We start from the raw sequence: 55,917 nt of genomic DNA, 5'->3' as shown, positions 1-55,917 counted from the left end.
TGCGGCATCCCGTCGGCTTCCTCCGCGTGGGCGGCGAGCTGCGCGTCGAGAGCGCGGTCGACCTGTTCACCAACCCGGCCGCGCTGCTGCCGCTCGCGCACATCGCCGCCGGGGCGTTCCTGGTCGCCGGGTTCTTCATGGCCGGGGTCAGCGCCTGGCACCTGCGGCGCGCCGGTCTCGGCGCGCCGGTGGACCTGGAGTTCTTCCGGCGCTCGCTGCGGATCGGGCTCGTCTCCGCCGTCGTCGCCGTGGTGCCGTCGGCCGTGTTCGGGGGCCTGCAGTTCTCCATCGTGCCGGGGTCGGAGGACAAGTCCGTGCTCAGCGGGGTCGCCAGCGAGCTGATGATGACGGCCTGGCTGTGGATGTTCTGGGTCGCGGTCGCGGCGCTGGTCAAGCTGCCGTTCACCGGGTGGCTGCTGCGCGGGCGGGCGTTCCTGCGCGCGGTGATGATGACCCTGCCGGTGCCGTACGTCGCGATGATGGCCGGCTGGATCTACCGCGAGGGTGCCCGGCAGCCGTGGCTGATCCGGGGAGTGCTGCGCACCGAGGACGCCGTACGGCCGATGGGGCACGGCGCGATGCTGGCCACGACGGTCGGCGTCAGCGCGCTGTTCGCCGTCCTGGCGGTCGTGAACATCGTCCTGCTGCGGCGGTTCGCCCGGCGCGGACCCGACGCGGTCACGCTGGGCGCCCCCGCGCCGGCCGAGGGCCTCGAGCCCGTTCCCTCCTTCTGAGACTTCGGAGCTGTTTCCGTGGACACCTTCGCGTACGCGCTGCTCGGCTTCTTCGGCATCGGCTACTTCGTGCTGGGCGGCGCCGACATCGGCGTCGGCATGCTGCTGCCCTTCCTCGGCCGTGACCGGCGGCTGACGCTCGCCGCGATCGCACCGTTCTTCCTCGGCAACGAGGTGTGGCTGGTCGCCACGGGCGGCCTGCTGACCGCGCTGTTCCCAAGCCTGGAGGCCGAGGTGTTCGGCCGGGTCTGGGGCGCGCTCGTCGTGCTGGTCGCGGGCTGGATCGTCCGCGACATGGGCCTGTGGCTGCGCGGCCGGGACGACGGCGCGGCCTGGCGCGCGTTCTGGGACGGGGCGACCGTGGCGGGAAGCTGGGCGGTGGCCGCGTCGTGGGGCGTCGCCGTGGGGCTGCTCATGGGCGGCGGCGCGCCGCTGTTCGCGGTGACGTCGTGCGGCCTGTTCGCGCTGCACGGGGCGGTCTTCGCGGCGCTGCGGCTCGGCACCCGCACGCCGCTCGCCCGCCGCATCGCGCCGGTCGCGCTGGTGGCCGGGGTGCCCTGCGCGCTCGGCGCCGGGGCCGGCCACCTCGGGCGCACCGCACCGTACGCGGCCGGGCTCGCCCTGCTGCTGGTGCTGGCGTGGGCCGCGCTGGGGGCCGGGCGATACGGCGCGGCGCTGGTGTCCTCCGGGCTCGCCATCGTCGTCGTGCCGCTGCTCGCGGCGGTGAACCTGCCGGACGCCACCGTCGCCGAAGGCGCCGGGCTGACCGCGACCGTGGCGGGGGTCATGCTTCCCCTGCTGGTCGCCGCGCAGGCGTGGGTGTGGTGGACGTTCCGCGGCCGGGTCGACGGACCGTCGTACCTGTGACGTACGTGCTGCTCGCGCTCGCCCAGGGTCTCCTCGTGGTGGCCCAGGCCGACCTGCTGTCCCGGGTCCTGGCCGGGAGCGCCCTGCTGCTGCCGCTCGCCGCGGTCGTCGCCGGACGCGCCGCGCTCACGCTCGGCCAGGGCACGGTGTGCGGGTGGACCGCCGCCCGGCGCAAACGCGCGCTGCGCGGGCGGCTCCTGTCGCGGGGCGCCGACGTCACGCTGCTCGGCCGTGGCCTGGACGCCCTGGACCCGTACTACGCCGGCTACCTGCCCCAGCGATACGCCGCCGCGGTGGTGCCCCTCGCCGTGCTCCTGCGGCTGGTGGTCGCGGACCCGGCGTCGGCGCTGATCGTGGCGGTGACGCTGCCGCTGATCCCGGTCTTCGGCGCGCTCGTCGGCCTGCACACGCGGCAGGCGACCGACCGGCAGTGGGACCTCCTGCACCGGCTCGGCGGGCACTTCCTCGACGTCGTGACCGGACTGGGGACCCTGCGCACGTACGGCAGGGACCGGGCGCAGGCCGAGGTGGTACGCGCGATGGCCGACGGCCACCGGAGGGCGACCATGCGGACGCTGCGGATCGCGTTTTTGTCCTCGTTCGTGCTGGAGACCGCCGCCACGCTGTCGGTCGCCCTCGTCGCGGTGCCCGCCGGGCTGCGTCTCCTCGACGGTTCGCTGCACCTGCGGACGGCGTTGCTCGTGCTGCTGCTCGCGCCCGAGGCGTACCTGCCGCTGCGGTCGCTCGGCACCCGTTTCCACGCCGCCGCCGAGGGACGCGCGGTGCTCGGCCAGGTCGAGGCGGCACTCGCCGAGGACGGCCCTTCACCTGGTGCCGTACGGGTCCGGCCGGGGCGGATCGCGGTCGAGGACGTCGTCGTGCGTTACGCGGACGGCCGCGCGCCGGCGCTGGACGGTTTCTCGCTGACCGTGGAACCCGGAGAGCGCGTGGCACTCACCGGGCCGAGCGGCGCGGGCAAGAGCACGCTTCTGCGGGCCGTGCTCGGCTTCGCTCCTCTGGAGTCCGGCCGGATCCTCGTGGACGGGGTCGACCTCGCCGAACTCGACCTGCCCGCGTGGCGGCGGCACGTGGCGTACGTGCCGCAGGCGCCGCACCTGTTCGCCGGGACGGTCGCCGACAACATCCGGCTCGGCCGCCCGGACGCGAGCGACGCCGAGGTCCGCCGGGCCGCCGAGGCCGCGTGCGCGCACGAGTTCGTCGCGGCGCTACCGGACGGGTACGACACTGAGCTGGGCGAACGCGGGCTCGGGCTGTCCGCCGGGCAGCGGCAGCGCATCGCGATCGCCCGCGCCCATCTCATGGACGCGCCGATCGTCGTGATGGACGAACCCACGGCCCGGCTCGACCTGCGCGGCGAGGCACTCGTCGCCGAGGCCGCACGGCGCCTCCTCGACGGGCGCACCGCGCTGCTCGTGGCACACCGCCCGGCTCTACTGTCGGTCGCCGACCGCGTCGTCCACCTGACCTCACGCGAGGCGGCCGCATGATCGCCCAGCTGATCGGTCGGAGACGGCTCGCCGCGCTGGTCTGGGCGGCGACCGCCGGCGTGGGCGGAGAGCTGTCCGCGCTCGGGCTGACCGCCAGTGCCGCCTGGCTCATCGCACGGGCCGGGCAGCAGCCGCCGCTGTCCGCGCTGGCCCTCGCCATCGTGGGTGTACGGGCGTTCGCCCTGTTCCGCGGCGGTCTGCGGTACGTCGAGCGCCTCACCGGCCACGACGCCGCCCTCCGCGTCCTCGCCGACCTGCGGGTACGCGCGTACGAGGCACTACGCCGCTCCGCCGACCCGTCGCTGAACGAGACGGCTCCCGGTGGGCGGGACGCGGACCTCGTCCAGCGGATGGTCGCCGATGTGGAGTCCGTGCAGGACCTGCTGCTGCGCTGTCTGCTGCCGACGGTGGTCTCCTGGGCCGTAGGGTCCGCCGCGGTCGTGCTGAGTGTCGTGCTGCTGCCGGCCGCCGGAGCGGTGCTCGCCGCCGGGATCGTCCTCGCCGGAGCGGCTCTGCCTGCCGTGGCGGGCCTCGCGTCCCGCGCGGGTGCGCGGAGAGTCGCCGCGGCCCGCTCCGACCTGGCCGTACGCGGGCTGGACGTGGCGCGCGGCGCGACCGACCTGGCGGCGTTCGACGCGACGGAGCGGTTCGTTGCCCGGGCGGACGAGGCCGCCGCACGGCTGGAGCGCGCCGAACGCCGGTCCGCGGTGGTCGAGGCGACCGTGAACGCCCTGGGCGCCGCCGTACAGGGCCTGACCGCGCTCGCCGTGCTGTGGGTGGCGCGACGCCAGGGCGCGGACGCCGTTCCGGTCACGGTGCTCACGCTGACCGCGCTCGTCGCGGTGGAGTCCGTCCTGCCGCTGGCGGACGCCGCGCGGCGGTTCGTCGAGCTGCGTCCCGCCGCCCGCCGCGTCACCGCCCTACTCGCCTCCGCGCCGCCGGAACCTGCCACGCTCTCCGGGCGCGGCGCTCGCCGTCGACCGGTTCCCGCGCGGCCCGGGGTCGAGCTCGTCGGTGTGCGCGTCGCGTACGGGGAGGCGGTGGCGCTTGACGGCGTTGACCTGCGTGTTCCCTTCGGGCGCAAGGTGGCGATCGTGGGGGCGAGTGGGGCGGGGAAGAGCACGCTGCTGGGTGTCCTCACCGGAGAGACGCCTGCCCGCGGAGCGGTGCTGCTCGACGGTGCGCCGCTGGACGCCTACGACGCGGCGGACGTCCGGGCGGCCGTGCGCGGGCTGACGCAGGACGCGCATGTGTTCGCCGCCTCGATCCGGGCCAATGTCGCGCTCGCGCGGCCCGGCGCCTCCGCCGCCGAGCTGGAGGACGCCGCGCGCCGTGCCGGGCTGCTCGGCTGGATCACCTCACTGCCGGACGGCTGGGCCACTCTCGTGGCGAACGATTTCCTCTCCGGCGGCCAGCGTCAGCGGCTGCTGCTCGCCCGCGCCCTGCTCGCCGATCCGCCGGTGCTGCTGCTGGACGAGCCGGCGGAGGGGCTGGACCTGCCGACGGCCGACCGGCTCGTCACCGAGATGCTCGGTGACGAGCGGACGGTCGTCCTCGTCACGCACCGCCTCGCTCCGCTGAAGGCGGCCGACGAAGTCGTGGTCCTCGACCGTGGCAGGGTCCTTCAGCGCGGCCCCCACGACGCGCTGGCCGCTGTGGCCGGGCCCTACCGTGACCTGTGGGAGGCCGAACGCCTCCACACGGATCACTCGGCCGGCGTGAAGACCTGGTGAATGATGCCGCGGCGGTGCCGGCCGTGGTACGACGTGTCCGCCTCGCTCATCGGGTCGAGCTTGGCGAGGTACTCGCTCTCGGCGTCGATGAGACGCTCGAGCTCACCACGGTCGAGGAAGACCCCCTGGCAGCCCGCGCACTCCTCGATCACCACGCCGTTGCGGTCGTGTGTGTCCCACTTTCCTGAGCATTTCGGGCAGTTCAACCCCGTGTCAGCCATCGTTCGGCTCCCCTGACTACGAATCGTGCGATTCAGCAAGATTAGTGACCATGGCGGCCACAGGGAATCGCCATTTCACGGACGGATGCGGGACAGCAGTGGCCGGAGTGACCGGCGGCGGGACCGCCGGGAGACGGCGCCGACGCGGCGGCGGCGCATCACCGTCAGCCCCGCGACGAGCCAGAGCAGCCCGGCCTCGGTGACCACCGCGATGGCCACCAGCGTCGCCCAGGACGTGCGTCCGGCCCGCATCGCTCCGGCCGGGGAGAGCGTGTCGAGTTCGGAGACGCCGTTGTGGGAGGGCCGTGGCGCGGTGCGGGGCGTCGCCGGCTGCGGTGCGGGAAGGGTGGGCAGCGGCAGCGCCGGGCCGCCGACCGGCGGGACCGCCGCCGGCGGGACCCCGGCAGGCGACGCGGGAGCCTCCGGGCCCACCGAAACGTGCGGGATGGCCGCCGCGCCCGCGCCCGGCGCCGCACCCACGCCCGCGCCCGGCTTCGCGTCGGCGTGCGGCGCCGCCGGCGAGGGCGTGGCGGAAGCGGTCGACGGGTGCGCCGACGGGTGCGCCGACTGGGGCGCCGGTCTGGGTGCGGGGCGCGCCGGGCGTACGCGGCGAGGCGAGACGGCCGCGGCCGACCACGGCACCTGGACCTCGGGCGAGACGGGCACGGAGGGCGAGACGGGCACGGAGGGGGCGGCGGAGAAGGACGGCGACGGCTCGGGCGACACGTCGGCCGCGGACGCCTCCGGGTCCGGCGACGCCTGCGGCTCCTGCGAAGCGTCCGTGGCGAACGAGGGCGACGGATCGGGTTCCCTGACGCGGTGCGCCGCCCGCGGAGCGGAAGGGTGCACCACCCGCAGGCCGACAGGGTGTATCACCTGCGGGGCGGCAGGACGCGCGGCTCGCAGGGCGGCGGGGCGCACCACCCGCATCGCGGCGGGGTGGGTGACGCCGAGCGACGCGGTGACCGACGGAGCGTTCGCCGCGCCGGCCTGCGCGATGACGGGCACCTGGGCAGAACCGCCCTGTCCCGGCCGGGCGGCGACGCGCAGTGTGCGGGAGTGCTGCGGGCTCAGGTCGCCCAGGTCGCAGGCCAGGGCGGTGCGGTCGGCGCTGGACAGGCAGCCCGGCGCCGCGGCCGTCCACGCGGCCGGGGCGAACGTGCTGAGCACGAGCGTCGCCGAGTGCGCCGTGCCGCCCACCGGGCGCACCGACACCGCGAAGCGGGTCCCGTCCGGCGCGGGGCCCAGGGCCTGGACCGAGGTCACGAGGTGAACGGTGGGCGTCACGACCGCGGCGCCGCCATCGAGCAGCGCAGGGCCGATCATCGCGCCGGCCGTGCTCATCGTCGTGGCGAGCAGCGCGCCGGATGTCACCTTCATGGTGAGACGTCCCCCAGGGTCGAGCCGGGCGGCCTTGGAGGGGACGGGCAGGTGTGCGCCCGCAAGGCGAGTCGTTACGTCTTATAGCCGGGTCACCACGCATTGTAACCTGCAGGACTCTCCCTGTTGTTTCGCCTGATGAAAGGTTCCTTTCGTAGGATGCCGTCAGCGGGAGAGGAGAAGCCGGTGGCGGGGGATGACACGGGAGCGCGGGCGGCGTCCGGCGTGCGCTCGCTGGAGCGGGCGTTCGAACTGCTCGAACACCTCGCCGACGCGGGCGGCCGCCTGGCCCTGACCGAGCTGGCGGAGACCTCCGGGCTGCCGATGCCGACCATTTACCGGCTGATGCGCACGCTGGTCAACCGGGGATACGTCCGCCAGGAACCCTCCAAGCGGTACGCCCTCGGACCCCGCCTCATCCACCTCGGCGAGACGGCGGAGCGGCTGCTGGGGTCCTGGGCGCAGTCCTCGTTGGCACAGCTCGTGGACGAGGTCGGCGAGACGGCCAACATGGCGGTGCTCGAGGGCGACGAGGTGGTCTACGTCGCGCAGGTGCCCTCCAAGCACTCGATGCGCATGTTCACCGAGGTCGGCCGCCGCGTGAACCCTCACTGCACCGGCGTCGGCAAGGCCCTGCTCGCCCAGCTCTCCGACGTGGTGGCCGGCGAGATCATCGGCCGTACGGGCCTGCCCGCGCACACGCCGCACACCATCACCGACCCGGCGGCGCTGCTGAAGGAGCTGGCCACGATCCGCCGGCGCGGCTACGCCCTCGACGACGAGGAGCAGGAGATCGGCGTGCGCTGCGTCGCCGTACCCCTCACCGGCACGCCGACCCTGGCCGCGATCTCGATCTCCGGCCCCCAGGGTCGGCTGCCCCTCAACGTCATCGACGACGTCGTGCCGATCATGCGCCGCACGGCCGGACGCCTGTCGGAGAGCCTCTCGGCCTAGTACTACATGGCGCGCCCGCCGGAAGCCTCCCGGCGCGACGCCCATCCCCACCGAGGCCACCGGTCCAAGGTGGGGTACAAGTGATCTCATGGACAATTTGACCGTTGCCGTACTGGGAACCGGGATCATGGGCGAGCCCATCGCCCGTAACCTGCTGCGCGCCGGCCTGGGCGTACGGGTCTGGAACCGTACGCGCGCCAAGGCCGAGCCCCTCGCCGACGCCGGCGCGGTCGTGTGCGGCGAGGCCGCCGAGGCGGCCGACGGCGCGGACGTGGTCGTGACCATGCTGCACGACGGCGACGCCGTCGAGCAGGTCATCGCGGGCGTGCTGCCCGCGATGGAGGAGGACGCGGTCTGGGTGCAGATGAGCACCGTCGGCGCCGAGGCCGCCGACCGGCTGGCCGAGCTCGCCCGCTCACGCGACGTCCCGTACGTCGACTCGCCCGTGCTCGGCACCCGCAAGCCCGCCGAGGACGGCGCCCTGGTGGTGCTGGCCTCCGGCCCCCGCGACGAGCGCGTCGACCGCATCTTCGAGGCGATCGGGTCCCGCACGATGTGGATCGGTGAGGGCACCGAGGCGTCCCGGCTCAAGCTCGTCGCCAACAGCTGGGTCCTCGCCCTGACCTCGGCGGTCGGCGAGGCGGTGGCGCTCGCGGAGGCGTTCGGCCTGGACCCGCGTCTGTTCCTTCAGGCGATCGAGGGCGGCCTGATGGACACGCCGTACGCGCACCTCAAGGGCGAGGCGATCATCAGGCGGGAGTTTCCGGCGTCCTTCCCGGCGAGCGGCGCCGCCAAGGACGCGAGCCTGGTCGCGGCGGCCGGCCGCGCCGCCGGGGCGAACCCGCGGATCGCCGACGGTGTACGCGAGCAGTTCCGCCGCACCGTCGAGCTGGGCCACGGCGAGGAGGACATGGCCGCCGTCTACTACGCGGCGCGCCGCAACTCCGGTACCGGCGAATAAGGCACACACCGAATGCCGCTGATTGGGAGAATAATGACCTAACGGAACCTCAGGGCATCTGCCCGCGTCCCACCTGTCCAACCGACGGGGGAGCCAACATGACTGTATCCACCCAGCAGGTCACCAGGCCGGACGCGACAGAACTCCATGTCGGAAGGCTCGCGGACGCGAAGGTACGCGTGTCGCTGGACCCGTACCTGTCCGTGCTGGCCCTCACGACCGACGCCCTCGGCGGACGTCGGCGGGGCGCGCCCGAGTCGTGGCGGCGGCGCATCCGCTCGGCCGTCTCGCCCGCGCAGGCCCAGGCGGTGTGGCCGCTCGTGGCGCCGGGGCACTCGGTCACGCCCGACTGCGTGAGCCCGCTCAGCCCCATCTTCGAGACGTCGGTCGACGAGCAGATCGAGCGGCTGCGGGACCTCTCGCCCGACGAGCTGCTCGCCGACCTCGACGGCGTCTTCGGCCGCTCCGGGCCGCCCCCGCACTGGCGTACGGTCGCCCGGCAGCCCCGCCACTGGCTGCGCGCGTACGCCTCCGCGACGAGTCAGGTCTGGGCGGCGATGCGGCCGGTGTGGCGGGAGGCGCGCCCGCTGCTGGACCGCGAGGTCGCACGCGTGGGCGCGGCGGCGATGCGCGGCCGGCTCGACGTGATCCTCGGCGGAATCCACCCGAGCAGCCGGTTCGAGGACGGCGTGCTGAAGATCCGCGACCCCGAGCCCGCCCGGTTCGACCTGGCCGGACGCCGGCTGGTGCTGGTGCCGATGGTCTCCGGCGGCGACGCGCTGATCTGCAGCCTCGACCGGGCGGACGCGGTGTGGCTCGGCTACCCGCTGCCGGGCGCGGGGCGGCTGTTCCGAGGCGAACCCGCGCAGGAGGGCGGCAACGCCCTCGAACTCCTGCTCGGGCCGGTCCGCGCGCAGGTGCTGACGGCGGCGTCCCGGCCGGTCACCATGGGGGAGCTGGCCACTCTGACCAGGCTCACTCCGAGCGCGGTCACGTACCACTGCGAACGCCTCGCCGCCGCCGGGCTCGTACTCCGGGAACGGCACGGCCGGGAGGTCCGGGTGTCGCTCACCCCGCGCGCCGAACGGCTGTCCGAACTCTTCGACGCATAACGCTGGCGGGGTCCGACTTTACGTGTTACGAAGATATGTAAAGCCCGGCTTCGCGGGAGGTTCCCCCATGACGATGCGTGATCGCTACACGACCCCGATACCGGAGACGACGTGGCAGGTGCCCGTCGCGGGGGCCGCGCGATTCAACTGGGAGTACGACGACGGCCGCGACCGGCTGCTGTCGCTCTACCAGAAGGGCAAGGACAAGCAGTGGGACGCCCAGAAGCGCATCGACTGGGACATCCCCGTCGACACGAACAACGTCGCCGGCTTCCCCGAGGAGCTCAACCCGCTGGCCGGCTCGGACCTGTGGGAGCGCATGCCGCAGGAGGCGCGCGATGAGTTCGGCCGCCACCAGGGCACCTGGCTGTTCAGCCAGTTCCTGCACGGTGAGCAGGGCGCGCTGACGGTCGCCGCGCGCATCGTGGAGTCGGTGCCCGACCTGGACTCGAAGTTCTACGCCGCGACCCAGGTCATGGACGAGGCCCGCCACGTCGAGCTGTACAACAAGTTCATCCAGGACAAGATCGGGATGTACTACCCGATCAACCAGGACCTGGCCAAGCTCCTGGAGGAGTCGCTGTCCGACGGCCGCTGGGACCTGCCCTACCTCGGCATGCAGGTGCTCATCGAGGGCCTGGCGCTCGCCGCCTTCGGCGTCTACCGCGACATGTCCACCAACCCGCTCGTCAAGCAGCTTCTCGCGTACGTCATGCAGGACGAGGCGCGGCACGTGGCGTTCGGACGGCTGGCGCTCAAGGACTACTACGCGCAGCTGAGCTCCAAGGAGCGCGCCGAGCGCGAGGAGTTCGTCGTCGAGGGCTGTTACCTCATGCGCGACCGGTTCAAGGGCAAGGAGATCTTCGAGACGCTCGACATGCCGGTCAAGGAGTGCATGGACCTCGTCGACAACGGCCCGATCTACCAGCTCTACCAGTCGCTGCTGTTCACCCGCATCGTCCCGTGCGTCCGCGACATCGGGCTGTGGGGCGACAAGGTGAAGCAGGCCTACGCCGACATGGGCGTACTCGACCACGCCAAGGCCGACCTGGTCCAGCTCATGAAGCAGGACGAGGACATCGCCGAAGAGGTCGACCGGGCCAAGGCCGAACAGGAGCTGGCCGTACGCCGCGAGGAGGTCCACGAGGCCATCGCCCAGGGCTCCGAGGACTGACCCTTCGGCCGGGGAGCCCGGGTTCCCCGGCGTGGCGGTCGGTCGGCTCCGGCCGGGCGGCTGCTCCCCCATCACACCGCATTCCGCCTGCGGTGAGTAATACGATCATCGTTTCCGCGCCAATACGCCGTGAGATGGGGCACAAAAACCAGCGGCTTGGACGTGACCATGCGTCGTGGGCCCCTAGTGTCGGGGACTTGTGCGCGGGGCCTGGACGGCTCGCGCCGATCGGGGACTGACGGTTCTGCCGCCGGGACCCGATGTCCTGTCCCCGACCAAAGGACCCCTTTGTGGGTAGATCCGGCCGACATCGCCAGACTGAGACACCGAAGAGACTCCGTACCGCTCTCATCGCCGCCGCCGGGCTCGCCGCGGTCGCGCTCGCCGCGATCACTGTCGCGGTGACCGGGGCCGGCTCCTCGTCGGCGCAGATGAAGGCCCGCGCCGCCGCGGCCGACCCGCCGCGGCCGCTCGATCGGGCGAGCCGCGACCAGGACCGTACGCCGATCGCCTCGCCGACACCGGAGCCCAGCGACACTCCGGCACCGGCACCGGCCGCCAAGAAGAAGCGACACACCAAGATCCTTGCGCACGGCACCTGCGAGGCGTCCTACTACGGCACGGGCGGAGGGCGGACCTCGAATGGAGAGTCGATCGGTCCCGACGACCTCACCGCGGCGCACCGGTCGCTGCCGATCGGCTCGAAGGTCCGGGTGACCAACCGCAACAACGACCGTTCGGTGATCGTGCGGATCAACGACCGGGGCCCGTTCGTCGCCGGACGCTGCCTCGACCTGTCCAGCGCGGCGATGCAGGCGGTGGGCGGCCTCGCCTCGGGGGTCATCCCGGTCAAGTACGAGGTCCTCGCGAAAGTCTGAGCGGAATCCCAAGGATTCCCGGACCACACCAAGAAATGATCTAGAAAACGGAATGCGAGCGTCCGCGGGCGGTCGACTTCTTCCCCCAAAGAAGTCCCGACCCGCGAACGCTCGCTTCCTGCGGCCTGGACGGGTACAGATCCAAGGCCCCTGGGAACGGCCTTCGCGTCGCGTCCCCCGTTGAATCCCCCAATTCATCGCGACGCGCCAGGCCTTTTTGTTGGTCTGTGGTCCTGCAACCACTACGTTACGTAGCCCACGAGGGTGCAGCCGTCCACCCCAGGGTGACACTTCGCCGTACAACCACGGTTGACCTGCGGGTTTGCGGGTTCGTGGGGTTCACTGGGTGGTGGGCCGAGGTTTGGCGAGGCAGGCCCGGACCAAGGAACAGACTGTGGCTGCGAAGGGGCGACCTTGAGGGCCAAACGGCTGGTCACCCCTGCCGACCTACTTTTGTCGGCCGGGGTCTTCGCCGTGTATCTACCCTATCTACACGGGCGTGGGCATAGCGTGCCAGCACTCATTCTCTCCGCGCTGGCCGCAGGGGCACTGCTGGCGCGAAAGCGTTTCCCCATTCCCACCGTCATCGTCTGCCTCATCCTCTCGGGTTTCATCGGCGTGCTCCTGCGCCGCAGCTATCCGGCGACTCCCGCCGACCTCGTCGCTCTCTACGCGGTCGGCCGTTACTGCGGGCGCGGGTGGGCGCTGATCACGGCGATCGCCACCCTGGTCGTCGGGTTCGTCGTCGCGGAGGTCTCCGAGCGGATCCCCTCCTACAACTACGAGAACCTCGGCACCCTCGCGACCGTCCCGCTGGCCGTGCTCGCCGGGGCGTGGGTGCGGACCCAGCGCACGTACGTGCTGGGCGCGGAGGAGCGCGCCGAACGGGCCGAGCGCGAGCGCGAGGACGAGGCGCGCCGGCGGGTCACCGAGGAGCGCCTGCGCATCGCCCGTGAGCTGCACGACATCGTGGGGCACGCGCTGATGTCGATCAGCGTGACCTCCTCGGTCAGCGCCCGGTTCGTCGAGGAGGATCCCAAGGCGGGCCGTGAGGCGCTGGAGACGATCAACAGCGTCAGCAACTCGGCTCTGGGAGAGATCCGCAGGACGCTGAGCCTGTTGCGCGGCACCGCCGAGCCGCTGAAGCGTCCCGGTCTCGGCCTGGACGACCTGCCCGACCTGGTGCAGCAGAGCCGGGCGGCCGGTCTGCCGGTGACTTTGCACGAGTCGGGGCGGCGCTGCGCGGTGCCGGCGATCGTCGGGTTCACCGTGTACCGGATCGTCCAGGAGAGCCTCACCAACGTCAAACGCCACGCCCGCGACGTCGTGAAGGTCGCGGTGACGCTCACCTTCACCCCGGACAGCCTCGACGTCGCGGTCACCAATGACGGCAGGCCGGTCGAGATGAGTGATCAGGCCTCGTACGGCCTGGGTATTCAGGGCATGCGCGAGCGCGTCGCCGCCACCGGCGGGCGTCTCAACACCACGGCACTGCCGGGCGGCGGCTTCCGCGTGCACGCCCGCCTGCCTTTGAAGGAGTCCCGTCCATGACGATCCGTGTCCTGCTGGCCGACGATCAGACGACCGTACGCGCCGGTTTCAAGCTCCTCATCGACTCGACCGAGGACATGCACGTGGTCGCCGAGGCCGCCGACGGCAAGGCGGCCGTCGAAGGCGCGCGGGCGACGTCGCCGGACGTCATCCTCATGGACATCCGGATGCCCGGGATGGACGGCATCGAGGCGACCCGCCGCATCACCGACGACCCGGCGCTGCGCGGCGCGCACGTGCTGATCCTCACCACGTTCGAGCACGACGACTACATCTTCGGCGCGCTGCGGGCGGGCGCGGCCGGCTTCCTGCTCAAGGACACCGCGCCCGACGAGTTGCTGGACGCGATCCGGGTGGTCGCCTCCGGCGAGGGTCTGCTGGGCCGTGGCCTGACGGGCCGGGTGATCAGGGAGTTCGCCGCGCAGCCCGCGCCCGCCGAGCCGACGCCGGAGCTGGACATCCTCAGCGAACGCGAGCGCGAGGTGCTCAAGCAGATCGCCGCCGGCCTCACCAACGAGGAGATCGCGGGCGCGCTCCACCTCAGCCCGGCGACCGCCAAGACGTACGTGCACCGGATCATGACCAAGCTCCAGGCCCGCGACCGCGTCCAGCTCGTGATCTTCGCCTACGACAAGGGTCTCGTACGGCCGCGGCCGCAGGAGCGCTGAGCACTTTCGAGGGTTGAGCACTTTCGCGGGGATGACATAGCCGCGACCACCTTCGCGCGTCTGATGTAGGGACAGACCCGGAGGTGGCGATGGACGCGACGGTCGAGCGTGACTTTCGTGAGTTCGTGGAGGCGCGGTCGCCTTCGCTGATGCGCATGGCCTTCCTGCTCACCGGAGGTGACCAGCACGCCGCCGAGGACCTGCTGCAGACGGCGCTCGCCAAGGTGGCGGCGCGCTGGCGGTCCGTCGACAGCCCGGAGAAATACGTCCGGCAGGTGATCTACCGCCAGCAGGTGAGCTGGTGGCGGCTCAAGTGGCACCGGCACGAGACCAACGTCGCCGTGCCTCCCGACGAGGCGCGCGAGGACGGCACGTCCGCGGTGGACCTGAAGATGACCGTACGGGCGGCGCTGGCGCGGCTGACGCCCCGGCAGCGCGCCATGCTCGTGCTCCGGTTCTTCGAGGATCTGCCCGAGGCGGAGGTCGCCCGGCTGCTCGACTGCAGCGTCGGCACCGTCCGCAGCACCACCCACCGGTCGCTCGCGCGCCTGCGTGCCGTGGCCCCCGAGCTGGAAGAGACCTTGAAGGAGGTCCGGCAGTGAACACCGAGACCTACGTACGGAAGGTCCTCGACGAGTGGTCCGCCGAGGCACGGGTGCCACCCGGGCTCGCCGACCGGGCGCTGGGCCGGCGCCGCGCCGGGCGGCGGATCACGAAGGCGGTGCTGGTCGCAGCGGCGGTGATGGCGCTCATCGTCGTCGCCGGAGTGACGGTCGGGGTCCAGGTCGGACCGCATCCGACGACGGCACGTCCCAGGCCCACGGACACCTCGCTGCGGACCGACCCGAACGACGCGCCGCCCCAGCGTCTCGTCGCCGCCGGCCAGGTCGCCGTCTCCGCCTACTACGTCGGTCACGGCGACCCGCGCAAGTTCACCCGCACCTGGTACCTCTACAACACCTCCACCGGCACGTACCAGAAGGTGCCCTGGGGATGGGTGGACGTGGCGCCGGGCCTGCGGCAGGCGGCCGTGCTCGACGGTCCGCTGCCCACCACGCGGCTCGGCTTCATCAACATGAAGACGCACCGGGTCACCCGCTGGATCACGCTCCGCGCGGCGGCGGGCGGGCTGGCGTGGTCGCCGGACGGGCGGCGGCTGCTCGTGACGACGTACGCACGGAACCCCGACGCCATGGGCGCGCCCGGGACGGGCGCCCGTACCGGGTTCATCGTCGTCGACGCCAAGACCGGCGAGGCGCACTTCCACAGCCTGCTCTACGACCCCGAGAACCCGAACACGCGGCAGGACTTCAACTGGAGCCGCGACGGGAAGCTGATCTGGGCGCCGCGCCTGCAGGTGCCGAGCAAGGTCTTCTACGACCTGAACGGTGCACAGCGGCCCGCACCGCCGCACGAGGACCAGACGCTCCAGCAGGCCGGCCTGTCGCCGAACGGCCGCTACCTCGCCACCGAGGGCACGCCGCCGGGCCCGCAGACGGCGGTGACGGACGTGACGACGGGCCGGAAGGTCGCCACCCAGCCGGTCGAACAGCTCCTGGCCTGGGCCGACGACACCCATCTCATCGCCAAGGGCTGTGACCCTAAGCAGTGCCGTGGCAAGGGGGAGTTCCACAACCGCCTGCTCCTGGTCAGCGTCGACGGCAAGACGATCATCCCGCTGACCGGCTACCGGAACGGCGGCTGGGTCCCCCTGTTCACCCACCGGTGAGCCGCCCCCGGTCCCGTGGTACGAGCGAAGTCACGGGACCGGGGATGACAAATGTCATCGTGAAGCCGGTATTCGCGACACTACGCGTCTGAGCTGCGCGAACCTAGCGTTGTTCCCATGAACGCGATCACTTTCACGGGTGTGTCGAAGAGCTACGGCGACGTCCGCGCCGTCGAGACTCTGGACCTGGAGATCGCCGCGGGACAGGCCGTCGCGCTGCTGGGTCCCAACGGCGCCGGCAAGTCCACCTCCATCAACATGCTCCTCGGCCTCGCGCGGCCCACGGCCGGGACGGTCGCCGTCTTCGGCCAGAGCCCGGACGCGGCCGTGCGCGCCGGGTGGGTCGGCGCGATGCCGCAGGACGGCGCGCTCGTCCCGGGGCTGACCGTACGGGAGATCGTCGAGTTCGTCCGTGGCCTGTACCCCGAGCCGATGCCGCTCGACGAGGTGCTCTCGCTGGCGAACCTCACGCCTTTGGCCAAGCGCCGCGTCGACCGGCTGTCCGGCGGGCAGGCCCAGCGGGTGAAGTTCGCGATCGCCGTCGCGGGCGCACCCCGGCTGCTGGTGCTGGACGAACCGACCGCGGCCATGGACGTCGAGTCCCGGCGGTCGTTCTGGGCGAGCATGCGCGCGTACGCGGCGGGCGGCCGGACCATCCTGTTCGCCACGCACTACTTGGAAGAGGCGGACGAGAACGCCGACCGGGTCATCGTGATCAGCCGCGGCCGGGTCGTCGCCGACGGGACCGCCCAGGAGATCAAGTCCGCCACCGGCGGCCGTACGGTGCGCTTCACGATCGGCGACCAGCCGACGGCCGGGCTCGACACGCTCCCCGGCGTGACCGGCATCGAGGTACGCGCCGGCTCCGTCCGGCTGCGCACCACCGACCCCGACGCGACCGTACGGGCGCTGTACGCCTCCGGCGTCGAGGTGCGGGACCTGGAGGTCAAGGGCGCCGACCTGGAAGAGGCGTTCCTGTCCCTCACCGGCGACAACTGACCTCCGAAAGGACCCCTTCGATGCTTCGCTATCTCGCGCTGGAGATCCGGCGGACGTACCGCGACCGGCGCTTCGTGTTCTTCGCCGTCGCCATCCCGGTCGGCTTCTACCTGCTGTGGTCCAACATCTTCGCCAAGAATGACGTGGACGCCGGCACCGGGCTGGACGCCAAGACGTACCTGCTGGTCTCGATGGCCGCCTACGGCGCGCTGGGCGCGTCGCTCACCACGACCGGCGCACGGCTCGCCGCCGAACGCCGGAGCGGCTGGCTGCGGCAACTCCAGGTCACCCCGCTGCGACCGTGGGCGGTGATCACCGCGAAGATGCTCGCCTCGATGTGCCTGGCGCTGCCCTCCGTCATCCTCGTGGGGCTCGTCGCCGTCGTGGTCCAGGGCGTTCACCTGTCCCCCGGTGAGTGGGCCGGGCTGATCGGCGTGATCTGGATCGGTTCGCTCCCGTTCGCCGCGCTCGGCACCCTGATCGGCTCTCTGGTCGGCCCGGACGCCGCGCAGCCGCTCACCGTGGCGTGCTACGTGCTTCTGGCCCTCCTGGGCGGCATGTGGATGTCGGTGAGCATCCTGCCCAAGACGATGCGGACCATCGCGCACTGGACGCCCTCGAACCGCTTCGTCGAGCTGGGCTGGAGCGTCGTCGCCGGGCACGTCCCGCCCGCCTCCGACGCGCTCGTCCTGGCCGGCTGGACCGTCGTCCTCGGCGCCCTGGCCATCGCGGCCTACCGCCGCGCTACCGTTCGGTCCTGATGAGCCTTCTCATGCCGTTCGACCCCGAGCAGGAGACCGACGCGCACCCGAAGCGGCGGGCGCTGTGGACCCTGCTCGGGCTGGTCTACCTGTTTCTGTGGCCGGGCGGCTCGATCTTCGGGCCCGGCCACACCACCGGCGGCGTCGCCCTGCGGCTGGCGGCGCTGCTCTCCTACGTCGCCTGTTTCATCGGCCTCGTGCTGGCGAACAACCCCTGGGCCGGCGGCACGAACCGGCGCACCTACGTCCTGCTCGGCGTCACGACCGCGCTGGCGATCGGGTACCCGGTCCTGTTCGGGGTGCAGTGGTGCGGGCTGCCGATCTACCTGGGCGTGGCGTGCGCCATGACGCTCCCGATGCGGTGGGCGGCGCGCGGCGTCCTGGCCGCGACCGTGCTGACCTTCGTCATGTGCGCCTCGCTCGGTGCCCCCAGCGGCACACTGGCGCTGCTGAGCTTCGAGACGCTGACGATCGGCATCCTGATGCTGGCCTTCCGCTCCAGCCGTGTCCTCGTCGTCCAGCTACGGGAGGCGCGCGGCGAGGTCGCCCGCCTCGCCGCGAACGAGGAGCGGCTGCGCATCGCCCGCGACCTGCACGACCTGCTCGGGCACACGCTCTCGCTGATCGTGCTCAAGAGCGAGGTGGCCACCCGGCTCGCCGAACGCGACCTGGACCGCAGCGTCGCCGAGATCCACGACATCGAGACGGTGGCCCGGCAGGCGCTCGCCGACGTACGCGAGGCGATCTCCGGCTACCGCCAGCGCAACCTGACCGACGAGCTGGAGAACGCCCGCAGCGTGCTGGCCGCCGCCGACGTCGAGCTGACCATCAAGGCCTCCGGCACTCCGCTCCCCGACCCGGTCGACGGCCTGTTCGGCTGGGCCGTACGCGAGGGCGTCACCAACATCGTCCGGCACGCGCACGCCCACACCGCCACGATCGGCGTCCGGCGGCAGGACGCCACGGCCGTCCTGGAGGTCGTCGACGACGGCGCGGGTGAGGCCGCGACCGGTGAGACGCCGGCCGGCAACGGCCTGCGCGGGCTGAGCGAGCGGGTCACGGCCTCGGGCGGCACCGTCGACGCCGGGCCCCGCCCGGACGGCGGCTTCCGCCTGACCGTACGCGCCCCGCTGACGGCCCCGGCCCCGCGCGAGCCGGCCGAAGAGTCGGCTTGAGGTGGTGCCGTCCTCTAGAGTCGCTCCCGTGATCCGGGTGGTGCTCGCCGAGGACCAGGGCATGGTGCGGGGTGCGCTCGCGACCCTGCTGAACCTCGAGGACGACATCGAGGTGGTCGGCGAGGCGGCCGACGGCGACGAGGCCCTCGCGGTGGCCGTGCGCACGCGGCCCGACGTCGCACTCCTCGACATCGAGATGCCGGGCAAGGACGGCATCACCACCGCCGCGTCGCTGCGCGAGGCGCTGCCCGACTGCCGGATCGTCATCCTCACGACGTTCGGCCGGCCGGGCTACCTGCGGCGTGCGATGGAGGCGGGCGCGTCGGCGTTCCTGGTCAAGGACAGCCCGGCGCAGGAACTGGCGGCGGCGATCCGCCGCGTGCTCGCGGGCGAACGGGTCATCGACCCGGCCCTGGCCGCCGCCGCGCTGAGCGCCGGCCCCAACCCGCTGTCCCCCCGTGAACGCGACGTCCTCGCCGCCTCGGCCGACGGCTCCACGATCGGCGACGTCGCCGTACGCCTCCACCTGTCGGAGGGGACGGTGCGCAACTACCTGTCCTCGGCGATCCGCAAGACCTCCGCCCGCAACCGCATCGAGGCCGTCCAGACCGCCCAGCGCCAGGGCTGGCTCTGATCACCCGCCCCGGCGACGGACGCTCTCGCCCGCTCAGATATGGCAGGCCCTACTCTCGGCGAGGTCGTTGAACCGGGCGAGCATCCGGCCCAGCACCCGTACGTCCTCCGCCGGCCAGGTGGCGAGCATCGCGTGGAAGCGGTTCTGCCGGGCGGCACGGGCGATCTCCACCCTCCGGCGCCCCTCATCGGTGAGGACCAGCAGGTGGGCGCGGCCGTCGTCGGGGTCAGGCCGGCGCTCGATCAGGCCGAGCTGTTCGAGCACCTTCACCTGGCGGCTGATGGTGGGCTTGCCGACGCCGAAATAGTCGGCCAGATCGCTGGGGCGCGAGCGGGCACAGTCGTGCATGCCGATGAGCAGTCCGTACGCCGCGGGCTCGAGCTCGGGGTGCACCTCGCGTGCCACCTCGGTGGACAGCGCCCGCGCGCGACGGAACAGCACGCCGAGCTCGTGCTCGACCGCCTGGTAGGCCTCGTGTTCGCGGACGGCCGTGATTCCTTCCGTCATCGTTCCTTCATCTGCCCTCATACCCGGAGACCGATGAGTTTCCGCCGGACCGCCCCGGTGGTGGGCGGTCCGGCGGACTCATGTCATTCGGCGGGGTGGCCGAGCCACAGGTCGTGCGCGTCGCCGCCCTGGCCGGTCAGGTGGATCCCGCTCGCCACCAGCGGGTACCCGGTGGCCGTGACGGTGTACTGACCGCCCGTCAGGCCGGTGAAGGCGTACTCTCCGTCGGGGCCGGTGGTCGTGACGCCGACGACGTTCCCGGCCGCGTCGAGCAGCGTGACGCGCGCGTCGGGAATCGGGCCGCGGCCCTCGGCTCGGATCGTGCCGCGCACCTGCATGCCCGGCAGGAGTTCGACCTCCTGGCGGATCTGGCCGCCGCCGACCTCGACCGGCATGGCGGCCGGCCGGTACGTGGTGGCGCTGACCGCGAGCGTGTAGACGCCGGGGACCACCGCCGGGAAGAGGAAGCCACCGGCGGTATCGGTCGTGCCACCGGCGACGACCTCACCGCGTGCGTCCGTGACGACGACCATCGCGCCCTCGATGGGGGTGCCGTCCACGCTGCGGACGAGCCCGGCCAGACCGCCGGAACCGTTGAGCGTCACGTCGAAGTCGACCGGCTGGTCGCCGACCACGAGGGTCGCGGCCTGCGGGTCGTGGTCGCCCGCCGCGGCGATCAGCACGTACGTGCCGCTGCCGGGAGCAGGCAGGGCGTACCGCCCGTCGGCGCCGGTGGTCGCGCGGCCGATCTGGTGGCCGCTGACGTCGATCAGCGTGAGCACGGCGTGGGGCACCGGAGCACCGCCGTTGCGGACGAGACCGCGGATCATGCCGCCGGCAGGCGGCTGCCCCATCTCGGCCGAGGCGTACGCCTGCATCGGAGCGGTGACCTGGCCGTTGGCCGGGATCGGGTTCCGGACGCCGGCGGAGACCAGCTCCGGCTCCCGGTGCTGGGCGTGCCGGCCGCGCACCGAGGCGTCGGTCACGGGCATGGAGGGGGCCGCGCCGGTCGGCGGCTCCTGGGCGTTGGACGTGCGCAGCGGCACCTCCTTGATGAACAGGATCACGATCACCGCGATCAGCGCGCACGGCGCGGCGTACATGAAGACGTTGCCGATGCCGTGACCGTAGGAGTCCTGGACGACCTGGCGGACCGGGGCGGGAAGGGCGGACAGCTTCGGGAGCGAGCCACCGTTTCCGGAGGCGTGGACGCCGATGCGCGCGAGGCCTTCCGTCATGTAGTGGGTGATGCGGTTGCCCAGTACCGCGCCGAGCGCCGAGACGCCGATCGCACCGCCGAGCGAACGGAAGAAGGAGACGGTCGAGCTGGCCACGCCCAGCTCCTGCGGCCGGACCTGGTTCTGCACGCACAGCACCAGGTTCTGCATGGTCATGCCCAGACCCGCCCCGACGCAGAACATGAAGACCGCGGCCTGCCAGTAGGCGGTGTCGTAGCGCACCGTGCTCAGCAGGGCGTACCCGACGGTCATCGCCGCGGCGCCGAGCACCAGGATGCTCTTCCAGCGTCCCGTGGAGGTGACGATGCGCCCGGAGATCGTCGACGCGATGGCCAGGCCGCCGATCATCGGCAGCGTCATGAGGCCCGCCTTCGTCGGCGAGTCGCCGCGGGCCAGCTGGAAGTACTGGCTGAGGAAGGTCGTCGCGCCGAACATCGCGACACCGACGAAGAGGCTGGCCAGCGTGGACAGGGACAGCGTGCGGATGCGGAACAGCTTCAGCGGCACGATCGGCTCGCTCGCGAAGGTCTCCGCCACGACGAACAGCACCGCCAGGACGACCGCGCCGCCGACCATCGCGGCGGTCTGCCACGACAGCCAGTCGTACTTGTCACCGGCGAACGAGACCCAGAGCAGCAGCAGGGCGGCCGCGCCGGAGAACAGCGTCGCGCCGAGCCAGTCGACCTTGACCTTGCGCTTGGCCACCGGCAGGTGAAGGGTCTTCTGCAGGACGATCAGCGCGATGACGGCGAACGGCACGCCCACGTAGAAGCACCACCGCCAGCCGAGCCAAGAGGTGTCGACGATGACACCGCCGATGAGCGGGCCGCCGACGGTCGCCAGGGCGAAGACCGCGCCCGTGTAGCCGGAGTAGCGACCACGCTCACGCGGCGTGATCATCGCCGCCATGATCACCTGAACGAGGGCGCTGAGACCACCGGCGCCGAGGCCCTGAACGACCCGGGCCGCGATGAGCATCGCGGGGCTGTGCGCCTGGCCGGCGATGGCCGAGCCGACGACGAAGATCACCAGGGCGAGCTGGATCAGGAGTTTCTTGCTCACCAGGTCGGCGAGCTTGCCCCAGATCGGGGTCGTGATCGTCATCGAGAGCAGCGTCCCGGTGATCACCCAGGTGTAGGTGGTCTGGCTCGCGTGCAGATCGGCGATGATCGTCGGCAGCGCGTTCGACACGACGGTGGACGACAGGATCGTCACGAACAGGCCGAGCAGCAGCCCGGATAGAGCTTCCATGATCTGCCGATGGGACATCGGGACACCTGAATCCGGTGCCGCCGCCCGCACCTCGGCCGGTGCTGCGGTTGCCATCAAACTCCTTTCCGCCCGAAGAGTCCGGGGTGGGGACGGTGTTCGCTACGTGGCGGCTGCTCGCGTGAGCCCGGCGAGGGGGCCGAAGAGCTCAGCGACGTGCCTGCCGGCAACCGACGGTGCGACGGTGGGTCCTGATCACCACTTCCGGTCGGCCCGGCCGCGTGAGCGGCTCGGGGCACCCGTCCTCTGATGCCCCGGCGACCACACGGCGTTTGGTTGCCTGAGGCAAGTATCCATCATTTGGTTGCCGGAAGCAACTTTATTTCGCGGCCGACGCGGAAGCGCTGGGAGTGCCTCAGCGGTCCACCGAGGTCGCGCCCGGCCGGGCGATGTGGAGAAGGCGGTCGACGAGAGTGTCGGCGTACTCGGGGGTGAGCGGCCCCGCTCCGAACAGGACGCGGATGTACATCGGGGCCAGGACGTGGTCGAGGACGTCCAGGCCCTCGGGCGGGTGTTCGCCGCGCGTACGGGCGCGGTCGAGCATGGCCTGGATCTGGCGGCCGCGTTCGGCGACGAACTCGTCGCGGGCCTGCACGCCATCGCGCCCGGCGGCCTCGAGGGCGATGACCAGGCGCGTCAGAAGCCGCGGACGCGGGTGAGGTGGATGCGGACCGGCACCGAGAACCTCTCCGCGAAGCTCGCGGCGTCACCGAACCGCGCGTTGATGGCCGCGCCGTACTTCTCCAGCCACGCGGGGTTGTCGGGCACCGCCGGGTGGCCGTCCAGGATTTCGGCGGTGCCGGTGAGCACGACGATGTCGTCGCCGCCGTTACCGTCGAAGTTGAGCGAGACCCGCGGCTGCCGCCGGATGTTCGCGAGCCGCCGGGCGTTCGCCTGACTGTAGATCAGCACGCTGTCCCCGCCGTCCCAGAGGAACCCGACGGGATTCGGCTGCGGAGTGCCGTCACGCCCGACGGTCGTCAGCCAGATCGCCATCTCCTCGGTAAGCCGCCGACGAACACGCTCGCCGTACGCGGTGGCCCGATCAGGGATCACTTCACTCACCACGAGCCGAGGCTACCCGGGCGCTGCGAGCGATTCACGACCCGTCAACGATGAATGAGCCTTGGGCCTGGCTGGTCGTCCAGAGGCGAAATTCGTGGATGGCTTCGGCCAGGTTGGCGGGTCCGCAGGCGGCTTGGAAGGTGGCGTTCTCGGTCCAGGTGATGCACCAGTCGTCTTCGCTGCGGCGGACTTCGCGGCGGGTGTAGGCCTCGGGCGCGACGCCGGTGTCCGTGAGGTCGATGGTCACGTGCCAGCCCGGATTGTCCAGAGTCGTGATGGTGATTCCGTGGCCGTGTTCCCAATCGCCGTCGCACTGGGCGACGTACCAGGCCTGTAGCCAGATCCAGACATCGGGCCGGTCAGGGTCGAACTGGAGATCGTGGGCCATGCCCTGAAGGTAGACATACGGCACGATGCGCCGCGTCCTCATACGCCGTACGACCCTTCGTCCCCGGAGCGGCCGAGGTTGATGACCGGTAGGCGTCGCCGCACAAACGGTGAGCACGGATATTTGGCGGGGCCGCCGAGCGCCTTGCCCACCGGCTCGGGCGACAATTGTCCGGTTAGCCCCCGAAAGGAAGGTTCCACGTGTCCAACACCCAGGCTGCAGTGGCACGTCCGGCGGTGCTCGGCGACCTCGTCCCGGGCCGCCTCGTCCGTGACGTCGCTCTCGTCCTCGGCGCGGCCGCGTTCGTCGGCATCGCCGCGCAGATCAGTGTGCCGGTGCCGGGTACCCCGGTGCCGGTGAGCGGGCAGACGTTCGCCGTGCTGCTCTCCGGCGCCGCGCTCGGGCTGAACCGCTCGGCCATCGCGATGGCCCTGTACGCGCTCGCGGGCGCGCTCGGTGTGCCGTGGTTCGCCCCGGGCGCCCCCTCCGGCTGGCACTTCGCCTCGTTCGGCTACATCCTCGGGTTCGTACTCGCGGGCGCGGCTGTGGGCGCCCTGGCCGCGCGTGGCGGTGACCGTTCGCCGCTGCGCACCGTCCTGACGATGACGTTGGGCACCGTCCTCATCTACGCCGTCGGCGTGCCGTGGCTGATGGCCATGACCCACTCCGGCTTCGGCTCCGCCCTGTCGATGGGCGTCCGCCCGTTCCTCATCGGTGACGCACTGAAGGTGCTACTCGCCGCGGGCCTCCTGCCCGGCGTGTGGCGCCTCGTCCGCCGCTGACGCGTCTGACGCGGCTGATCCGGCCCGCCGGGGCCGGATCAGCCGCTTGTGAGGGGCCCCCGGACCCTGCTCTGGCACGGTGAGGGGACCCCTCACCAGGGCTCGCCCGTCAGGGCTCGCTCAGGGTTCGAAGTGGCGGGCCAGGTAGCCCGTGATCAGCTGTTCGGCTTCCGCGAGCAGGGCCGGGTCGCCGTCGCGTTCGATGCGGAAGGCCAGTTTCAGCACCGCGTCGGCGGCCTCCACCGCTACCGCGAGGGCGCGGGAGAACTCCTCGGTGTCGGGTACTGCGAACGCCTCGACCAGGAGGGCGCGCAGGCGGTCGGCGACGACCGCGTTGTTCTCCTCGCCGTCGGCCAGGAGGCGGACGTCGGCGATGTCGCCGAAGCGCAGCACCCGGAAGCCGGGGACGGTGCGGTGCATGTCCACGAAGATCTCGATGACCGTGCCGACCGCGTCGTACCAGTGCGGGAAGTCGCCCTCGGCCAGGGCGCGGGCCACCCGCTCGCCGAACATCTCCAGGTTGCGCAGGGCGAGTTGCTGCGCGATCGCCCGCTTGTCGGGGAAGAACTGGTAGACCGAGCCGATCGCGACGTCCGCGCGCTGGGCGACCTTGGTCGTGGAGAGGCCGTCGTAGCCGTTCTCCTCCAGGATGTCCGCGCAGGCGTCGAGCATGCGCTGCACCCGTTCGGCGCTGCGTCGCTGAGCGGGCCGGCGCCTCAGTGCCGAGGTATCCGTCGTCACACCCACAATCATGCCTTTTCCAGTGGCACACCGGCCCCGTAGGATCCGAAACCTCCTCACATTTCCGGGAGGTCGCGATGACACCGGTCCTGGGGTCGCCGTCCGAGTTCCAGTGGGGTGTCGCCACGGCGGCGTTCCAGATCGAGGGAGCGACCGGTGAGGACGGCCGGGGCGTCTCGGTCTGGGACACCTTCTGCCGCGAACCGGGACGGATCCGCGACGGCCACCACGCCGACGTCGCCTGCGACCACTATCACCGCTGGCCCGAGGACCTCGACCTGATCGCGGGCCTGGGTGCGAACGCGTACCGGTTCTCCATCGCGTGGCCGCGCGTGCAGCCGGACGGGTCCGGGCCGGTCAACACCAAGGGTCTGGACTTCTACGACCGGCTCGTGGACGGGCTCGCCGAGCGCGGCCTGAACGCCACGGCGACGCTGTTCCACTGGGACCTCCCCCAGCCGCTCGAGGACGCCGGCGGATGGCTGAACCGCGACACGGCCGCGCGGTTCGCCGAGTACGCCGCGATCGTCGCCGAACGGCTGGCCGACCGCGTCGCGCTGTGGATAACCCTGAACGAGCCGACGGTCGTCATGGCCTACGGCTACGCGTTCGGCGTGCACGCCCCCGGCCGGGCACTCATGCTCGGCGCGCTGCCCGTCGCGCACCACCAGCTCCTCGGGCACGGCCTCGCCGTGGAGGCGCTGCGCGGCGCCGGCGCCCGGTCGATCGGGATCACCAACAACTACACGCCCGGGCAGCCGGCGAGCGACCGACCGGAGGACGCCACCGCCACTGAGGCGTTCGACAACCTGCTGAACTGGCAGTTCACCGACCCGCTCCTGCGCGGCGGCTACCCGGACCTCGGCGCGGAGCTGCCGCACGTACGCGACGGCGACCTCGCGGTCGTCTCCGCGCCCATCGACGTCCTGGGTGTCAACTACTACAACCCGGTCGGCATCGCGGCGCCCGCCGAGGGTGACGTGCTGCCGTTCACGATGACCGAGGTGCCGGGGTCGCCGCCGGTGACCGGGATGGGCTGGCCGGTCGTCCCCGAAGCGCTCCACCGGCTGCTGACCACGCTGAAGAGCCGGTACGGCGACGCGCTACCGCCGATCCAGATCACCGAGAGCGGCTGCTCCTACGACGAGGCGCTCGACGACCGGCCGCGCATCGACTACCTGTCCGCCCACGTCGACGCCGTACGTGCCGCGATGCACGACGGCGTTGACGTGCGCGGCTACTACGTCTGGTCGCTCCTGGACAACTTCGAGTGGGCCGAGGGCTACCACCCGAGGTTCGGCCTCGTCCACGTCGACTACGCGACGCAGCGCCGGACACCGCGCACCTCCTACGCGTGGTACCGCGACCTGATCGCCGCCTCAGGACCGGACGGCCGGCCCCGTACCGCGTCGATACCGGCTCGGGGACACGCCGACGATGCGGGAGAACGCGTGGCTGAATGAGCTCTCCGAGGCGTACCCGAGGCGCTCGGCCAGTGTGGCGACCGTCGTGTCGGATTCGCGGAGGGCCCGCGAGGCGAGGCGGACACGCCAGTGCGACAGGTAGGTGAGCGGAGGTTGGCCCGAGACCTCGCGGAACCGGTGGGCGAAATGACTGCGCGACATCCCCGCGGCCGTCGCCAGGTCGGCGAGCCCCCAGGAGCGGGCGGGGTCGGCATGCATGAGAGACACGGCCGGACGCAGTTGCGGATCCGAGAGCAGGCGAAGCCAGCCAGGGTGTGAGGCGGCGTCACGTCGAAGGCCGATGCGAAGGACCTGGAGCAGAAGGAGCTGCGCGTGCTGATCGATGGCGAAGCGTGCGCCCGGGTGGGCGCTCTCGGTCTCCTCCATGATCCGCTCGAGCAGGTGACGCATCTCCGCCGCCTCGGCGCTGGACGCGCTCGCGTGGGTCACGCTGGGCAGAGCCGAGGTGAAGAGACCCGCCGCGGCCGGGTCGAGGTCCACGTGCCCACCGATGATCGCGACCTCGTCGCCGCTGCCGAGCCGACTGCACGAATCGTCCTTCGCGGCGAGGACCTCCGTCGCCTCGGACCGTAGCCGCGGGTCGCTGCAGAGCACCGCGGAGCCGACACCGTTGAACACGACGGCGTCTCCGGCGACGAGTCGCGACGGAGGGCCGTCATCGACGATCAGCCAGCAGGAGCCCCGGACGATGGCGTCCAGCTTGACCTGGACATCGGGCTGGAACCGGAACGCCCACTCTCCACCGGCTCGGAGCTCGCCGGTGATCAGGCAGCGGGCGTCGACCAGCGCGAGCATCTCGGAGAGAGGGTCCGGCATCATCCGCCGGACTCTAGCGCAAGAATCCACCACTCTCGAGCATTCACAGTCCGCCGCGACGCGGCCAGACTCGCCTTCGGAGCAGTGAAACGCAGTAGCCGAAGGCAAGGTCCGCAATGAGGAATATCAGTTTCAAGAACGGAAGCCTCGACATCGCGGGGGTGATCCATGTTCCCGACGACTTCGAGGAGAGCAAGAAATACGCGGCGATCGTCTGCGTCCATCCGGGAAGCAGCGTGAAAGAGCAGACGGCGGGAATCTATGCCGCACGCATGGCGGACAAGGGATACGTGGCGCTCGCCTTCGACGCCTCCTTCCAGGGCGAAAGCGGCGGCGAGCCGAGACATGTGGAGCGCCCGGCCGCCCGCGTGGAGGACATTCGATGCGCCGTCGACTTCCTGACGACGCTGAGCTATGTCGATGAAAACCGGATCGGCGTACTCGGCATCTGCGCCGGAGGTGGGTACGCGGTCAACGCGGCCATGACGGAACACCGCATCAGGGCGGTCGGCACGGTCGCGGCGGTCAACATCGGCAGAGCCCGCCGGGAAGCCGGTGGTGCGGGCTCCGCGATCGAAATGCTGGAAGCGGTCGGGAGGCAGCGCACGTTGGAGGCCCGCGGAGGAGAACCACTGATCACGAACTGGATTCCCAACAGCCCGAAAGAGGCGGAGGAGGCAGGTATCACCGGTCTCGATTCGCTCGAGGCCGTCGACTACTACCGGACTCCGCGAGGCCGGCACGAGCGGGCGGCCAATCAGCTCCGTTTCACCAGCGTGGCATCAGTGCTCGCGTTCGACGCCTTTCACCTGGTGGAAGAGCTGTTGACGCAGCCTCTGCAGATCATCGTGGGGAACAGACTCGGAGAGTTCGGTTCCTACCAGGACGGACACGAACTCTTCCAACGGGCGACCTGCGAGAAGGACCTGTTCGTCATCGACGGCGCAAGTCACTATGACCTGTACGACCGGCCCGAGCACGTCGGCCAGGCCGTCGAGAGACTCGCGGCCTTCTACGGAGACAACCTCGTCGCCGCGTCAGGGCCGGGCGGTCAGCCCCGTACAGCCGCGTAGGGCGTTCCACTTGCTCAGTGCCCGCACCCGCGCGGAGCCGGTGAGCAGCCGGGGCACGCCGCCGGAGATCGTTCCGGGCCGCCACTGCGCCTTGAGCACCTTGCGCCCGCTGAGCGTCAGCTCGAGGATCCCGGTGTCGGCGGTCTTCCCGCTGGCGGCGTAGAAGAAGAAGTTGCCCAGGCCGTAGTCGATGTAGCGGCCGTGGAAGAACCCGCCGCCCAGCGGTATGTGGGCGTGGCCGCCGACGATCACGTCGGCGCCCGCGTGGACGAGCTGGTTCGCGAGGTGCTTCTGGCGCGGCAGCGGGCATGGCTGGAGCTCCTGGCCCCAGTGCAGGTAGACGATGACCGCGTCGGCCTGCTTACGCGCCTTGCGCACCTCTTGGACCAGGCGCGGGGCGTTCTTGGCCGAGGCGAGGCCGCCCTGGGTGTTCGTGGCCGACCAGGCGCTGATCAGGTTGTCGTCGAGCACCTGCGTCGCGCCGATCACCGCGATCCGGGTGCCCTTGACCGTCGCGTAGTACGGCTTGTACGCCTCGGCGGCGTTCTTGCCGATGCCGACGACCGGGTAGCCGGATCGCTTGATCGCCGCGAGCGAGTCGGCGAGGCCCACCCGGCCGTAGTCCATCCCGTGGTTGTTGGCCATGGACACCACGTCGATGCCGGCCGCCTTGAGCGCGGTGAACGCGCTGGCGGGTGCGCGGAAGTTGTACTGCTTGGGGGCCTTCGTCCCTCGCGTGGTGATCGCCGTCTCGAGGTTGGCGATGGTGAAGTCGGCCTTCTTCAACCACGGGATGGTCGACCCGAGCGCGGTGCGCGGGTTGGCCAGCCGGGCGGTGAGCTGGGCGTAGAAGTGCGTGTCGCCGGCGAACGCGATGGTGATCGGCTCCTTGGCCGCCTCCACTCGCGCCGACGGCGAACCGTGCGCCGACGGGGTCAGCTTCATCGGCGGCATCTTCGCGTCGCTCTTGTCACTGCATGCCGCCGCGCCGGCCGCAAGCGTGGCCGCCACGGCCACGGCGATGGGCAGCGAAAATCGCCGCATCACAGTCACCACCTTGGGGTAGATCGCACAGAATGCCACGTCCGCGGCCCTTGACGCTCCTTCGCAGCCACGTAACGTGCGGGGAAGGCCGCCGTATCAGGAGGGGCGATTTGCTGGATATTGCACGTCTTCGTGGGGAAACACCGGGTTGCGCGGAGGTTGTCCATTTCAACAATGCCGGGGCGTCGCTCCAGCCACGGCCGGTACTGGACACGATCCGTGCCCACCTAGACGCCGAGGCGTTGATGGGCGGGTACGAGGCGGCCGATGCCGCGATGGACCGGCTGACCGACGTGTACGACTCCCTGGCCCGGCTCATCGGCGCCGGTCCGGACGAGATCGCCATCACCGAGAACTCCACGCGCGCCTGGGACACGGCCTTCTACGGCATGCGCTTCCGGCCCGGCGAGCGGGTGCTCACCTCCTCCAGCGAGTACGGCAGCAACGCGATCGCGTTCCTGCACGCGGCCCGCGACCGCGGCATCAAGGTCGAGGTCCTGCCCGACGACGAGCACGGCCAGGTCTCCCTCGACGCGCTCGCCGCCACACTGGACGACGACGTACGGCTCGTCGCGGTCAACCACGTGCCGACCCACGACGGGCTGGTCAACCCGGTCGCCGAGATCGGCCGCCTGACCCGCGCGTCGGGCGCGCTGTTCCTCGTCGACGCCTGCCAGTCCGTCGGGCAGCTCGCGGTGGACGTGAACGAGATCGGGTGTGACTTCCTGTCGGCCACGGGCCGCAAGTTCCTGCGCGGGCCGCGCGGCGTGGGCTTCCTCTACGTACGGCGGGCCGCGCTGGAGGCGATCGCCCCGACCTTCCTGGACGACCGCGGCGCCGAGTGGACCGGGCCGGACTCCTACACGATGCGCGACGACGCCCGCCGGCTCGAGAGCCACGAGCGGTCGGCGGCGCTCCAGCTCGGGCTCGGGGCCGCGGCGGACTACGCCCACGCGCTCGGGCCGAAGGAGATCGAACGCCGGGTGACGGCGCTGGCGGAGACGCTGCGCGCCGCCCTCACGGAGGTGCCCGGCGTCACGGTCCACGACCGGGGCGCGCGCCGGTCGGGCATCGTGACCTTCACCCGGCAGGGCCACGCCCCGGCGGACATCGTCGCCGCGCTCGCCCGGCAGAAGATCAACGTACGGCTGTCCGCGCAGAGCTACCGGTACGACGGCGGCGCCACACCGCCGCCCCGCGTCCGCGCGTCGGTCCACTACTACAACACCGAAGAGGAGATCTCCCGGCTCGTCGCGGCCCTCTGAGACTCAACCCAGGCCGAAGCCCCGCATCCTAGGCGGATTATCCACTCCGCCCCTGACCTGCGAATCCGTCGTCCGGCGCCCAACTCAAACCAGTATCACTCGTTGTCTTGAATGATTCAGGTTTAGTGCGTACTCTCGGTCATGTGAGGGACACGGAACACCCGCGCGACTCCTCCGCGGAGCTGCGCCGTACGGGGCTACGGGTGACGGCCGCCCGGCTCGCCATCCTCGACACGGTGCGCGCCGGCGACCATCTGGACGTCGACGCGGTCACCTCCCGGGTGCGCGAGCGGCTCGGCCACGTGTCGTTCCAGGCCGTCTACGAGGCCTTGCACGCGTTCACCGCGGCCGGGCTCGTACGGCGGATCGAACCCGCGGGAAGCCCGGCGCGTTTCGAGTGCCGGGTCGGAGACAACCACCACCACCTCGTCTGCCGAGAGTGCGGCCACGTCACGGACGTCGACTGCGCGGCCGGGGAGGCGCCATGCCTCGAACCCGCCGATGACGCCGGATTCCTGGTGGACGAGGCGGACGTCACCTTCTGGGGTTTCTGCCCTGACTGCCGTCGGGGCGCTGAGGGAGGAAATACGCATGACTGACCAAAGGCCCATCACCACCACCGACGCCGGCATCCCGGCGCCCAGTGACCACGACTCCCTGTCGGTGGGGCCGAACGGACCGCTGCTGCTCCAGGATCACTACCTGATCCAGAAGATGGCGCAGTTCAACCGCGAGCGGGTGCCCGAGCGCGTGGTTCACGCCAAGGGTGGTGGCGCCTTCGGCTTCATGGAGATCACCGAGGACGTCAGCCAGTTCACCAAGGCGAAGCTCTTCCAGAAGGGCGCCCGCACCGACCTGCTGCTGAGGTTCTCCACGGTCGCCGGCGAGCTCGGCTTTCCCGACACGGTCCGCGACCCGCGCGGCTTCGCGCTGAAGTTCTACACCGAGGACGGCAACTACGACCTCGTCGGCAACAACACGCCGGTCTTCTTCATCCGCGACCCCTCGAAGTTCTCCGACTTCATCCACTCGCAGAAGCGCCGGTCCGACAACCACCTGCACGACCACAACATGCAGTGGGACTTCTGGACCCTGCGCCCCGAGTCCGCGCACCAGGTGACCCTCCTGATGACGGACCGCGGCACGCCGTACTCCTGGCGCCACATGAACGGCTACGGCAGCCACACCTTCATGTGGATCAACGCCGCGGGTGAGAAGTTCTGGGTGAAGTACCACTTCAAGACCGATCAGGGCATCAAGAACTTCACGGACGCCGAGGCCGCCGAACAGACGGCGCTCGACCGCGACTACCACGTCCGTGACCTGAGCCAGGCCATCAACGCGGGCGAGCACCCGTCGTGGACGGTGCAGGTGCAGGTCATGCCGTTCGAGGACGCGGCCGGCTACCGGTTCAACCCGTTCGACCTGACCAAGGTCTGGCCGCACGCCGACTACCCTCCGATCACCATCGGCAGGTTCGTCCTGAACCGCAACCCGGACGACTACTTCACCCAGATCGAGCAGGCCGCGTTCGAGCCGGCCAACATGGTGCCGGGCATCGCGCCGAGCCCCGACAAGATGCTCCAGGGCCGGCTGTTCTCCTACCCGGACGCCCACCGCTACCGGATCGGCCCGAACTACCTGCAACTGCCGGTCAACCGGCCGAAGGTGCCCGTCCACTCCTACAGCAAGGACGGCGCCATGCGGTACGAGAACCACGGCGACCCGGTGTACGCGCCGAACACCGCCGGCGGGCCGCAGGCCGACCCGTCGCTGTACGAGCACGAGAGCTACAGCGTCACCGGTGAGCTCGTCCGGGCCGCGTACACCCTGCACGCCGAGGACGACGACTACGGCCAGCCGCGCGCGCTGTACGAGAACGTCCTGTCCGACACCGACCGCGCCAACCTCGCGAGCAACATCGTCGGCCACGCCTCCCGCCCGGAGGTCACCGCCGAGATGAAGGCACGGGTCGTGGAGTACTGGCGCAACGTCGCCAAGCCCCTGGGCGACGACGTCGCCAAGGGCCTGGGCGTCAACGGCCGCTGAGACCCCCGTCCCCCGAGGAAGGGGCGGCCCGCACGGCGGACCGCCCTTTTCTCGCTCTTTACCCTTTCTGTTGGGTCACGATCACACTGCGTGACCACTCACTTCGGGGCGACGAGCCCGAAAAGGGACCTTTCACGACGCCTGGGAGGCCACGCGCCGCTCGGCCTCGATCTCCGCGCGGATCTCGGTGTACAGCGCGTCGGAGGTGTCCGCCTGGACGATCAGCCGGCAGCCGGCGCGCAGCTGCTCGATGGTGAGAGCGCTGGCGTCGGTGCGGAAGGCCCATCACCGGCCGGTGTCGCTGATCCACAGCCGCCAGCCGGGGAACTCGGCCTCGAGCCTGCGCATCGTTACCACCCTGGGATACCGGGGGATTTCATCCACGGACCCTTCAAAGATAAACGAGCGGCGTTAATCACGCGAGACCCAGAAGGTGCCGTAATACGGACGCTTTAACGGGTTTGGCTTCCTTCAACTCGTGGAACCCCTGACAACGGTGTAAATCGTCTGCACAGGTGGGCGGCTCCTGGAGCGAGCCCGGCTGTACGTGACCCCGCATGGTGCCCAGGTGGCGCGGCAGACTAATGTCCAAAGCAGAGCCATCCGAGGAGGTGCGGTGAACCGTCAGCGGGTGAGCAGGATCTCCAGGTCCCTGACCGTCCCCCGCCCACTCAAGGTCGCCGAGGATCTGGAGCACGCTCATGTCCTCGACCGGCCGGCCCGTGGGCTCACCGGGTTCCTCCTGCGGTTCCTGCCGCCGGGGGCCGTCAGAGACCTTCTGCACGGGGTGCCACTCGGCCACCCGGCCCATCCACCGCTGACCGACGTCCCGGTCGGCTGCTGGATGGCGGCGTCGGCGCTCGACCTGTTCCCCGACACCGATCGGGCCTCGCAGGTGCTGCTGGCCGCCGGGCTGGCGAGCGCGGTGCCGGCGGCGCTCACCGGCGCGGCCGACTGGTCCTCGCTCCACATCGAACAGCAGCGCGTCGGCATCGTGCACTCGATCGGCACGACCGCCGCCACCGGCCTGTTCGCCGCGTCGCTGCTCGCCCGCCTGCGCGGCCGTACACGCCAGGGCAAGGTGCTGGGCCTCGCCGGGCTCGCGGCGCTGTTCGGCGGCACCTATCTCGGCGGCCACCTGGCCTTCCGGCTCGGCGCGGGCGCCAGCCACGCCGAGTCGATCACTCACCTGGGGCCGCTGGGCTGGCACGACCTGTGCCCGCTGGACGAGTTGCCCGAGGGCTGGCCGGTCCACCGCACGCTGGGTTACATCAGCCTGTTCGTGCTGCGCTACGGCGAAGACGTCTACGTGCTCGCCGACCGCTGCACCCACCTCGACGGGCCGCTGCACCAGGGGCGCATGGTCCGGGTGGACGATGAGATCTGCGTGATCTGCCCCTGGCACGGCAGCACGTTCCAGGTCAGCGACGGCACCGTGGTGCACGGCCCGGCCACCGGCCGCCAGCCCGCCTTCGAGACGCGGGTCCTCGAGAGCGGGATGATCCAGGTGCGTCCCGCCCGCTGACCTCAGCTCCGGGGCAGCCGTACGGTCAGGGAGTACAGGCGGGTGATCTGCGCCGGGTTCTGGTTGTCGTCGCTGACCAGCAGCAGGCGCAGACGTCCGCCCGGGGCACGACCGGTGATCGTGATGCCCTCGACGTTGTCGAGCAGCGGGTTGGGCTGCGGCTGCCTGGCCGTCGCGCCGAGCGAGGGACAGTCGCCGAGGTCGGCGAGCAGCGACTTGCCGATGAGGCGCACGCCCGGCCCGGCGGTCAGGTTCTCCGTACGGCTGACGTCCGTGGCGTGCCGGGGGTCGGCGAGGTAGAGCCGGATCGTGTTGCCGACACCGCTCGTGAAACCGCGCTCCAGCACCAGCAGCCGCCCGTCCGGCGTCGCCGTGATGTCGGAGATGCCCAGGCCGGAGTCGACGCGGTAGCCGTACTGGGCGGAGAGCCGGAAGTCACGGCCGTACCCGGCGCGTCGCCACGTCTGGACGCGCACGAGGTCGGCGTCGTCGCCGGAGAGCGCCCCCTCCATCGAGGCGACCAGCGTGCGCCCGCCGGGCTCCATCGTGAGCCCCTCGAAGGTGAGGTTGCCGGAGGCGCGTCCGGCCGGCGCGACCCGCAGGGCGTCCGGCACCGGGAGCCGGTCCAGGATCTTCCCGGTCCGGCTGTAGCGGCGGATCGACGGCTCGGTCTCGGATGTGATCAGGCGGGTGCCGTCGCGGTCGACGGCCAGGCCCTCGGAGTCGAGCGCGGCGCCGTTCTCGTCGGCGAGGTTCACGACGCCGACCGGCCGCAGCGTGCGGGCGTCCAGGCTGAACAGCGACGAGCGGTCCGACAGAGCCGCGATGCGCCCACCGCGGTCGACGGCGAGGGCCGACAGGTTCCCGACGTAGACGCCGTCGAAGGTGGTCTTGTCGAGGGCGTCGGAGAACCCGTCGATGTCCACCGACGCGGAGCAGGCATGGGTCGTGCCGCCACGTGACGCGGCGACGGCCGTGGTGGGTGCCGACAGGGTGGCCGCGAGCAGGCCCGCGACACCGGCGGCGAGCGGGGAGGCAACACGCATGGCCGTCTCCAGGATCGTGGTTGGGAGGAGCACGCGCCATGCTAGATCATCGGCGCCCTCAGGCCTCGCCGGGCCGGGGCGCCGATGGCTCCCTGCGGTCGTTGAAGGGGTGCTCGACCAGCGCCAGGACGCGGCTGGCCATGAAGCGCGCGGTGCGCACGGGCGTGCCGGTGCGGGTCACCTCGGTCACCTCCACGACCCCCCGCCGGGTGACGACCTCGACACGCCTGCCCGCACGCGTGGCGGCCACCTCGTACGTGCGCGTCGCGCCGCCGGCGTCGATCATGATCTCGACCCTGTCGCCCTTCATGACCGCACCCTTCTCGAACGTCTATTCGATTATTACCCTCCGATGGCAGCGTTCAACCGGTCCGGAACCGGCCTTACCAGGCGAGATCTCAGGGACCGCCGGGCACGAACAGGGCCTCGAACGGAGGCTCCCCCACCGCGGTCGTGACGTGCCCGGACCCCGTCGTATCCGACACGTGCACCAGGTCACCCGGCCCGAACCGCCGCCGGGAGCCGTCGCTGACCTCCACCTCGATCACGCCCCGCACCATCACGACCCACTGCTCCCGCGGAGCGGGGTGCGGCTCGCTGTCGAAGTCCGCGCTGCGCAGGTACGTGACGCCGCTCGCCGCCGACATCCCGGCGGTGGACATCGGCGGCACGCCCGAGCCGATCAGCCGTTCGGTGAGGACCAGCGCGGCGTCCTCGAACGCGGATCCGCCGTCGGCGGTGATCACAACCCTCGTGTATGACTTCTCATCGCTCATGGCGGCTCATGCTCGGGATCCCCCGGCCGCCCGGCAATACCTCACGGGGAATCGACGAGCGGCGTCGCGACCGGATACGACTGGGGCATGCTGGCGGTGATGGAGACCAACGGGTTCGCGCGTGAGCTGCGGCGATGGCGTACGGCACGGCGCTGGAGCCAGCTGGAGCTCGCGCTGCGCGCCGGCACGACGCAGCGGCACCTCAGCTACATGGAGCGGGGGCGCTCACGGCCCGGCCGCGCCATCGTGCTGCGGCTCGCCGAGTCGCTGGAGCTGTCGCTGCGCGAGCGGAACGCCCTGCTGCTCAGCGCCGGGTACGCCCCGGTGTTCGCCGAGTCCCGTCTCGACGCACCCGAGCTGCGTCCCGTACGCGAGGCGATCGGCCGGGTCCTGGAGGGGCACCTGCCGTACCCGGCCCTCGTCGTGCGGCCGTACGGCGAGCTGGTCGCCGCGAACGCCGCCGTCACCGTGCTCACCGAGGGCGCCGCCGCGCACCTGCTGGAGCCGCCCGTCAACGTGCTCCGGCTCGCGCTGCACCCCGAGGGGCTGGCACGGCGCGTGGCGAACCTGCCCGAGTGGGGCCGGCACATCGTCGAGGCCCTACGTGCCCTGGCGCTCAGGAGTCCCGACGACCGCCTCGACGCGTTCATCGCCGAGCTGGAGGAGTACGTGCCGCCGCTGCCGTACGGGCCCGGCGTGCCCGGTTACGTCGGCTTCGCGGTGCCACTGCGCCTGCGCTGCGACGAAGGCGAGCTCCGGCTGGTCACGACGGTGACCTCGTTCGCGACCGCCGTCGACGTCACCTTGGCCGAGCTCCGGCTGGAGGCGTTCTTGCCCGCCGACGAGGAGACCGCGCGGATCCTCCGCCGGAGGGTTCCGAACTGTTCGGCGTTTCGTGAGCAAACGTGATCGAACGTGTTTTTGTGAGTGCGGTGAAGTTGGGCTGAGTGGGCGCGGAAGCAGGGTGTGCGTCCGGAGACGGCGTATCGGTGGTTCCGGGAGGGTCGGATGCCGGTGCCTGCTCGGCGACTGGCATCGGGGACGATCTGGGTGGATGTGGCGCTGGCGGCAGCGGGTGGCCGGGTGGTGGTGTATGCGCGGGTGTCTTCGCATGATCAGCGTCAGGACCGGGGGCGTGAGGTTTCCCGGACGCCTGCACCGAAGTCACTCACGGCGGCCCAGGATCGGTTGCGGGCGCTGCAACGCAAGGCTGCCCGGCAGATCGGCCCCTACGACCTGAAGACGCGGGTGAAACGGGAGCCGTCGAGGCGGTGGCGGCGGACCCAGGGTCGGATCGGGAGAACGCATGCCCGTGTGGCGGCGGTACGTCGCGATGTCCTGCACAAGGCCACCACGGGCCTCGCGCAACGCCATCAGGTGATCGTCGTGGAGAGGCTGAACGCGTCCGGCATGCGCAGCAGCGGAGGCGCATACAAACGGGGCTTGAACCGGGCACTCGCGGACGCCGCGCTCGCGCAGGTACGGCGGATGCTGGGCTACAAGACCCGCTGGTACGGCTCCACCTTGGTGGAAGCCGACCGCTTCTACCCCTCATCCAAGACCTGTTCGGCCTGCGGCAGGCGAAAACCAAACCTGACCCTGGCCGACCGGACCTATGGGTGTGAGCACTGCGGCCTGATGATCGACCGTGATCTCAACGCCGCGACCAACCTCGCCCGTCTCGGCGACACCCCGCACACGGGTGGAAGGAGGACCGGTACCGGGAGTAGACCGGCCGCCAACCACCGGGTTGGAGACGGACGTGGAGCCACGCAGGAGACCGCGACCACGCCAGTGGTCAACGCAGCAGGCACTGAAGCGTCAACCCGGCACGACACCACCGCTGGTGTTGGTCAGACCGGGACTGCCCCGCCGGAAGGCGAGGCTGCCTAATGGAACACAGCACGCTCACGCTTGCTCACCAGAAGGCAACGGTCACAGCATCTTGACGATGGCGGCCACGCCGACGACGACGATGACGACCCGCAGCACGATCGGCGGCAGCCGGCGGCCGATCGAGGCGCCGAGCAGGCCTCCGGCCGTCGAGCCGACGGCGATGAACAGCGCCGCCCACCAGTCCACGTGCGCGACGAAGATGAACAGCAGGGCCGCCGCGGCGTTGACCACCCCGGCCAGGACGTTCTTGACCGCGTTCACGCGCTGGAGATCCTCGTCGAGGAAGATCCCGAGCAGCGCCAGCAGCACGACGCCCTGCGCGGCCCCGAAGTAACCGCCGTAGATGCCGCTCAGCAGGACCGTGAGCCACAGCCAGGGGCCGCCGTGCGGATGTCGGCGCCGGCCGCCGAGCCAGGCACTCAGCTTCGGCTGGATGACCACGAGGACGCACGCCACGGCGATCAGCGCCGGGACGATCACCTCGAACGCCGAGGCGGGCAGGACGAGCAGCAGCATGCCGCCGATGAGCGCGCCGACCACGGACGCCAGCCCGAGGCGGACCACCCGGACGCGCTGGCCGTTCAGCTCACGGCGGTAGCCGTACGCCCCGGAGGCGGAGCCGGGAACGAGGCCGACGGTGTTGGAGACGTTCGCCACGACCGGCGGGTAGCCGAGCCCGAGCAGCACCGGAAAGGTGATCAAGGATCCCGAGCCGACGATGACGTTGATGCAGCCCGCAGCGACCCCGGCGCCGAAGATGGCGAGGGCGTGCAGAGGGGTCATCGGGCGGCCTCACGAAGGGGGCGGCTGATCACGACTTGACGGCTCGCGCGTGCCAGCGTCCCTCCTGACGCTCGATCCGCAAGGGCAGCCCGAAACACTTCGACAGGTGCTCGTCGGTGAACACCTCGTCGACCTTCCCGGTGGCGATGACCGAGCCGCGGCGGAGCAGCATCGCGTGCGTGAACCCCTCGGGCACCTCTTCGACGTGGTGGGTGACGAGCGCCATCGTCGGCGCCAGCCGGTCGACGGCCAGGCTCGTCAGCCGTGCGACGAGGTCTTCACGGCCGCCGAGGTCGAGCCCGGCGGCGGGCTCGTCGAGCAGCAGCAGCTCGGGGTCGGGCATGAGGGCACGGGCGATCGACACGCGCTTGCGCTCGCCCTCCGAGAGGGTGGAGAAGCGGCGCCGGATGAGGTGGGCGCAGCCGAGCGCGTCGAGCAGTTCGACGGCCCTCGTCACATCGGTCGAGTCATATTCTTCTTTCCAGCGGCCGATGATCGCGTACGACGCCGTGAGGACCAGGTCGATGACCTTCTCCTCCGGCGGCACGCGGTCGGCCACCGCCGAACTCGACAGTCCGATGCGCGGCCGAAGCTCGAACACATCGGTCTTACCAAGCTGTTCACCCAGGATTTGGGCACGGCCCTCGCTCGGGAACAGCATCGCACCCGCCACCTGCAACAACGTCGTCTTTCCCGCGCCGTTCGGACCGATGATCACCCATCGCTCGTCCTCCTGCACGGTCCAGTCGATGTTGCGCAGCAGCGTCGCCCCCTCGCGCCGGATCTCGACGCCCTCGAGCCTGAGTACCTCTCCGGCCATCGCATCCCTTCGCCGTCAACGAAAGCGCACGAAGCCGCAGGCGGTAGGGGCCGCCGGACTCGCGCGGGTCTCCGGCACGAACCTACGGCATTCGGACGGCTTATGGTTGACCGCATGCGTGTCACTCACCCCTCGGCCGTCCTCGTCGCCTGGGGCAACGCATGGCTGACCGGCCACGTGGGGCTCGATGAGGCCGCCGATGCCGTGGAACGCCTCGGCGGCCCGCACGTCGTCGCCGGCATCCCGGACCAACCCGGCGAGACGCCGCTGCGCGGTGGTCTCGCGGCCTTCCGGGTCGCCGGTCTGTCCGCGTTCAGGCTCGCGCTGCCGGCGCCGGGCGACCCGCTCGGCCTCACCGGGCCGCCGGAGTTCAACGCCGCCGCGATCGAGGCCGAGGAGGCCGCACTCCTGACCATCGGCGACCGGACGTTCGGCCTGATCCCGGCCGAGGACCGCCGTGGCTCCTCCTACGTCGGCACTCGCTGGACGGTGCACGAGGCGCGCTCGGCCGTCGCGGACACGCCGGGGCTCCCCGAGGCCGACCACAAGCTCTCCCTCGCCGTGCGCGAGGCGACCGAGTCGCTCATGACCGTCGACGGCACGCTGGAGTGGCGGCCGGAGATCGCCGAGGCCCTGGGCGCGTTGCGCGAGTCACACCACCACGAGCAGGTCGGCGGCCTCGCCCCCGGCTACCCGGCGCGTGCTCACCGGGTGGCGGCGCTGGCCGGCCGCCTGGCGGTCGTCGTGGGCCTGGCGCGCGGCACGGAGAGCGCCACGCTGTCGTCCGCCCAGGTCCAGCGCCGCACCGAGGCCCTGCGCGACCTGGACAAGGCCGTACGGCGGGCGCAGGTGGCCGCCTGCAACAGCGTCCTGGACCCGGTGCGCTGACGGAAGGCGCCGAGCCAAGGCGCTTATCCAAAAAAGTGCGGGCGCACTCCCCAAGGAGTACGCCCGCGCGAGGGTCCGATGTTCAGGCCGTGACGACGATGGCCTTGGTGATCTTGTCGCCCCAGGTCTGGCTCTTGTCGTCCCACAGCGGCCAGAGGAATCCGAGGATGCACACCCAGGCGTCGATCGTGGAGTGGCAGAGCTGCCGGCCGAAGGCGGCGCCGCCGCCGAGGGGCTGGCCGGTCGCCTCGCTGACGACCTTGATGTTGAGGGCCTTCTTGCCGATCGTCTGGCCGCTGTTGGCTTCCTGGAGGCCGAGCGCGGCGGCGATGACGAAGAGGAGGATCAGCTCGAAGAGGTAAGTCACCGCGAGGTTCTTGGCGGCCACGTTGATGATGCCCATGATGATGCCGGCCGGGATACCGACGATCAGTCCGTCGATGAACCGCGCGCCGAGCCGTGCGCCCCAGCTGGCGTACTGGACCTGCCCGTAGCCGGAGCCATAGCCCTGGCCGTAGGCCTGCTGCTGGCCGTAGCCCTGCTGGCCGTAGGCCTGCTGCTGACCGTAGCCCTGCTGCTGACCGTAACCCTGCTGGCCGTAGCCCTGCTGCTGGTCGTAACCGGGCTGCTGTCCATAGCCCGGCTGCTGCCCGTACCCCGGCTGCTGGCCGTAGCCCTGCTGCTGGTCGTAACCGGGCTGCTGACCGTAGCCCGGCTGCTGGCCGTAGCCGGGCTGCTGCCCATAGCCCGGCTGCTGCCCGTAACCGGGTTGCTGACCGTAACCCGGCTGCTGCTGACCCTGGCCGTACGGGTCGTAGGGGGTGCTCACGCTCTTTCTCCTTTGTTGAAATTACGCCCGTCCGCCAAACCGGACTCGGCAGTCGCCATGATGAGTACTGACTTCAAAGAGGCAGAAACCCGAAACGGGCGAGCTGCCAGACCCATGACAGCCCCAGCGTCACTCCGATGATCCACGCACGCCTGCGCGGATCGAGCGCCCACCATCGTCGTCCGGACCCGAGCGGAGCGGTAGCCAGTCCGATCGCGCCCAGGAGAACGACGGGGCTTGCGAGAAGCGCCTTGACCGGATGCGCCGCACCCAGCTCGATGAACACGGTGGTGCCGCCACAGAGGGGGCACGGAACTCCGGTGAGCGCCCGCAGCGGGCACAGGGTGCCGGGATCGTGCACTCGGTGCAGGGCGGACACCACCACCGCCGCGGTGGCCATGCCGCCTGCGCGAAGGACTACACCGAGCGCGCCGTCACCAGAGGCGGCGAACACGCGACCGAGTACGTCGGCCGGCCGCCCTCGGGCTCGGGACGCGACCTGCCCCCGTGCCACGTCCAAACCTTCGCCCTCCTCATGGTGCTCTTATGCGCTTGTGGACCCGTATACCGCAATATGCCGGGTCCGGGTCAAGTAAATACCAGGCAAGATTCGAGAACGTAACCGGCTGGAGACCTTGACGCCTGACTGGGCTTCGGGAAGGCGGTGGCGCGAGTTGGGAGAAGGGCTCATCCGGTGCCGTGCGACGATGTCGGCCGTACGGCACCGGAAGTGCGGGCGTGTCAGCCCTCGGCGGCGCCGACGATGACCGGGGCCGCGGCCTCCGCGCCCTCGGCGACGACGTCCACCACGATCACCGTGACGTTGTCCGGCCCGCCCCCCTGGTTGGCCGCGCTGATGAGCCGGCCGACGGCGGCGGCGGGGTCGGACTCGGCGGTCAGCACCTGGTGCATCGTCTCCGCGTCGACCGGCCCGCTCAGGCCGTCGGAGCACAGGAGGTAGCGGTCGCCCGGCAGGGCCTCGCGCAGCGACAGGTCGGGCTTGCGCTCGGGTCTGCCGTCGAGCACGCGGACCAGACGGTTGGCCAGGTGGGGCGCCGCGCCGTCCTCGCCGGTGAGCATCTTCTCCAGCGTGTGGTCCTCGGTGATCTGGTAGAGGATCCCCTCGCGCAGCATGTAGGCCCGCGAGTCGCCGATGTGGGCGAGAGCCGTGTGCGTACCCGACCACAACATGGCGGTGCATGTCGTGCCCATGGACTGGAGCGCGGGCTCTTCCTCGACTTTCTGGGCGATCGCCTGGTTGGCCGCGAGCACGGCACGCTCGACGACCTCGACCAGCTTGGCCTGGGGGACCTCGTGGTCGATCGCCGAGAGGGCCTGGATCGCGAGGGAGCTCGCGATCTCGCCACCCACGTGACCGCCCATGCCGTCGGCGACCGCGAGCAGCCATGGGCCCGCATACGCCGAGTCCTCGTTGTTCTCGCGGGCGCGTCCGACATCCGATCCCGCGGCGTAGCGAATGGCAACTCTCATATGTTTTCCGATGTCGTCCTCGGCGGTGCGGTTCACTCAGCCGACTGCTGAGCTTCATCAACATATTCGACCGGCGCGCCTTACGCCTCATGGATCACAAGTGGATTTCTTGTGGAGTCACCGCTCCGCGAGCCCGTGGCGCACGGCGTACAGCGCCGCCTGGGTGCGATCTTGCAGGCCGAGCTTCATCAGGATGTTCGAGACGTGCGTCTTCACGGTCTTCTCCGACACCACGAGCGCACGGGCGATCTCGCGGTTGGACCGGCCGCGGGCGATCTGCGTCAGCACCTCACGCTCGCGTTCGGTGAGGGCGACCGCGGCCTTGCCGCCCTGGTCGGGGGCGAGCATCGCGTCCGCCGCCTCGGGCGCGAACAGCACGTGGCCGTCGTGCACCGCGCGGATCGCCTGGACGAGCGCCTGCGGGTCGACGTCCTTGTACAGGTAGCCGGACGCGCCCGCGCGGACGACCGGCAGCACCCGAGCGCGCTCGGCCACGCTCGTGAGCACGAGCACGCGCGAGGGGATGCCGCGCGAGCGCAGCTCCTCGAGCGCGGACTGCCCGTCGACTCCGGGCATCTTCAGGTCGAGCAGGATGACGTCGGGCGCGAGCGCCTCGGCGCGGGCGACCGCCTCGGCGCCGTCGGCGGCCTCCCCGACGACCTCGATGTCCTCCTGGACACCGAGGAACGTCCGCAGGCCCTGGCGTACGACCGGGTGGTCGTCGGCGATCAGTACGCGGATCACGCGGGCACCTCCAGGCGTACGACGGTGCCGGAGCCGGAGGAGGAGATGCTCAGGACGCCGCCGACCGACTCCGCGCGCTCGCGCATGGACGCCAGCCCCAGGCCGTCACGCGAGGCCTCCGCGGGGTCGAAGCCGACGCCGTCGTCGCGGATCTCCAGCAGGCCGGGTTCGAGGCGGGCGGTCACCGTGCACGGGTCGCCGTGCCGCAGCGCGTTGTACAGCGCCTCCTGGGCGATGCGGAAGACCACCGCCTCGGTCTCGGGCGGCAGCGTGACCTCCTCGCCCTCGAACCGCACGGTCGTACGGCGCCCGCGGCCGGCTCCCCACACGCGGTCGAGGACCTGGACGTGCTTGCGCAGCGACTCGGCCAGCCCGTCGCCGGCCAGCTCGGCGGGCCGCAGCTCGAAGATCACCTCGCGCAGCTCCGCGAGCGCCTCCTTGGCGAGCGACTGGACGCGTTCGAGCTCGGGGCGCGGGTCGGGCGCGGCGAGCGCCGCAGCGGCGGTCAGCCGGAGCGAGAACAGCTTCTGCGCGACCGCGTCGTGCAGCTCGCGGGCCAGCCGGGCGCGCTCCTCGACGACGGTCAGCTCGCGGTTGCGCTCGTACAGGCGTGCGTTGGTCAGCGCGATCGCCGCGTGCGCGGCGAACAGGATGAGGCGTTCTTCGTCGTCGTCGGTGAAGCCACCGGGCTGCCGCTTGTTGGCCAGGAAGATGATGCCGAGCGTGTCGTCGCCGTCGCGGATCGGCACGCCGATGAAGTCGCGCAGCACCGGATGCGCCGACGGCCAGCCCTCGAACGCCGGGGCCCGGCGCACGTCCGCCAGCCGCTGCACCTTGTCCTCGCGCAGCATCAGGGCGAGCAGGCCGTGCTGGCGCGGCAGCGGGCCGATGGCGTTCCACTGCTGGTCGCTGATGCCCTCGACCACGAACTCCGCGAACGAACCCTCGTCATCGGGCACGCCCAGCGCGGCGTAGCGGGCGTCGAGGAGCTGCGCGGCGGCCCGTACGATCACCTGGAACACCTCGTGCACGGACAGGTGCCGCGTGACGGCGAGCACCGCCGCGCTGACCGCGTGCAACGCGGCGTCCCGATCGGCTTCCACGGCTCGACGGTACCCGCCGGACGGGCGCGGATCCGATCGGCCGTCCGTCCTAGGTCTCATCGCCGAGGGCGCGACCGGCCCGACGGCCGATGTCTCCCCACGGCGCCCGCTCCTAGCGTCGTGGAGCATGAAGGCACTGATCACCGGGGCGTCCCGCGGACTCGGCCTGGCGCTGGCCGGCGCGCTCGCCCGCGAAGGCTGGGAACTGGTCCTCGACGCGCGCGGCGGCCCCGAACTGGAGAAGGCCGTCGCCGGGCTGGACGGGGTACGGACCGTGGCCGGAGACGTCGCCGATCCCGCGCACCGCGCCGCGCTGATCGACGCCGCGGACGGCCTGGACCTGCTGGTCAACAACGCGAGCACGCTGGGTGCCACCCCGCTGCCGGCCCTCGCCGCCTATCCGCTGGAGGAGCTCACGCGCGCGTTCGCGGTCAACACGATCGGCCCGCTGGCGCTCATCCAGGGACTCCTGCCGGTCCTGCGCGAACGCCGCGGCGCGATCGTCAACATCAGCTCCGACGCCGCGACCGAGCCGTACGAGGGCTGGGGCGGGTACGGCGCGACCAAGGCCGCGCTGGAGCAGCTGTCCAACGTGCTGGCCGCCGAAGAGCCCGGCGTGGCGGTGTGGTGGGTGGACCCGGGCGAGATGCGCACCGGGATGCTCGCGGCGGCCGGAGAGGACGCCGAGGCGGCGCCGCGCCCGGAGGATGTGGCCGTGCCCGCGCTGCTCCGGCTGGTGGCCGAACGCCTGCCTAGCGGCCGCTACACCGCCTCCGGCCTGGCTCGATGACGGCGCTGGCCGCGGGCGAGGAGAGCGCGGTCCGGCCGCCGTCACCGCTCGCGCGGCCGTACCGGCTGGCCACGATGGGGATCATCGCGGTCGTCGGCCTGCTCGCGTTCGAGCAGATGGCGGTCGGGACGGCGATGCCCGTGGCAGCGCGCGACCTGCACGGTGTGCGGCTGTACGCCTGGGCGTTCAGCGCGGTGTTCATCGCCGGGCTGGTGGCCAACGTCTTCGCCGGCGGATGGGCGGACGCGCGGGGGCCCGCCCGGCCGCTGTTCACCGGCCTCGCCGTCTTCGTCGCCGGGCTGCTCGTCGTGGGCTCGGCGCCGACGATGGCCTGGTTCATCGCCGGACGGGCGGTCCAGGGGTTCGGGTCGGGCCTGGCCTCGGTCCCGCTGTACGTCGTCGTGGCGCGCGTCTACCCCGAACAGAGCCGGGCGAAGATCTTCGCGGCGATGGCCGGGGCGTGGGTGGTGCCCTCGCTCGTCGGCCCGTCGATCGGCGGACTGGTCGCCCAGCACGCCGGCTGGCGCTGGGTGTTCTTGGGAATCGTCCCGCTGGTAGCCCCGGCCGTGTGCGCGTTGGTCGGGACCGTTCGGGGGCTGGAAGCCCCGGACCAGGTGAGGGCGCCCCTCACCGGGCCTGGGCCGGGTGAAGGCGCCCCTCACCAGGCCAGGAGCTCCATGCCGCGCGGGCGGATGCTCGCGGCTCTCGGGCTCTCGGCTGGGGCTGCGCTGCTGCTCTGGGGGCTGGACCACCGCTCGGTCCTCGCGCTTGTCGCCGTTCTGGGCGGGCTTGCGGGCGTTGGGTACGGCGTGCGTGCGTTGATGCCGCGCGGCCTCGCGCGCCTGCGCCGCGGGCTGCCGACGGTGATCGCGATGCGGGGCCTGCTGCTCGGCGCGATGAGCGGCACCGAGGCGTTCACCCCGCTGGCGCTGACCACCCGGTTCGGTTTCCACCCCACGACGGCCGGGCTCGTCCTCACCGCGGGAGCGATCGGCTGGTCGGCGGGGTCGTGGTGGCAGGGCCGGTTCCCCGGCACCTCGCCCGTGCGGTTCGTCGTCGCCGGCGCCGCTCTGCACGCCGTGGGCATCGCCGGGGTCGCGCTGTCCTTTCGCGTCTCCGGCTGGCTGACCCTGCCCGCGTGGATCGCCGCAGGCGTGGGCATCGGCACCGCCGTCCCTGGCCTCAGCGTGCTCGTGCTCCGGCTGTCCGGACCGGACGCCCAGGGCACCAACTCGTCCGCCCTGCAGATCGGCGACACGCTCGGCGCGTCGCTCGCCGTCGGGATCGCTGGCGCGCTCGTCAACGCGGCGGGCCTGAACACCGGGGCGGCCTGCACGGCCGTCATCGCCATCGTCGCGGCCCTGGCCGCCCATCGAGTCGAGGATTCCCATGCGTGAGTTCACCCTGCCCCCGGCCCTCGAGGCGAGCGAACCGCCCGCGCGGCGCGACGACGTCCGCCTGCTCGCCGGCACGCCCGACGGCGTGACCCATCACCGTTTCACCGCTCTGCCCGAGCTGCTGCGCCCCGGCGACCTGCTCGTCGTGAACACCTCCGCGACGCTGCCCGCCGCCGTCCGGCTGGACCGGCTGGCGCTGCACTTCTCCGGCCCGCTGCCGCCCGGGTCCGACGGCGCCGAGGACGCCTGGCTGGTCGAGCTGCGGCTGCGCGAGGCCGGGGCGACGGTGCCCTACCCGGGTGGCCGGTGCGGCGAGTGGTTCCCGCTTCCCGGCGGCGCGACGCTCACGCTGCTCGAACGGCAGACGCCGCGGCTGTGGCGCGCCCGGCTCGACACCGACGTCGTCCCGTACCTTCGCCGCCACGGCGTGCCGATCCGGTACGGCTACGTGGGTCACGACTGGCCGCTGTCGGCGTACCAGACGGTGTTCGGGACTCCGGAGAGCGATCTGGAGGGCGGCAGCGCCGAGATGCCGAGCGCGGGACGGCCGTTCACGTACGAGTTGGTGACGCGACTCGTCGCGCGCGGCGTGCACCTCGCGCCGATCACGCTGCACACGGGCGTCGCGTCGCCGGAGAAGGACGAGCCGCCGTACCCCGAGCGCTATGACGTGCCCGCCGCGACGGCCCGGCTGGTCGACCACGTGCGCTGGGAGGGCGGCCGGGTGATCGCCGTCGGCACGACCGTCGTACGGGCCCTGGAGACCGCGGTGTCCGACGACGGGTTCGTCCGGCCGTCGCGCGGATGGACCTCCCACGTCGTCACGCCGGAGGTGGGCGTACGCGCGGTGGACGGCCTGCTCACCGGCCTGCACGAGCCGCGCTCGTCCCACCTGCGGATGCTGACCGCGATCGCAGGAGACGAGCTGCTCGAACGGGTCTATGAGGAGGCGCTGGCCCGGGAGTACAAGTGGCACGAGTTCGGCGACGTGACTCTTCTGCTTCGCTGACGCATACCTCGGTATGCTCGGAGTATGAGCGTCAAGGAACGCATCACCGTCACCATCGACTCCGAGATCGCCGCCCAGATCAAGGAGCTGGCCGGAGAGCAGTCCACCTCCTCTGTCGTCGAGCGGGCGCTGCGGGAGCTGCTGACCCGCCAGCATGACGCGCGCACCCGTCTGAGAGCGCTGGCGGCGGCGCATGAGCGGCGCGATCCCGAGGGTCACGCCCGCCTGCGCGCGCACATCCGGCGGCAGCTCGATCTCGGCGAGGAGGAGGCGTGATCGGGGGCTATGTCCTCGATCCGTCGACGATCGGCGACTTCGGGCGCGACAAGGCGCACGCGGTCGAGGCCGTGCACACCCTCGACATGGCCGCTCAGGCGATCATCATCCCGATGTCGGCGATGGCCGAGGCCCTGACCCGGCTCGAGACACCCGGACAGGTCGAACAGGCGCTGTTCCTGCTCGACCTCGGCGTGGTCGTTCCGGACGACCTGACCCGTGAGAACACCCCTTCGGTCGCCACCATCCACCTGGCCGCCGAAGGCGACACCACTCTCGGGATGGCCCACACGGCTCTGGCCGCGCGCACGCGCATGGCCAAAGTGGTCACCACCGCCCCGGGCGTCTGGCGGTCCGCCCACCCCGACGTCGCCGTGGCGGCGCTCGAAGATCCCTCACCGTGATCGTGGAGACCTGGGGGCGAACTCCGGGTGTCCGCATGGTGGACGCCGGAGCGAAACCTGATCGTGGGCAAGTAGCGTGGTGAGCAGCATGAATGCCAAGAAGCGCACATTGCTGATCACGCTGACCGGTCGCGACCGTCCTGGAGTGACGTCGCGCCTGTTCACCACACTCTCCGCGTTCCCGGTGACGGTGGCCGACGTCGAGCAGGTCGTGATCCGGGGGCGGCTGGTGCTCGGGGTGCTGGTGTCCTACGGCTCCGACACCGACGTCGGCAAGGTCCTGGCCGCGACCGAAGAGATCGCCACCGACCTCGGCATGGAGCTGGAGCTGGCCACCGGCTCCGAGCGCGGCGCGCGGCGCCGCCACGGGCGGCTGCACGTCACCATCCTCGGCCGGGCGCTGCGGCCCGCCGCGCTCGCGGGCATCGCCGGCCGCATCGCCGCGCACGGCGCCAACATCGACCGCATCGAGCGGCTCGCGGACCAGCCGGTGACCTGCATCGAGCTGCACGTCTCCGGCGCCGATCCGGACGGCCTGCGCACGGCCCTGGCCGCCGAGGCCGCCGAGCTGCAGGTGGACGTCGCGGTCCAGCGCGGCGGCCTGGCCCGCCGGGCCAAGCGGCTCATCGTCATGGACGTCGACTCGACCCTGATCCAGGGCGAGGTCATCGAGCTGCTCGCCGAACACGCGGGCCGTGGCGCACAGGTCGCCGCGATCACCGAGGCCGCGATGCGCGGCGACCTCGACTTCGAGGGCTCGCTGCGCGAGCGCGTCGCGATGCTCGAAGGCCTCGACGAGGGTGTCCTGGAGGCCGTGCGGCACAGCGTGGAGTTCTCCCCAGGCGTCCGCACGCTCGTCCGCACGCTCAAGCGGCTCGACTACAAGTTCGCGATCGTCAGCGGCGGCTTCACCCAGATCACCGACGCGCTGGCCGCCGACCTCGGCATCGACTACGCCGCCGCGAACGTTCTGGAGATCAAGGACGGCAGGCTCACCGGGCGGCTGGTCGGTCCGATCATCGACCGGCCGGGCAAGGCCGCCGCGCTCGAACGCTTCGCGGCCGAGGCCGGCGTTCCGCTCAGTCAGACGGTGGCCATCGGCGACGGCGCCAACGACCTCGACATGATCGCGGCTGCCGGGCTCGGCATCGCCTACAACGCCAAGCCGGCCGTCCGCCAGGCCGCCGACACCGCGGTCAACGTGCCGTACATGGACACCATCGCGTTCCTGCTCGGCATCTCACGGGAGGAGATCGAAGCCGCCGACGCCGAGGACGCGGAGATCATCCGCTGACGCCGGCCACGGCTGCGGAGAGCCGTTCAGACGATCAGTGCCCGGCCCTGTTCGGCCAGCCGGTGCGCGTCCTCGGCCAGGGCCCGTACGGCGTGCCGGGCGCCCGCCACCTCGATCAGCGCCTCGCGCAGTGAGGTCACCGCGTCGATCCTCGCACCGCCCGCGATCTCGGCCCGGCGGCGACGGCACAGCCGCGACAGGTGCTCGTCCAGCGCCCCCAGCAGGTCGTCGAGATCCAGGGCGTCGGCGTCGGCCTCCGCGTCGAGATGGTCGGCCACCCGTCGAAGGATCGCGGGGATCGGGCCCGCGTACACCGGCCGCTCCTGGATCAGCGCCGCGAGCGTGGCGACATAGTCGCGCAGCCGCCGCGCGGTCGCCGTCGCCTCGCGGAGCCCGTGCAGCGGCTCGGCGGGCGGCGCCGGCTCCTGGGCGAGCCGTACCGCCGTCTCCTCGACCTCACGGGCCGCCGACGCCGCCTCCCGGAGCCGATCGTCGATCGGCGCGTCCGGCCGGCCCTCGAAGAGCGCCGCGACCGTACGGGCCAGGTCGGCGTGCGCGTGGAGGAGGCGGGCCAGGCGCTCGGGCACCGTCCGCAGCGCCCCGGTCGGCCAGAGCGCACGCGCGGCCGCCAGCGCGAGTGCCGCCCCGGCCAGGGTGAGGCCGATGCGCCATCCGGCCGCCTGCCAGGTCAACGGGCGGGTGAAGTCGATGAGCAACATGATCAGCGGAGTGGCGAACGCGATCCACCACGCGTGGTTGACCGGCTGGAGCGCGAAGCCGGCCGCCGCACCGGCGAAGACCAGGATCATCAAAGTCGTCTGGCCCGGCGCGATCGCCAGGGCCACGGCCGCGCCCGTCCCGCCGACCGTCGCCCCGCCGACGCGTTTGGCGGCCCGCTCGACGGTGCCGCCGTAGGAGTCGCGCAGGCAGAACATGACCGTGATCGGCAGCCAGTAGCCGAACGGCAGGTGCAGGCCGTTCTGGAGAGCCATCGCGACGACGATCGCCACGCCGACCCGCAAGGCGTGGCGGAGGCCGGGCGAGCCGGTCGTGAGCTGGGCGTGCCACGGCCGCCCGCCGGCGAACGGCAGGTCGAACCCGGCCTGCAGGCCACGCGCCGCGATCGCGGTGGCGTCCTCGATCGCGGCGGCGATCCGCTCGACGCTCCGGCGGACCTGCAGCACGAGCGCGGCCCCGATGATGTCGTGCCGCGACTCGACATGCTCCCACCGCACCTGCTCGCAGGCGCGTACGAAGGCTTCCAGCTCCGCGGCCGGGCGGGGCGGAGGCGTACGGCGCGCCTCGACCGCCCTGGCGAGCCCGCGCAGCCATCGGGCGAGCGCGGCCATCACGGCGCGCCACTCCTCCTGCCACTCGTCCGGCGGCGGGGCCTCCCGGCCCAGCGCGGCGTGCAGCGAGCGCGACGCGACGATCTCGCCCATGACCCGGTTGAGCGCCTCGGCGAACAGACCCGGGCGGTCCCGCTCAGGCTCGCCGGGACGGCGGTACAGCGCGCACGTCGAGCGCGCGTGGCGCAACGCGTCATAGGCGGACTTACGCCGTTCGCCCCATTCTTCGGGCGGCGCCTCCCCGGCGTCCGCGACCGCGCGGACCGCCTCGGCGAGCGTGCCGCGCAACGGGCGCAGCCGGTCGATGACCCACGGCGCCAGCAGCAGGACGGAGACCCACAGCCCACCGGCCGCCTCCAGCACGCCGTTGACCAGCACCGGGCTGGTGGGCGGGCGTACCGCGGCGACGAGCGTGCACAGCGCCGCCGTCGGGCCGGGCCACGGCAGCGCCGCGCCGGCCGCCGCGACGATCGGGACGAGAAGCGTCGCGAGCACCGGATGCCCCGCCAGCAGACCGCCGAACCAGGTGAACACCGTCACGACGGCGACCGCCACCAGCATCGACCGGGCCCGCGCCCCGTACGGTCCGCGCGGCCCGGCGAAGGCGACGTAGAAGGCGCCGAGACCGGTCGGCACGCTGTCCGCGGCGTGCCCGGTCAGTGCGCCGGCCACCAGGGGCGCCGCGACACCGACCGCGCTCGCCAGGCCGTAGAGGGGCGCGGCCCGTCCCTCGGACTCGGCGAACACCCTCCGCAGCCACGACACCTGTGCTCCCCCCGTCGACAGGTGGCGTCCCGTCCACTACAGCACGGCGCCGGGCAGGTTCACGATCGGGCCTGGCGGGGTGCCGGTCTCCGGAGCGGCGGGACCGCTCAGGGTTCGGACGGGGATCGGTGGTCGGCGGACCCCAGCCGCCCGGCGTCGGCGACGAGTGAGCGTACGGCGTGGCGCGCGCCCGCCGCCTGGACCAACAGACGACGCAGGGTGGTGACCGCGTCGATGCCGACGCCGGACATCTCATCGCGGCGCCGGCGGTCCAGGCCGGACAGATGGTCGTCGAGCTCTTCCAGCAGCTCGCCCAGGGTGAGTTCGGCGGGCGGTTCGGCGTCGGACACCAGCGCGTCGGCGCGGGCGTCGAGGTGGTCGGCGACCCGGTCGAGGATCGTGCCGACGGGGCCGGCGTCCACCTCCTCCTCCGCGAGGGCGACCAGTGTCTTGAGGTCGTCGCGGACTCTCCGTGCCGCCGCCGTCGCCTCGCGGACCCGCCCGAGGAGGTCCTCCGGCGGCGTGGGTTCGCGGCCGAGCCGGTTCGAGGTGTCCTCCAGCTCGGTCTCGGCCGCCACGGCGTCCTCGGTCCGGCGGCGGATCGGGGCGTCGATGTCGCCGCCGAAGCGCGCCGCCACCGCGCGTACGAGCCGGGCGTGGGAGCGCAGCAGGTCGGCGAGCTCTCCGGGGATCAGGCGGAGCCGGCCGGTCGGCCACAGGGCGCGGGCTGCGGCCAGCGCGATCAGGCCACCGGCGAAGGTGAGGCCGATCCGCCACCCCGCCGCCGACCAGTACAGCGCGTTGGAGAAGTCGACCAGCAACAGGACCATCGGCGTGCCGAACGTCATCCAGTAGGCGTGGTTCACCGACCGGAACGTGAAGCCGAAGATCGCACCGATGAAGATCAGGGCGACGAGCGTCGTCTCGCCCGGTGCGAGCGCCAGTGCCAGGGCGGCGATGATCGCGCCGATGGCCGTGCCGCCGACCCGCTTGACCACCCGTTTCACGGTGTCGCCGTAGGAGTCGCGCAGGCTGAGCAGGACGGTGATCGTCAGCCAGTGGCCGTACGTCAGCTTGAGCCCGGTGCCGAGCGCCATGGCCGCCGCGACCGCGACGCCGACGCGTACGGCGTGCCGGAAACCCGGCGACCGCGTGATTATGTCCTGCTTCAGCCGCGTCCAGCCGCCCGCGGGCCGCTCGAGCAGGTGCGGGACCTCGAAGCCGAACGACAGCCCCCGCTCGACGATCTGCCGCGACCGGTCCACGGCTCCGGCCATGCGGACGACGGTCTGCCGCACCCGCAGCAGGAGCGCCGTGGAGATCAGGTCGCTGTGCTCGGCGAGCCAGTCCTGCCGCACCTCCTCGGTCGCCTCGCCGAACCGCTCCAGCGCGACGCCGCCGTTGCCGCCGAGGGGACGCTCTCCGCGGACCTCGATCGCCCCGGCGAGCAGCCGCAGCCGCGCGGCGACGGAGGAGATCGCGACGCGCAGTTCCTGCTCCCAGTGCTCGGGCGGCGGCTCCGCGCGGAGCGCCCCGAGCGTGGCGCGCAGCGCGACCCCCTCGTCCATCGTGCGCCGGAACGTCTCGATCAGCCGCCGCGGACGCTCCTGGTCGTCGCGCCCGCCCGTACGGTAGAGCCCGTAGGTGACGCGTGCCTGCCGGACCGCCTCGTACGCCTTGGCGCGGCGGCGGATCCACTCGTCGTCCGGCCCGGGGTCGGGCAGGACGTCCAGCGCGGAGGCCACCGCGTCCGCCGCCTCGGCCAGCGACATCCGCAGCGGGCGGAGCCGATGCGTGATCCACGGCGCGAGCAGCAGCGCCGACATGAACAGGCCGCCGGCCATCTCCAGGAAGCCATCGAAGATCACCGGGCTGCTCGCCGGCCGGATCACCGCGAGCACGGTGCACAGCGTGGCGGTAGCGCCCATCCACGGCAGCATCGAGGCGAGCGTCGCCACCACGGGCACGACCGCCACGGCGAGCCAGGGATGGCCGTTGACCAGGCCGCCGAGCCAGGTGAAGACGGTGACGACCGCGACCGCGACGAACAGCGCGCGGGCGCGGGCGCCGTACGGACCGCCGGGCGCGGCGAGGGCGACGTAGAACGCGCCCAGGGCGGCCAGCACACTCGGCCCGGCATGCCCGGTCAGCAGGCCGACCAGGAGCGGCACGATGATGCCGACCGCGGTGACGGCGCCGTAGACCGGCGCCGGCTGCCCCTCCGACTCGGAGTACGTGTCACGCAGCCATGCGAACGCTGCGCGCATGACCACCCGCCCACCTCCGTACGTCCGTTATGTCACCGTCTACTACAACATGACGCCGGGGTCTCGTGGAGCCCCGGCGTCGGTTGAGGGCCTACAGACCACCCGTGTTGAGCAGGAGGTTGGGCGTGCCGTCGGGCACGCCACCGACCGCGTTCCGTACGGCGTGGGCGGTGAGCCAGGTGGTGACCTTCGCCGCCGGGACGTTGCCCGCGGTCTCCTCGTACAGCGCGGCCACCCCGGTGACGTGCGGGGCCGCCATCGACGTACCGCTGACCGTGTTGACGGCGCCGGCCAGCCAGTCCGAGGTGATCTGGACGCCGGGCGCGTAGAGCCCCACGCACCGGCCGTGGTTGGTGAAGACGGCGGAGGCGTCGGTCCGGTCGGAGGCCGCGACGGCGAGCACGCCGGACGCGCCGGACGGTGAGTAGGCGCAGGCGTCCCCGGCGAAGTTGCCCGCGGCGACCGCGAGGAACACGCCCGAGGCGGTGAGCCGCTTGGCGGCGGCGTCGACCGCCGCCGACTTGCCCCCGCCGAGGGACATGTTGGCCACGGCGGGCCGCTGCGCGTGCTGGGCCACCCAGTCCATGCCGGCGACCACGTCGGCGTCCGTTCCCGCGCCCCGGCAGTCGAGGACCCGTACGGCCCGGAGCGCGACGGCCTTGGCGACGCCGTAGGTCGAGCCGCCGATCGTGCCCGCGACGTGGGTGCCGTGCCCGTTGCAGTCCCGGCCGTCGCCGCCGGTCGCGTCGTAGCCGACCGCCGCGCGACCGCGGAAGTCGGCGCTGGAGGGGTCGATGCCCGTGTCGATGACGTACGCGGTGACGCCCTTGCCGGTGTGGCGGTAGGTGTACCGCTGGTCGAGCCCGGAGACGGCGTCGATCCGGTCCAGCCCCCACGGCGCGCGGACCTGGGTGTCCTGGGTGTGCATGACGACGACCGGCGCCACGCTGACGACGGCGGGATCGTGGCGCAGCTGCTCCACCTGGGACGCGTCGAGGCGGGCGGAGAACCCGTCCAGGACGTGGGTGTAGACGTGGGTGATCGCTTGCCGTGGCACACCGGTGATCGCCCGGCGCACACCGCCCGGCCGGACGGTCACGATGTACTGCCCGGCGGCAGGGACCTCGCGGGCCTCCGCCGACGTCGGGGCCGCGGGTACGGCGGCGAACAGCGCGAGGAATGCTGGCAGTGCGAGGAATATGGCGAATCTCTTCACGATCTCTCCGTCCGTGCTGACGCGTCCCACGACTCAGCGGACGCGCATGGTGACAGAAAGTCGTCCCCGCCTTGATCGTTAAGGACGCTGACGGCGAAGAGAGAGCTTCATGGCCTGTCCGGCTCCTTCCCGGCCACCGAGGCTCGCCGGACGCGGAGAGTCCGGGGCCAGGGCTTTTGTGAGCATGCTGGCCGCCGGCCGTTGCGAGCGACAGAACATCCCGGTCGAGCGCTACGGGGATCCGGTCCCTGAGGATGAACTGCGCCTCACCGCCAACATCCGGGTGATCGACGGCGAAGGGCGGGCCAAGGCCTCCTTCTACGCCGGTGACGCCATCGGACAACTCATGACGGATCGTCAGGGGAACATCTGGGTCGGCTACTTCGATGAGTCGAGCTACTGGAGGCCCAACCCGGACGGCACGCGCTCGTACGATTTCATGATCGGTCTGGCCCGCTGGAGCCGCGACGGCGGGCCGCCCTGGATGGT

57 protein-coding genes (2 of these 57 running past the window's edge) are annotated in these 55,917 nt (G+C 71.7%); 34 read left to right on the top strand and 23 right to left on the bottom strand.

The genetic code is table 11. From position 1 onward, the window contains the following. The 4 genes in view from ABEA10_RS31725 to cydC are tightly spaced (at most 18 nt apart) and all read left to right on the top strand, a layout consistent with a single transcriptional unit that may run on beyond the window. Positions 1-734, top strand: the 3' portion of a protein-coding gene (locus ABEA10_RS31725) for a cytochrome ubiquinol oxidase subunit I (RefSeq protein ID WP_345470186.1). 448 nt of this gene lie to the left of the window's left edge; only the last 734 of its 1,182 coding nucleotides appear in the window; its start codon lies beyond the left edge, outside the window; its stop codon occupies positions 732-734. 18 nt (positions 735-752) lie between these two features. Next, on the top strand, positions 753-1,601 hold the full coding sequence (locus ABEA10_RS31720; protein ID WP_345470184.1) for a cytochrome d ubiquinol oxidase subunit II: 849 nt from the start codon (positions 753-755) through the stop codon (positions 1,599-1,601). Beyond that, positions 1,598-3,109, top strand: a complete 1,512-nt coding sequence (cydD, locus tag ABEA10_RS31715) for a thiol reductant ABC exporter subunit CydD (RefSeq protein ID WP_345470183.1) — start codon at positions 1,598-1,600, stop codon at positions 3,107-3,109. Before ABEA10_RS31720 ends, cydD begins: the two co-directional genes overlap by 4 nt. Next, positions 3,106-4,842: a thiol reductant ABC exporter subunit CydC gene (cydC, locus tag ABEA10_RS31710; protein ID WP_345470182.1), complete on the top strand. Its 1,737-nt coding sequence runs from the start codon at positions 3,106-3,108 to the stop codon at positions 4,840-4,842. The genes cydD and cydC overlap by 4 nt, the downstream gene beginning before the upstream one ends. Here cydC and ABEA10_RS31705 read toward each other — a convergent pair. Together ABEA10_RS31705 and ABEA10_RS31700 are read right to left on the bottom strand one after the other, a co-directional pair. Continuing rightward, complete coding sequence (locus ABEA10_RS31705; RefSeq protein ID WP_345470181.1) at positions 4,815-5,063, bottom strand: TFIIB-type zinc ribbon-containing protein; 249 nt, start codon at positions 5,061-5,063, stop codon at positions 4,815-4,817. The two genes, cydC and ABEA10_RS31705, sit on opposite strands and share 28 nt — an antisense overlap. A gap of 75 nt (positions 5,064-5,138) precedes the next feature. Further along, complete coding sequence (locus tag ABEA10_RS31700; protein WP_345470180.1) at positions 5,139-6,443, bottom strand: hypothetical protein; 1,305 nt, start codon at positions 6,441-6,443, stop codon at positions 5,139-5,141. Positions 6,444-6,668: 225 nt separating this feature from the next. On the opposite strand from ABEA10_RS31700, the gene ABEA10_RS31695 reads away from it, so the two are divergent. The 13 genes from ABEA10_RS31695 (at position 6,669) to ABEA10_RS31635 (ending at position 19,039) form a co-directional block, all read left to right on the top strand. Then, on the top strand, positions 6,669-7,397 hold the full coding sequence (locus ABEA10_RS31695) for an IclR family transcriptional regulator (protein ID WP_425550987.1): 729 nt from the start codon (positions 6,669-6,671) through the stop codon (positions 7,395-7,397). A gap of 88 nt (positions 7,398-7,485) precedes the next feature. Further along, the gene (locus ABEA10_RS31690) at positions 7,486-8,358 is read left to right on the top strand and encodes an NAD(P)-dependent oxidoreductase (RefSeq protein WP_345470178.1); all 873 of its coding nucleotides are present in this window, start codon (positions 7,486-7,488) and stop codon (positions 8,356-8,358) included. A 98-nt stretch (positions 8,359-8,456) separates the two neighbouring features. After that, positions 8,457-9,470 carry a winged helix-turn-helix domain-containing protein gene (locus ABEA10_RS31685; RefSeq protein ID WP_345470176.1) on the top strand — a complete coding sequence of 338 codons (1,014 nt, stop codon included), beginning with the start codon at positions 8,457-8,459 and terminating at the stop codon, positions 9,468-9,470. Between the two features lie 67 nt (positions 9,471-9,537). Continuing rightward, positions 9,538-10,644: a ferritin-like domain-containing protein gene (locus ABEA10_RS31680; RefSeq protein WP_345470175.1), complete on the top strand. Its 1,107-nt coding sequence runs from the start codon at positions 9,538-9,540 to the stop codon at positions 10,642-10,644. Positions 10,645-10,934: 290 nt separating this feature from the next. Then, on the top strand, positions 10,935-11,522 hold the full coding sequence (locus ABEA10_RS31675; RefSeq protein WP_345470174.1) for a septal ring lytic transglycosylase RlpA family protein: 588 nt from the start codon (positions 10,935-10,937) through the stop codon (positions 11,520-11,522). A gap of 309 nt (positions 11,523-11,831) precedes the next feature. Further along, on the top strand, positions 11,832-13,073 hold the full coding sequence (locus tag ABEA10_RS31670; RefSeq protein WP_425550984.1) for a sensor histidine kinase: 1,242 nt from the start codon (positions 11,832-11,834) through the stop codon (positions 13,071-13,073). Continuing rightward, complete coding sequence (locus ABEA10_RS31665) at positions 13,070-13,741, top strand: response regulator transcription factor (RefSeq protein ID WP_329247988.1); 672 nt, start codon at positions 13,070-13,072, stop codon at positions 13,739-13,741. The genes ABEA10_RS31670 and ABEA10_RS31665 overlap by 4 nt, the downstream gene beginning before the upstream one ends. Before the next feature lie 89 nt (positions 13,742-13,830). After that, positions 13,831-14,343 (top strand): SigE family RNA polymerase sigma factor, encoded by a 513-nt coding sequence (locus ABEA10_RS31660; protein WP_329247990.1) that lies wholly within the window; start codon positions 13,831-13,833, stop codon positions 14,341-14,343. Then, positions 14,340-15,470 carry a hypothetical protein gene (locus ABEA10_RS31655; RefSeq protein WP_345470169.1) on the top strand — a complete coding sequence of 377 codons (1,131 nt, stop codon included), beginning with the start codon at positions 14,340-14,342 and terminating at the stop codon, positions 15,468-15,470. The genes ABEA10_RS31660 and ABEA10_RS31655 overlap by 4 nt, the downstream gene beginning before the upstream one ends. Positions 15,471-15,587: 117 nt before the next feature. Next, positions 15,588-16,469 (top strand): ABC transporter ATP-binding protein, encoded by an 882-nt coding sequence (locus ABEA10_RS31650; RefSeq protein ID WP_345470167.1) that lies wholly within the window; start codon positions 15,588-15,590, stop codon positions 16,467-16,469. Between the two features lie 20 nt (positions 16,470-16,489). Next, on the top strand, positions 16,490-17,230 hold the full coding sequence (locus ABEA10_RS31645) for an ABC transporter permease (protein WP_345470165.1): 741 nt from the start codon (positions 16,490-16,492) through the stop codon (positions 17,228-17,230). Further along, a complete protein-coding gene (locus ABEA10_RS31640; RefSeq protein ID WP_345470164.1) occupies positions 17,230-18,405 on the top strand; it encodes a sensor histidine kinase in 1,176 nt (391 codons plus the stop codon). Before ABEA10_RS31645 ends, ABEA10_RS31640 begins: the two co-directional genes overlap by 1 nt. Positions 18,406-18,433: 28 nt before the next feature. Beyond that, a complete protein-coding gene (locus ABEA10_RS31635) occupies positions 18,434-19,039 on the top strand; it encodes a response regulator transcription factor (protein ID WP_345470163.1) in 606 nt (201 codons plus the stop codon). A 33-nt stretch (positions 19,040-19,072) separates the two neighbouring features. Here the strand turns inward: ABEA10_RS31635 and ABEA10_RS31630 are convergent, their stop codons facing one another. The 5 genes from ABEA10_RS31630 to ABEA10_RS31610 form a co-directional block, all read right to left on the bottom strand. Next, positions 19,073-19,546, bottom strand: a complete 474-nt coding sequence (locus ABEA10_RS31630) for a MarR family winged helix-turn-helix transcriptional regulator (RefSeq protein ID WP_345470161.1) — start codon at positions 19,544-19,546, stop codon at positions 19,073-19,075. Between the two features lie 83 nt (positions 19,547-19,629). Continuing rightward, positions 19,630-22,053, bottom strand: coding sequence for an MFS transporter (locus ABEA10_RS31625; RefSeq protein WP_345470159.1), 2,424 nt, complete (start codon positions 22,051-22,053; stop codon positions 19,630-19,632). Positions 22,054-22,408: 355 nt separating this feature from the next. Next, positions 22,409-22,648: a TetR-like C-terminal domain-containing protein gene (locus tag ABEA10_RS31620; protein ID WP_345470157.1), complete on the bottom strand. Its 240-nt coding sequence runs from the start codon at positions 22,646-22,648 to the stop codon at positions 22,409-22,411. 41 nt (positions 22,649-22,689) lie between these two features. Continuing rightward, a complete protein-coding gene (locus ABEA10_RS31615; RefSeq protein ID WP_345470156.1) occupies positions 22,690-23,118 on the bottom strand; it encodes a TIGR03667 family PPOX class F420-dependent oxidoreductase in 429 nt (142 codons plus the stop codon). A gap of 34 nt (positions 23,119-23,152) precedes the next feature. Then, positions 23,153-23,506 carry an immunity 53 family protein gene (locus ABEA10_RS31610; protein ID WP_345470154.1) on the bottom strand — a complete coding sequence of 118 codons (354 nt, stop codon included), beginning with the start codon at positions 23,504-23,506 and terminating at the stop codon, positions 23,153-23,155. Between the two features lie 200 nt (positions 23,507-23,706). Between ABEA10_RS31610 and ABEA10_RS31605 the strand changes: the two genes are divergently transcribed. Continuing rightward, a complete protein-coding gene (locus tag ABEA10_RS31605) occupies positions 23,707-24,288 on the top strand; it encodes a biotin transporter BioY (protein ID WP_345470152.1) in 582 nt (193 codons plus the stop codon). Positions 24,289-24,408: 120 nt separating this feature from the next. Here ABEA10_RS31605 and ABEA10_RS31600 read toward each other — a convergent pair whose 3' ends face one another. Beyond that, positions 24,409-24,960, bottom strand: a complete 552-nt coding sequence (locus tag ABEA10_RS31600) for a TetR/AcrR family transcriptional regulator (RefSeq protein WP_345470261.1) — start codon at positions 24,958-24,960, stop codon at positions 24,409-24,411. 146 nt (positions 24,961-25,106) lie between these two features. Here ABEA10_RS31600 and ABEA10_RS31595 point away from each other — a divergent pair, with 146 nt between their 5' ends. Continuing rightward, positions 25,107-26,492 (top strand): GH1 family beta-glucosidase, encoded by a 1,386-nt coding sequence (locus ABEA10_RS31595; RefSeq protein WP_345470150.1) that lies wholly within the window; start codon positions 25,107-25,109, stop codon positions 26,490-26,492. On the opposite strand, the gene ABEA10_RS31590 is transcribed toward ABEA10_RS31595, so the two are convergent. Next, the gene (locus ABEA10_RS31590; protein ID WP_345470148.1) at positions 26,409-27,332 is read right to left on the bottom strand and encodes an AraC family transcriptional regulator; all 924 of its coding nucleotides are present in this window, start codon (positions 27,330-27,332) and stop codon (positions 26,409-26,411) included. The two genes, ABEA10_RS31595 and ABEA10_RS31590, sit on opposite strands and share 84 nt — an antisense overlap. A 158-nt stretch (positions 27,333-27,490) precedes the next feature. On the opposite strand from ABEA10_RS31590, the gene ABEA10_RS31585 reads away from it, so the two are divergent. After that, positions 27,491-28,402 carry an alpha/beta hydrolase gene (locus tag ABEA10_RS31585; RefSeq protein ID WP_345470146.1) on the top strand — a complete coding sequence of 304 codons (912 nt, stop codon included), beginning with the start codon at positions 27,491-27,493 and terminating at the stop codon, positions 28,400-28,402. On the opposite strand, the gene ABEA10_RS31580 is transcribed toward ABEA10_RS31585, so the two are convergent. Next, on the bottom strand, positions 28,367-29,446 hold the full coding sequence (locus tag ABEA10_RS31580; RefSeq protein WP_345470144.1) for a CapA family protein: 1,080 nt from the start codon (positions 29,444-29,446) through the stop codon (positions 28,367-28,369). The two genes, ABEA10_RS31585 and ABEA10_RS31580, sit on opposite strands and share 36 nt — an antisense overlap. A 50-nt stretch (positions 29,447-29,496) precedes the next feature. Here ABEA10_RS31580 and ABEA10_RS31575 point away from each other — a divergent pair, with 50 nt between their 5' ends. The 4 genes from ABEA10_RS31575 (at position 29,497) to ABEA10_RS31560 (ending at position 34,285) form a co-directional block, all read left to right on the top strand. Further along, entirely contained in the window at positions 29,497-30,711 is a 1,215-nt protein-coding gene (locus ABEA10_RS31575) for an aminotransferase class V-fold PLP-dependent enzyme (protein WP_345470259.1), read from the top strand. A 143-nt stretch (positions 30,712-30,854) separates the two neighbouring features. After that, positions 30,855-31,310 carry a Fur family transcriptional regulator gene (locus ABEA10_RS31570; protein ID WP_345470142.1) on the top strand — a complete coding sequence of 152 codons (456 nt, stop codon included), beginning with the start codon at positions 30,855-30,857 and terminating at the stop codon, positions 31,308-31,310. Next, positions 31,303-32,760 carry a catalase gene (locus tag ABEA10_RS31565; protein ID WP_345470140.1) on the top strand — a complete coding sequence of 486 codons (1,458 nt, stop codon included), beginning with the start codon at positions 31,303-31,305 and terminating at the stop codon, positions 32,758-32,760. Before ABEA10_RS31570 ends, ABEA10_RS31565 begins: the two co-directional genes overlap by 8 nt. Before the next feature lie 616 nt (positions 32,761-33,376). Then, positions 33,377-34,285 (top strand): Rieske (2Fe-2S) protein, encoded by a 909-nt coding sequence (locus tag ABEA10_RS31560; protein WP_345470138.1) that lies wholly within the window; start codon positions 33,377-33,379, stop codon positions 34,283-34,285. A 2-nt stretch (positions 34,286-34,287) separates the two neighbouring features. Here the strand turns inward: ABEA10_RS31560 and ABEA10_RS31555 are convergent, their stop codons facing one another. From ABEA10_RS31555 to ABEA10_RS31545, 3 genes are all read right to left on the bottom strand, one after another. Next, on the bottom strand, positions 34,288-35,331 hold the full coding sequence (locus ABEA10_RS31555) for an esterase-like activity of phytase family protein (protein ID WP_345470136.1): 1,044 nt from the start codon (positions 35,329-35,331) through the stop codon (positions 34,288-34,290). Between the two features lie 58 nt (positions 35,332-35,389). Further along, positions 35,390-35,641, bottom strand: a complete 252-nt coding sequence (locus ABEA10_RS31550) for a hypothetical protein (RefSeq protein WP_329248057.1) — start codon at positions 35,639-35,641, stop codon at positions 35,390-35,392. Between the two features lie 88 nt (positions 35,642-35,729). Beyond that, positions 35,730-36,107 carry a cupin domain-containing protein gene (locus tag ABEA10_RS31545; protein ID WP_345470133.1) on the bottom strand — a complete coding sequence of 126 codons (378 nt, stop codon included), beginning with the start codon at positions 36,105-36,107 and terminating at the stop codon, positions 35,730-35,732. 87 nt (positions 36,108-36,194) lie between these two features. On the opposite strand from ABEA10_RS31545, the gene ABEA10_RS31540 reads away from it, so the two are divergent. Both ABEA10_RS31540 and ABEA10_RS31535 read left to right on the top strand, forming a co-directional pair. After that, the gene (locus tag ABEA10_RS31540) at positions 36,195-37,016 is read left to right on the top strand and encodes a helix-turn-helix domain-containing protein (protein ID WP_345470132.1); all 822 of its coding nucleotides are present in this window, start codon (positions 36,195-36,197) and stop codon (positions 37,014-37,016) included. Between the two features lie 141 nt (positions 37,017-37,157). Further along, entirely contained in the window at positions 37,158-38,000 is an 843-nt protein-coding gene (locus tag ABEA10_RS31535) for an RNA-guided endonuclease InsQ/TnpB family protein (RefSeq protein WP_345470130.1), read from the top strand. A 42-nt stretch (positions 38,001-38,042) separates the two neighbouring features. Here the strand turns inward: ABEA10_RS31535 and ABEA10_RS31530 are convergent, their stop codons facing one another. Beyond that, on the bottom strand, positions 38,043-38,786 hold the full coding sequence (locus ABEA10_RS31530; RefSeq protein WP_345470128.1) for a sulfite exporter TauE/SafE family protein: 744 nt from the start codon (positions 38,784-38,786) through the stop codon (positions 38,043-38,045). A gap of 28 nt (positions 38,787-38,814) precedes the next feature. Then, positions 38,815-39,606 (bottom strand): ABC transporter ATP-binding protein, encoded by a 792-nt coding sequence (locus tag ABEA10_RS31525; protein ID WP_345470126.1) that lies wholly within the window; start codon positions 39,604-39,606, stop codon positions 38,815-38,817. 114 nt (positions 39,607-39,720) lie between these two features. Here ABEA10_RS31525 and ABEA10_RS31520 point away from each other — a divergent pair, with 114 nt between their 5' ends. Then, complete coding sequence (locus ABEA10_RS31520) at positions 39,721-40,494, top strand: hypothetical protein (protein WP_345470124.1); 774 nt, start codon at positions 39,721-39,723, stop codon at positions 40,492-40,494. Between the two features lie 82 nt (positions 40,495-40,576). Here ABEA10_RS31520 and ABEA10_RS31515 read toward each other — a convergent pair whose 3' ends face one another. The 5 genes from ABEA10_RS31515 to ABEA10_RS31495 form a co-directional block, all read right to left on the bottom strand. Continuing rightward, on the bottom strand, positions 40,577-41,323 hold the full coding sequence (locus tag ABEA10_RS31515) for an RDD family protein (protein WP_345470122.1): 747 nt from the start codon (positions 41,321-41,323) through the stop codon (positions 40,577-40,579). Positions 41,324-41,396: 73 nt separating this feature from the next. Then, positions 41,397-41,777: a DUF2752 domain-containing protein gene (locus ABEA10_RS31510; RefSeq protein ID WP_345470120.1), complete on the bottom strand. Its 381-nt coding sequence runs from the start codon at positions 41,775-41,777 to the stop codon at positions 41,397-41,399. A gap of 287 nt (positions 41,778-42,064) precedes the next feature. Further along, the gene (locus ABEA10_RS31505) at positions 42,065-42,814 is read right to left on the bottom strand and encodes a PP2C family protein-serine/threonine phosphatase (RefSeq protein ID WP_329248078.1); all 750 of its coding nucleotides are present in this window, start codon (positions 42,812-42,814) and stop codon (positions 42,065-42,067) included. Between the two features lie 117 nt (positions 42,815-42,931). Next, the gene (locus ABEA10_RS31500; protein ID WP_345470116.1) at positions 42,932-43,558 is read right to left on the bottom strand and encodes a response regulator; all 627 of its coding nucleotides are present in this window, start codon (positions 43,556-43,558) and stop codon (positions 42,932-42,934) included. Then, complete coding sequence (locus ABEA10_RS31495) at positions 43,555-44,661, bottom strand: GAF domain-containing sensor histidine kinase (protein ID WP_345470114.1); 1,107 nt, start codon at positions 44,659-44,661, stop codon at positions 43,555-43,557. Before ABEA10_RS31495 ends, ABEA10_RS31500 begins: the two co-directional genes overlap by 4 nt. Positions 44,662-44,788: 127 nt before the next feature. Here ABEA10_RS31495 and ABEA10_RS31490 point away from each other — a divergent pair, with 127 nt between their 5' ends. From ABEA10_RS31490 to serB, 6 genes are all read left to right on the top strand, one after another. Continuing rightward, positions 44,789-45,451 (top strand): SDR family NAD(P)-dependent oxidoreductase, encoded by a 663-nt coding sequence (locus tag ABEA10_RS31490; RefSeq protein WP_345470113.1) that lies wholly within the window; start codon positions 44,789-44,791, stop codon positions 45,449-45,451. Beyond that, positions 45,448-46,848 carry an MFS transporter gene (locus tag ABEA10_RS31485; protein ID WP_345470111.1) on the top strand — a complete coding sequence of 467 codons (1,401 nt, stop codon included), beginning with the start codon at positions 45,448-45,450 and terminating at the stop codon, positions 46,846-46,848. The genes ABEA10_RS31490 and ABEA10_RS31485 overlap by 4 nt, the downstream gene beginning before the upstream one ends. Beyond that, positions 46,841-47,857 (top strand): S-adenosylmethionine:tRNA ribosyltransferase-isomerase, encoded by a 1,017-nt coding sequence (locus ABEA10_RS31480; RefSeq protein ID WP_345470109.1) that lies wholly within the window; start codon positions 46,841-46,843, stop codon positions 47,855-47,857. The genes ABEA10_RS31485 and ABEA10_RS31480 overlap by 8 nt, the downstream gene beginning before the upstream one ends. Positions 47,858-47,881: 24 nt before the next feature. After that, positions 47,882-48,133, top strand: coding sequence for a ribbon-helix-helix protein, CopG family (locus ABEA10_RS31475; RefSeq protein ID WP_329248098.1), 252 nt, complete (start codon positions 47,882-47,884; stop codon positions 48,131-48,133). Then, complete coding sequence (locus ABEA10_RS31470; RefSeq protein WP_329248100.1) at positions 48,130-48,537, top strand: hypothetical protein; 408 nt, start codon at positions 48,130-48,132, stop codon at positions 48,535-48,537. Before ABEA10_RS31475 ends, ABEA10_RS31470 begins: the two co-directional genes overlap by 4 nt. 88 nt (positions 48,538-48,625) lie before the next feature. After that, positions 48,626-49,831, top strand: coding sequence for a phosphoserine phosphatase SerB (gene serB, locus ABEA10_RS31465; RefSeq protein WP_345470257.1), 1,206 nt, complete (start codon positions 48,626-48,628; stop codon positions 49,829-49,831). A gap of 26 nt (positions 49,832-49,857) precedes the next feature. Here the strand turns inward: serB and ABEA10_RS31460 are convergent, their stop codons facing one another. From ABEA10_RS31460 to ABEA10_RS31450, 3 genes are all read right to left on the bottom strand, one after another. Continuing rightward, the gene (locus tag ABEA10_RS31460; RefSeq protein WP_345470106.1) at positions 49,858-51,945 is read right to left on the bottom strand and encodes an FUSC family protein; all 2,088 of its coding nucleotides are present in this window, start codon (positions 51,943-51,945) and stop codon (positions 49,858-49,860) included. Positions 51,946-52,052: 107 nt separating this feature from the next. Next, the gene (locus ABEA10_RS31455) at positions 52,053-54,212 is read right to left on the bottom strand and encodes an FUSC family protein (RefSeq protein WP_345470105.1); all 2,160 of its coding nucleotides are present in this window, start codon (positions 54,210-54,212) and stop codon (positions 52,053-52,055) included. 91 nt (positions 54,213-54,303) lie between these two features. Next, a complete protein-coding gene (locus ABEA10_RS31450) occupies positions 54,304-55,428 on the bottom strand; it encodes a S8 family peptidase (RefSeq protein ID WP_345470104.1) in 1,125 nt (374 codons plus the stop codon). Between the two features lie 178 nt (positions 55,429-55,606). Between ABEA10_RS31450 and ABEA10_RS31445 the strand changes: the two genes are divergently transcribed. After that, on the top strand, positions 55,607-55,917 hold the start of the coding sequence (locus tag ABEA10_RS31445) for a hypothetical protein (protein ID WP_345470102.1). It continues 409 nt past the right edge of the window; the window shows 311 of its 720 coding nt (coding positions 1-311); it begins with the start codon at positions 55,607-55,609; its stop codon lies off the right edge, out of view.

This window comes from Actinoallomurus oryzae (assembly GCF_039541955.1).
GTDB classification, from domain to species: domain Bacteria; phylum Actinomycetota; class Actinomycetes; order Streptosporangiales; family Streptosporangiaceae; genus Actinoallomurus; species Actinoallomurus oryzae.
The sequence above is the reverse complement of the archived record's forward strand: the minus strand, read 5'-3'. Positions and strand labels throughout refer to the sequence as shown.

Bases quoted from the DNA above. Each gene is read 5' to 3' on its own strand.
- ABEA10_RS31480 (WP_345470109.1), top strand. From the start codon at position 46,841: ATGCGTGAGTTCACCCTGCCCCCGGCCCTCGAGGCGAGCGAACCGCCC.
- ABEA10_RS31665 (WP_329247988.1), top strand. From the start codon at position 13,070: ATGACGATCCGTGTCCTGCTGGCCGACGATCAGACGACCGTACGCGCC.
- ABEA10_RS31680 (WP_345470175.1), top strand. From the start codon at position 9,538: ATGACGATGCGTGATCGCTACACGACCCCGATACCGGAGACGACGTGG.
- ABEA10_RS31600 (WP_345470261.1), bottom strand. From the start codon at position 24,960: ATGCTCGACGCCTGCGCGGACATCCTGGAGGAGAACGGCTACGACGGC.
- ABEA10_RS31530 (WP_345470128.1), bottom strand. From the start codon at position 38,786: ATGACCCCTCTGCACGCCCTCGCCATCTTCGGCGCCGGGGTCGCTGCG.
- ABEA10_RS31705 (WP_345470181.1), bottom strand. From the start codon at position 5,063: ATGGCTGACACGGGGTTGAACTGCCCGAAATGCTCAGGAAAGTGGGAC.
- ABEA10_RS31485 (WP_345470111.1), top strand. From the start codon at position 45,448: ATGACGGCGCTGGCCGCGGGCGAGGAGAGCGCGGTCCGGCCGCCGTCA.
- ABEA10_RS31565 (WP_345470140.1), top strand. From the start codon at position 31,303: ATGACTGACCAAAGGCCCATCACCACCACCGACGCCGGCATCCCGGCG.
- ABEA10_RS31630 (WP_345470161.1), bottom strand. From the start codon at position 19,546: ATGACGGAAGGAATCACGGCCGTCCGCGAACACGAGGCCTACCAGGCG.
- ABEA10_RS31540 (WP_345470132.1), top strand. From the start codon at position 36,195: ATGCTGGCGGTGATGGAGACCAACGGGTTCGCGCGTGAGCTGCGGCGA.
- ABEA10_RS31645 (WP_345470165.1), top strand. From the start codon at position 16,490: ATGCTTCGCTATCTCGCGCTGGAGATCCGGCGGACGTACCGCGACCGG.
- ABEA10_RS31590 (WP_345470148.1), bottom strand. From the start codon at position 27,332: ATGATGCCGGACCCTCTCTCCGAGATGCTCGCGCTGGTCGACGCCCGC.
- ABEA10_RS31625 (WP_345470159.1), bottom strand. From the start codon at position 22,053: ATGTCCCATCGGCAGATCATGGAAGCTCTATCCGGGCTGCTGCTCGGC.
- ABEA10_RS31690 (WP_345470178.1), top strand. From the start codon at position 7,486: ATGGACAATTTGACCGTTGCCGTACTGGGAACCGGGATCATGGGCGAG.
- ABEA10_RS31685 (WP_345470176.1), top strand. From the start codon at position 8,457: ATGACTGTATCCACCCAGCAGGTCACCAGGCCGGACGCGACAGAACTC.
- ABEA10_RS31490 (WP_345470113.1), top strand. From the start codon at position 44,789: ATGAAGGCACTGATCACCGGGGCGTCCCGCGGACTCGGCCTGGCGCTG.
- cydC (WP_345470182.1), top strand. From the start codon at position 3,106: ATGATCGCCCAGCTGATCGGTCGGAGACGGCTCGCCGCGCTGGTCTGG.
- ABEA10_RS31660 (WP_329247990.1), top strand. From the start codon at position 13,831: ATGGACGCGACGGTCGAGCGTGACTTTCGTGAGTTCGTGGAGGCGCGG.
- ABEA10_RS31505 (WP_329248078.1), bottom strand. From the start codon at position 42,814: ATGAGAGTTGCCATTCGCTACGCCGCGGGATCGGATGTCGGACGCGCC.
- ABEA10_RS31650 (WP_345470167.1), top strand. From the start codon at position 15,588: ATGAACGCGATCACTTTCACGGGTGTGTCGAAGAGCTACGGCGACGTC.
- ABEA10_RS31640 (WP_345470164.1), top strand. From the start codon at position 17,230: ATGAGCCTTCTCATGCCGTTCGACCCCGAGCAGGAGACCGACGCGCAC.
- ABEA10_RS31555 (WP_345470136.1), bottom strand. From the start codon at position 35,331: ATGCGTGTTGCCTCCCCGCTCGCCGCCGGTGTCGCGGGCCTGCTCGCG.
- ABEA10_RS31525 (WP_345470126.1), bottom strand. From the start codon at position 39,606: ATGGCCGGAGAGGTACTCAGGCTCGAGGGCGTCGAGATCCGGCGCGAG.
- serB (WP_345470257.1), top strand. From the start codon at position 48,626: ATGAATGCCAAGAAGCGCACATTGCTGATCACGCTGACCGGTCGCGAC.
- ABEA10_RS31700 (WP_345470180.1), bottom strand. From the start codon at position 6,443: ATGAAGGTGACATCCGGCGCGCTGCTCGCCACGACGATGAGCACGGCC.
- ABEA10_RS31455 (WP_345470105.1), bottom strand. From the start codon at position 54,212: ATGCGCGCAGCGTTCGCATGGCTGCGTGACACGTACTCCGAGTCGGAG.
- ABEA10_RS31610 (WP_345470154.1), bottom strand. From the start codon at position 23,506: ATGGCCCACGATCTCCAGTTCGACCCTGACCGGCCCGATGTCTGGATC.
- ABEA10_RS31545 (WP_345470133.1), bottom strand. From the start codon at position 36,107: ATGAGCGATGAGAAGTCATACACGAGGGTTGTGATCACCGCCGACGGC.
- ABEA10_RS31550 (WP_329248057.1), bottom strand. From the start codon at position 35,641: ATGAAGGGCGACAGGGTCGAGATCATGATCGACGCCGGCGGCGCGACG.
- ABEA10_RS31475 (WP_329248098.1), top strand. From the start codon at position 47,882: ATGAGCGTCAAGGAACGCATCACCGTCACCATCGACTCCGAGATCGCC.
- ABEA10_RS31520 (WP_345470124.1), top strand. From the start codon at position 39,721: ATGCGTGTCACTCACCCCTCGGCCGTCCTCGTCGCCTGGGGCAACGCA.
- ABEA10_RS31595 (WP_345470150.1), top strand. From the start codon at position 25,107: ATGACACCGGTCCTGGGGTCGCCGTCCGAGTTCCAGTGGGGTGTCGCC.
- ABEA10_RS31580 (WP_345470144.1), bottom strand. From the start codon at position 29,446: ATGCGGCGATTTTCGCTGCCCATCGCCGTGGCCGTGGCGGCCACGCTT.